Raw genomic sequence first — 57,671 nt, 5'->3', positions numbered from 1 at the left:
CAAGATAATTGGCATGTTAATTCGGACAATTTATGGGTCAGTAACAAGCAAATTGCTGTGGCACTTGAGTTTCATACACGATTGTTCGAATTCCCTGAACTAGATTTATATGCGGAGGCATTTGCCAAAGATGCTGCTATTGCAGGCCATTATTTTCCACTCGATTTAATGCACGGTAATCTCGTTGAGTATTTAGATCGTGGGATCATTGCTGGCGAAGATGTCCGTGCCCAAGTATTGTTATCAGGACCGTTAAGTGCGTTCCCATTTCGTGATAAACAGGGACAATTTGAGGTATTGGCGAAGATACATGGTGCGGAATTTTTGTTTGCACCCGATTGGCAAAGCGTTAAAGAGGCGGCAGTTGAGCTACACTTCCACAATGAACGCATGGACATCTTAGCTACTTCAGGCAAGCTGTCTAATCAGACCATAACCGGTGAAGTGCTCGTAAGTTTACCTGACCTAGAACAAGCTGATAATCTGTACGTCAAGATCAAGCAACAAACAGAGGCTGCCAGTTTAAAAGACTTTTTCGCAGATAGCCCCATTGCAGATCCTTTAGTCAATGTTTTGGAAGTTGTGCAAGGGCAAGGGCTTGCTCAGGGCGATATCGCACTTGATATAGATCTTAAAGATCTGAATGTGATTGCTAAAGGTAATGTACTACTGAACAACAACCGCGTTTATTTAAGTAAGCCGGGCATGCAGCTTGACAACGTGACCGGTGAGCTCGTTTTTCAAGACGATGAAATCAAGCTCATGAATGCGAAAGCAACTTGGCTGCAAATGCCTATCGACTTCTCGGTGATGGGCAGTGGTGATAAACAAGGCTATGAGGTGAATGTGCAAACATCATTGCTTGCTAATAGTGAAGCTTTATTGCCGCATGGCACTGGCCTGATGGATGGGTTTATTGCCGGTACTACTGTGCTAGATACCAATTTGGCATTGAATTTTACCGAGCAGGGGTTTAATTATTTGGCGAGCTTTAGCTCTGATCTGAGCGGTACTGCTGTGACACTGCCCGCGCCGTATAACAAGTTAGCACAGGCGAAGGGAAAGTTAATTGGTGAGGTGAGAGGAGATGATATTTCTAACCTGATCACAGCCAATGTTAACGATCTACTCTATTTCAACGGTATTTTAGACAATCAAAGTGGCCGGTTTGAAAAAGCACACCTAGTTATCAGCAAGCAGAATCGGGGATTAGACAGACCGGGTTTCTCCGTGACCATTGACCAAGATGAATTGCAACTCGATAACTGGTTTGAATTTCTCGATAGAGTTATTGAACAAACTACAGGCTCCACTGAGCAAACCCAAAGCTTATTACCCCAATTTAGTGAAATACGTGCAAACTTAGGTCAGCTGCACATCGGCAATATCCTATTCAACGATATTGAAATGCAGATGAAGCCAGACAGTGACGGGTTTGAAATGCGTTTGAACGGCAAAGAGCTTAGGGCACAAGTACTGCTGCCCAGTCAAGATACAAACCCTATTCGTGTGCAAGCGGACTATCTGCGGGTTAATACTCAACAGACAGAAGCAACGGAAAAACCCAAAGCGCATACAGGAGGCGATGAGTGGTTAGTCAATCTCCCTGCCATAGAGTTTGGCTGTGATGATTGTCGTATTAATCAATATCAATTAGATAGGGTGAACCTAGCATTTTCGGGAAATGGCGAACAACTGATAATCAGCAATCTTAATGTTGATAAAGGCACACATACTCTTTCGGCGAAAGGCAGTTGGCAAGATGGCGTATCGCAAATTAATGGCAATTTAAGCAGTGCGGATTTTGGCGATTTAATGGAAGAGTTTGATATTACTTCCACCGTTAAGGACTCTCAAGCGAATATTGATTTCGATCTAAATTGGCGCGCAGCACCGTATGACTTCGATTGGGAAACATTGGGTGGGGAGATCCAGTGGCAACTTGGTGAAGGGCATTTAACAGACATCAGTGACCAAGGAGCACGTGTTTTTTCATTACTGAGTTTGGACTCATTGGTTCGAAAACTAAAACTAGATTTTCGAGATGTGTTTGCTAAAGGCTTTTTCTATAATCAGATGGAAGGCAGCTTGCAAATAGATAATGGCGTTGCGTATACACAGGACACAAAAATGGATGGTGTACCTGCTGACCTGAGCATTACCGGGTATGTCAATTTAAAGACCCATGAAATCAATTATGATTTAGCAATTGCACCACAAGTTACTTCCAGTTTACCGGTCATTGTGGGTTGGATGGTGAATCCTGTGACAGGGCTTGCGGCGTTAGCAATTGATAAAGTGATCCATTCTGCTCGAGTTATATCTGAAATTAACTTCAAGGTGACAGGTACGATGCAAGAACCTGTTGTGACAGAGGTTGACCGTAAGAGTCGAGAGGTGACTATACCTGGTGTTGCAGCGCCTGAGGAACCAAACCTAGCCCCTTCATCCCAAAAACAAGACGCCAATCAAGGTGAACAGGACAAGCCTGAACAAGTGGACTCCTCATCACCTTCTTCTTTGAAACTCAAAGAAGGAAAGCAAGATGGTGAGGGGCAAAAAAGTACAGAAAACTTAGGCATAAAGCCATCAATTGAAGCGCCAGAACAACCTGTAAAAAAGGATACTCAGGTTAGCGATGAGCTCAATAAACACACCGATATTGTCCTTTAAGTTAGATACTTACGCTGGAGTGGAAGCAATATGATGGTAGCAAAACAGGCGAATGTAGCTGTTATCCCGATGTGTTCAAACATTGCCCCTGAGGATAACTTTACATATTTGACTCAGCAACTCGATGCAATACGTGTTGAGCGCCCAACTTTAGTGTGCTTGCCTGAAGCTTGGTTGGCATTTTGCGCAAATGGAAGTGATACGTTTAACGTGGCAAAATCCAGTGATTTATGGATAGATAAAATCGCTAAGCTTTGCAAAGAGAAAGGTATTTGGCTGAGCGCAGGCACAATCCCTATTCAAGCAACTAGTCGTAAATATTATGCAGCTAGCTGCTTGTTTAATGACCAGGGCCAGTTAGTCGCTCAGTATAATAAAATTCACTTATTTGATGCTGATGTCAGCGACAAATCTAAACGCTATAGAGAATCTGACTTTACTGAAGCTGGCAGTCAAGTTGTTGTTGTAGATAGCCCCTTTGGTAGACTAGGCTTAAGTGTGTGTTATGACATGCGCTTTGCTGGTCTATATCAAGTTCAACGTGAACAGCAAGCGAATATCTTATTGGTGCCTAGTGCATTTACCACGGTAACGGGTAAAGCGCATTGGTTACCATTACTGCAGGCCAGAGCAATTGAAACACAGTGTTTTGTTATTGCTGCGGCCCAAGTCGGGTTGCACCAAAATGGACGAGAAACATATGGACACAGTGTGATTATTTCTCCATGGGGAGAGGTGTTGGATGATAGTATGTTATCTTTGCAGCCTATTCAAAGACAGTTAGATTTTACCGAGCTGTATGATATTAGGCATACGATGCCTGTATTCAAGCACAATCGATTTAAGAGCAATATGATATGAATCAAGTTGAAAAAAGCTTGTTAGCTGATAGTCAGTTAACTAGAGAGCAGCTGGAACAAACACTTAATTATATCCATCAGTACAATGTGGATTATTCCGACTTGTATTTTCAATCCAGTTACAATGAAACTTGGGTGCTTGAAGATGGCAACATCAAAGAGGGCAGCTATAACATTGAGCGGGGCGTTGGTGTTAGGGCCGTAAGTGGTGAGCAAACTGGGTTTAGCTACTCAGATGCAATTAATTTAGAGGCCATCAACCAAGCTGCGGAAGCTGCTAGGTCGATTGCACAGCAAGGTGAATCAAAAACAGTGCAGGTCTTTACTGACGTCAAAGCGCCAATACAGTTCCAACCTGTTCAACCTTTATTGAGTATGAGTGACGAAGAGAAGATCACCTTGCTCAGAGAAGTGGACAGTGCGATTAGGGAACTTGCACCCGATGCACAGCAAGTGGTGTGCTCAATTGCAGCGGTATATGAAGAAGTTTTAATCGCAGCAAGTGACGGTACTTTTGCAACTGATATCCGTCCCTTAGTTCGGCTAAATTGCTCTGTGCTGCTTGAGAATAACGGCCGAAGAGAGCGTGGTAGTGCAGGGGGGGGCGCACGTTTAGACTACGGCTATTTTAAAGAGTTAGAAGACGGTCAACCGCGCTGGATGAGCTATGCAATAGAAGCGGTCAGGCAAGCGCGTGTTAATTTAACCGCGATTGATGCACCTGCAGGCACCATGCCTGTCGTGTTGGGATCGGGCTGGCCAGGTGTGCTGCTACATGAAGCCGTCGGTCATGGTCTGGAAGGTGACTTTAATCGTAAAGGTGCCTCTGCTTTTAGTGGCCGAGTGGGTGAGCAAGTTGCATCTTCACTGTGCACGGTGGTAGATGATGGTACGATGGCAAATCGTCGCGGCTCATTGAATATTGATGATGAAGGCACGCCTGCCGGATATAATGTGCTGATTGAAAACGGCATTCTAAAAGGTTATATGCAGGACAAGATGAATGCGCGTCTAATGGACGCACAGCCAACCGGCAATGCACGTAGAGAGTCTTTTGCACATCTCCCTATGCCAAGAATGACCAATACTTATATGTTGGCAGGAGAGAGCACTCAGCAGGAAATTATCAGCTCAGTGAAAAAAGGGATATTTGCGAGCAATTTTGGCGGTGGTCAAGTTGATATCACATCAGGCAAATTTGTGTTCTCGGCATCAGAAGCGTATTTAATTGAAGATGGTAAAGTAACACAGCCAATTAAAGGTGCCACTTTGATCGGTAATGGCCCAGAAGCCATGCAGCAGATCTCTATGGTTGGCAACGATTTATCATTAGATAGAGGCGTCGGTGTATGTGGCAAAGATGGTCAAAGTGTCCCTGTTGGGGTAGGTCAACCAAGTCTTAAGATTGATCAACTTACTGTGGGTGGCACAGCTTAACCGCCAATAAAGAGTAGGGGAGGCGTGACTCCCCTCACATAACCGACTAAGGTAAGATTGCTTCTTTTAGATATTGGAATAACTCTTTATACCCTTTGGCTGGCTTTTCCGCTTTCAATTCTTTATTTGCTTGACGAACCAATTGGCGTAACTTTTGGCGTTCCATTGTTGGATGTTCTTCAAGTAACTCATTAATTTTGCTGTCACCCAATTTTAGTACGTCATCACGGACTCTTTCGACCTGACCAAGTAACACTTCAGCTTGATTATTTCTGTTTAGTAACATATCTAAAGCGGTTTGAAGTTGCTCAACATTCTCTGTGGTACGCAGCACTTTAGCGATGTAGTTCATATGGCGGCGGTATGCATCGTGTTTGCCACGAATTTTATCTGCAAGAGCCATGGCTTCAACGAGCTCGTTGGTAAGTGGGAGTTTCTCTCGTTGTTTTTTACCTAGTTCGGCAATATCAACTCCTAGTTGTTGGTATTGCTGCGCATCTCGCTTCAACTCACTCTTTGAAACATAGATGATTTCTTCGTCGTCGACGTTGTGATCTGGTTTTTTTGCCATGATATTAGGCCATTTAATATTACAATATTATTGATTATACCAAGAAGCGCAGAAAAATATCGCTATAGTGAGGTCATTCGTAATCTATCTCAGCGAAATTGTATGTCCTGTGTTAGGATTGAAGAGTTTACAAGCATTTGGAAAAGCAACATGAATGATAACCAAACTGGTTCTATAAACCATCAAATCGACGAAGTGAAATATGCCGTCTCTGAAGTATTAACGATGGCTTCTGAATTAGGCGCAACTTCTGCTGAAGCGGCAATGAGTCGTACCTCAGGACTGTCTGTAAGCACTCGAATGGGTGAAGTTGATACGATTGAGTTTAACCAAGACGGCAGTTTGGGGATCAGTGTGTATGTCGGTAATCATAAAGGGTCGGCTTCTACAGCTGACCTTAGTCAGCAGGCTTTACGTTCAGTGGTAAAAAAAGCCATTGAAATTGCAAAATACACGGCGGATGATGAGTGTAATGGGCTGGCTGATAAAGTGCTTATGGCAACAGATATTCCTGATCTGGATCTTCATCACCCTTGGGATTTGTCTCCACAAAAAGCGATTGAATATTGTATTGAAGCCGAAAAATCAGCTTTGGAGTTTGATGAGCGTATTGTGAATTCAGATGGGGCGAGCTTGGCTTCTCATCAGGGGCTAAGGGTCTATGGTAATAGCCATGGTTTTTTAGCGGGTTTTCCTCGTTCTCGACATACTTTAAGTACCATGGTGATTGGTCAAGAAGGCGACATGATGCAACGAGACTCGGCCTTCAGCATAGCTAGAAAACATGACAAATTAAAAGATCCGCGAGCGATTGGCATTGAAGCTGCGGAGTCGACACTCGCAAAACTTAATAGTCAAAAGCTGTCAACAATGAAAGTACCTGTTGTTTTTCGTTCTGATATCGCGAATAGCTTATTTGGACATTTGGTTTCGGCGATTGGCGGTGGTGCTTTATACCGCAAATCGAGCTTTTTACTCGATACACTTGGTAAGCAAATTTTTAATCCTTGTGTCTCTATTCAAGAAAGGCCACATCTGTTACAAGGGTTGGCCTCAACACCTTTTGATAGTGAAGGCGTTTATACTCAAGACAGAGATATTATTGTAGGTGGAGAGCTGCAAACGTATTTAATGGCTAGTTATGCGGCGAGAAAAATGGGTATGCATGCGACAGGTCATGCTGGTGGGATCCACAACTGGTTAGTGAACAAGACGCATGACGATCTCAACGCCATACTCAATGAAATGGGCACAGGCTTATTAGTCACGGAGTTGATGGGGCAAGGGGTTAATACTGTAACTGGTGATTATTCTCGCGGCGCTGCGGGTTTCTGGGTTGAAAATGGTGACATACAGTATCCGGTGAGTGAAATTACCATCGCTGGCAATTTAAAAGATATGTTCCAAAATATTCAAGCAATCGGAGGGGATATTGAATTACGCGGTGCGGTTCAAACAGGTTCAATCTTGATTGAAAACATGCAGGTTGCCGGTGAATAATCTCCAACTGACTAAGTTACTCTGAGCATAGCTCAGAGTAAAAACCAAGTAGCCGTTCCTAGGAAAGCGAAAATACCGACAATATCCGTGACTGTGGTTAGCACAACGCTTCCAGCGAGCGCTGGATCTATCTTCATACGTTTTAATATCAAAGGAATACTGGCACCAGCTATCCCCGCTGCGACTAAGTTCATAAACATAGCAAAGGCGATGACTGCGCCAAGTTTAAAATCCCATTGCCATAGTGCTACTACGCCCGCTATTAACAGAGACCACAACACGCCATTTAATGCACCGATAGCAAGCTCTTTTCCTAACAGAAACTTTTGGTTAGTTTGATTGACATGGCCAAGTGCTATACCACGGATCACCAAAGTCAAAGTTTGGCTGCCCGCCACGCCACCCATGCTTGGCACTATGCCATTAAGCACAGCTAAAATTGGAAGTATATCTAGGGTACTCTCGAAAAAGCTAGCGACAAAGGCTGCGAGCAAAGCTGTGAGTAGGTTAATACCAAGCCAAATTGAACGCCTTTGACTACTTTTCATAACTGGCGCAAAGGTGTCCTCCTCATCCTCTAAACCAGCCATGCTCATTAAACTGTGTTCAGCATCTTCTCTGATGACATCAACGATATCATCAATGGTGATCCGACCGAGCAGCTGAGTATGATCATCGACAACAGGCGCAGAGATCCAATTATGACGCTCGAATAGTTGCGCGACTTCACTCTCAGGCATAGTAACGGGAATGGTTTCTCGTTCTTCATTCATAAGCTCTTGAACGAGCTTGTCAGGTGGGTTGGTTAATAAAATGCCAATTGATAAAGACCCCAAAAAGCGGTTTTCTTTATCTACGACATAGAGGTCGTCAGTACCTTGCGGTAACTCTTCTTTTAGCCTTAAGTATCTTAATACGACATCCAAACTGACATCAGGACGAATGGTGATGGTATCGCCATTCATTAACGCGCCGGCAGAGCCTTCATTGTAAGATAAAGCGAGCGTAGCACGTGCCCGATCTTGGCTGTCCATTGCGCTAATGACGTCTTGATAGATGGGCACAGGTAAGCTTCTGAGCACTTCTCCCAGGTCATCATCATCCATATCTTCAGTGGCTGCCGCGATAAGTTCCGGCTCCATCTTGGCAATAATACTTAATCGGACGTCTTCTGATAGTTCTTCGAGTACATCACCTTGTATATCTGGGTCAACTAATTGCCAGAGTGTCGTCCTTATTTTGTGTGGTGAGGACTCGAGTAAAAGTGCGGTGTCACAAGGAGGGATCTCAGCAAGTGTTTGTCTAACTTGAACAAACTGTCCACTGTTTATTGCTTTGGTTACTTGTTGTAATTGTTCCAGTGTATAGTCTTGTTCAAAAACGTCAGGCATAGGCTTCCAAATTTCAAATTAAAGAAAACATGATAGTGAGTTATGAGCCGTTATAGGAGGCTACTTTGTTTTATTTAGTGCTTTTCTAGCGTGTAACTAAGGCCTTCCAGTAAACTGATCTTTATCTCGGTTGCATGCTCTATTGAAGCTGAAGACCTTCAATTATTGCTACATATAATAGTGTAATAGAAAAAATTATATAATGATTATAGCTGCTTAATTTAAATGTAACTTATGACATTTTAGTGTAATCACAGGCATCCTGTGCATAGAAAGTATTGTAATGGCAATTAAGATAGCGCCTATACGCTATTCGTCCTCATGGAATTTATTTTCTATAAGGTTTCCTATTGCTATTAGGGCATCATGCGCATCTGGACCTGTACACGTGACTTTAACTTCTTTGCCTTGACTACTTTCTAACAGAAGTAAAGCGAGTACGCTATCACCTGGCGCACTTTTTTCTCCTTGATAGAGTGTAATATCCGCATCGAACTGGGTGGAGAGTTGTGCCAATACCGTTGCAGCTCTTGCATGTAATCCCAATTTATTCTTTATTAGAAAAAGGCCTTGATGCGATTGAGTCATTGTTCTTGCTCTCGGTGGCGAATTTTCACATTAGAATGTGTTCTTTGAAAACGCTCACCAAGAGTTTGAGCTAAGTAAACTGAGCGGTGTTGGCCACCGGTACATCCAATAGCAATCGTTAAATAGCTGCGATTATTGCGCTCTAAATGGGGGAGCCAAGTTTGCATAAATGTCTGAATTTGCCATATAAATTTTTGTACTATGCTATGGCTAGATAAATAGTCGACAACTGGTTGGTCTAAACCCGTTAACGGCTTTAGCTCAGGCTCCCAATGTGGGTTGGGTAAAAAACGTGCATCAAAAACGTAGTCAGCCTCTTTTGGAATACCATGTTTAAAGCCAAAAGATTCGAATGTGATTATTAGCTGTTTGTCTTTTTGACCCAATATTTTCTCACGAACACTTTCAGCTAATTGATGCACACTTAAATCCGTTGTATCTATGGTTACATCGGCTCGTCGGATCAATACTTCGAGCAAATTCTTTTCTTGTTTAATAGCTAAATCAAGCGGAAGGTCATTTAATGACAGGGGGTGTAATCGGCGAGTTTCTGAAAAACGCTTAATCAGTGTTTGGTCGTCACAGTCTAGATAAAATACCTGTGGCTTCGCAAATCCAGGTAAGTACTCTAAAATATCGTGAAATTCTTGTTGTTCTTTTGGTAGGTTTCTCACGTCGATACTGACGGCGATTTTGTTATAACTGTCAGAAACACTGCGAACCAATGCAGGTAAGAGATTGACCGGAATATTATCAGCGCAGTAATAACCTAAGTCTTCCAATACTCTTAATGCAACAGATTTACCTGAGCCAGAACGGCCACTGATAATTATGAGCTCCACGGTTAATTCCTATTATTTATCAAACTCAACAAGGACTTGGTAAAGCTCGTTGTCGTTACTCGCTTGCCTAAGTCGCTTACAAAAATGTTTATCATTTAGTTTACCAGCGATACTTGCTAAGGTCTCTAAATGTTGTTTATTTTCACCATCTGGTACGATGAGTGCTACAAATATGTCTACACTGCGATCATCATAAGCGTCAAAAGGAATAGCCTGTTGATTTACGAGTAAAATGGCAACAACGTCATTGAGACCTGATAACCGGCCATGGGGAATAGCAATGCCTTTACCTATGCCTGTGCTACCTAATTTTTCGCGATTGAGGAGAGCTTCAAGAATATCGTGCTGATTGGCGTTTGGAATTTTTTGTTGAGCCAGTTCACTGATATATTGGAGTATTCTTTTTTTACTATTAAAAAGGACCGCAGCTTTGCTACAGTCCTCGGAAATTAGTGTGCTAAGTTTCATGATTAGTGTCGAGTTAGCTTCTCTTTATGTTTAATGACTTGCCTATCCAGTTTATCAATTAAGCCGTCTATGGCTGCGTACATGTCTCTATGTTCTGTTGAAGCGAAAAGCTCGCCTCCATTAACATGTAACGTCGCTTCTGCTTTTTGTATGAGTTTCTCGACATCTAAGATTACATGTACATTGTTTATGTGATCAAAATGCCTTTCTAGCTTCGCAAACTTACTTGTTACGTAGTCTCTTAATGAATCGGTAATTTCTACATGGCGACCAGTTAAATTTAGTTGCATAAGCATTTTTCCTTCTTTTGTTACGTCTAAATCAAGCTTTTACGTTGATTAGACGGTGGAATAGCCAAAGACTCTCGGTATTTGGCAATAGTACGTCTTGCCACCTTAATACCTTGATCTGCTAATACATCTGCAATTTTACTATCACTTAAAGGCTTAGCTGAGTTTTCTGCAGCGATTAGCTTTTTGATGAGCGCTCGAATTGCTGTCGAAGAGCATTCACCACCGTTCTCGGTACTAACATGGCTCGAGAAGAAGTATTTCAATTCATAAATGCCGCGAGGCGTGTGCATATATTTTTGCGTTGTTACCCGAGAAATTGTCGACTCGTGCATATCAACCATTTCAGCAACATCATTGAGTACCATAGGTCTCATTGCCTCAGGGCCATGTTCAAAGAATGCCTGTTGTTGTTGAACAATGCAATTAGTAACTTTCATTAAAGTTTCATTTCTGCTTTCTAAGCTTTTAATAAACCATTTGGCTTCTTGTAAATGTGAGCGAATAAACTGACTGTCACTGCTGGATTTTACCGAGCGTGACATCGCTGCATAGTGATCATTCACTCTGATTTTAGGCATCGAATCAGGGTTTAGTTCAACGACCCAGCGACCTTTTATCTTTTTAACAGAGACATCAGGTATCACATAATCAGCCTCTTCTTGCACAATACTGGCAGCTGGCTTGGGGTTTAAACTGTGAATTAACGTCATCACTTCTTTAAGCTCGCCTTCTTTGAGCTTTGTTTTCTTCATGATAGTACGATAATCACGATTTGCTAATAGATCGATGTGCTCATCAATGACCTGTTTAGTTTGCTCGAGCCAAGGAGTATCAGATGCAAACTGATTTAATTGAACAATCAGGCATTCCTGAAGGCTGCGAGCGGCGATACCAACAGGATCAAACAGTTGAATCCGCTTCAATACGGCTTCAATTTCATCGAGCTCAATAAGCTCTTGGTCATTGTCTTTGTTTAAGCTCTCTAGAATATCCTCACAAGAGACGGTTAAAATACCTGAATCATCAACCCCCTCAACAATAGACAGCGCAATAAGTCGGTCTGTCGCACTAAAAGGTGTTAATTCTAATTGCCACATCAAATACTCTTGAAGGCTTTCGGTTGTTTGACCTTGATAGACACTTTCATCTTCAGGCATAGGCCCAGACGAGCTTACAGGCGCAGCGCTGATATATTCATCCCATGTGACATCCATTGCCATCTCATCACTGAGTGTCTCTTTATTGAGTGCCGTGTCTGTGTCTTGCTCATAATCACTGAGCTGCGTTTCTACCTGTTCTTCAGTATTTGATTCCGATTTATCCGTTGTTTGTGCCTGTTCATGGGTTTTATCTAGACCATTTTCAAAAGACTCTTGTTCGTTTTCTTCTACTTCCAATAAAGGATTGCTGTCCAGTGCTTCTTGAATTTCTTGCTGGAGGTCTAATGTGCTCAGTTGCAGCAAGCGGATTGCTTGTTGCAATTGTGGTGTCATTGTTAATTGCTGCCCCATGCGCAGCTGTAGCGATTGCCTCATGTATCTCTAACAATCCTTTTCGTTGTTACGCTTGTTCTTAACTATAGCCTGAATTGTTCGCCTAAGTAGACATCTCGAACGGTTTGATCCGCTAAAACATGTTCAGGGCTACCTGAAGCAATTAATTCGCCATGGGAAACAATATATGCCTTCTCACATACATCTAATGTTTCACGTACATTGTGATCTGTGATCAAAACGCCGATCCCACGGTTTTTTAAATGCTCAATAATTTTCTTTATATCTAACACTGAAATGGGATCAACGCCAGCAAAAGGCTCATCTAATAGAATAAATTTTGGATCAGCGGCTAAAGCGCGAGCAATTTCAACGCGACGACGCTCACCACCAGAGAGTGCCATACCTAAGCTTGAACGAATATGTTGAATGTTAAATTCATCAAGTAATTCATTTAATATTCTTTCGCGTTCAATCTTGTTGAGGTCTTTTCTCGTTTCAAGGATCGCCATTAAATTTTGATAGACGGTTAACTTTCTAAAGATTGAAGATTCTTGTGGTAAATAACCAATACCTAAACGGGCTCTGCTGTGCATTGGCAGTAGCGTAATGTCCTGCTCGTCAATATGAATAGCGCCCTTATCGCTGGGGACTAGGCCGACAATCATATAAAACGTAGTTGTTTTACCGGCACCATTTGGGCCCAGTAAACCAACAATGCTACCTGCTTCAACACTTAGCTCAACATTCTTTACTACTTGCCTGCCTTTGTAACTTTTGGCCAGTGCCGTCGCTTTTAGTGTACTCACTGTGGCTCCTTGGTTCCGTCTTGCTCTTTTTCAACTGGGAGTAAAACAGTTCTTACACGTTTACCTTCTTCATTTGCCTTTTGCGCACTAATTAATTGCTTTTCCATATCATAGAGGATCTCTTGGGCAGAAATCTTCTGACCGGATTGACTAATTTCTGCATTACCTTTGATGGTCAATAATCGATTCGCGACGTCGTAGCGGACCTCATTTGCACTGGCTTTCAATAAACTACCGTCAGTTTGTCGTTCTTGGAAAATTGCCGGAGAGCCTGTTGCTACTAATAATTGTTTGTTTTCGCCGAGGTCTTCTCTGCGGTGCACCTCAAGTCTGTCGGCAAAAATTTTTCTTTGGCCATGAATAATTTCTACGTTTTCTTCAAAAACGCCAATATTAGTTTGTAGTTGCGCTTGTTGTTTTCCCGAACTGATGATGACTTGCTCAGGGTTATTATTAGCGAACACGCTTGGCGAAAGTAGCCCTATGGCACAAGTTAATAGTATGGTTGCACTTAATTTATTGCTTATCATAAATCGTTTCAGTGTGGTTGATTAGTTCAATAACCTCAATATTGAGATCGGCGATTAGCCCTTTACCTGTAATGGTTACATTAGGCCCTGTTATGATCACGGGTTGTTCTGAGCGCATCATCCGGTTCGTAATTTCAAGCCGGAGGTTGTCTGCATCTATGTGCGTGATCATAGCTGCATCATTTAAATTGGTTGCTTTAACATTGCCTTCTAAAATCAAAGTATCATTTTCATACAAAGTCGCTTCATTGGCAGTGAGCTGCCAATTGTGCTGTCCATTATGTAAAACAAAAATGGGTACTTCAAAGTGGCTGAATCCAAGCTCCTGATATAGCTCCATTCTTTGTGCTGTGATCTGATAACTCAATTGCCCGTTTTCGGCAAAGGAGGTTTGTTTCAAATCAATAGCAACATAGTCCGGTTTGGCAATTGTCTCTTCAGGTTGTGCAGGCTGCTCTGTTTGGGTCAAAAATGGATACCATAGCCACAACATAGTTGCACTGAACAATACGAGTAAAATCACCCGTAAATTAGTCATGTACTGCTTCCTTTAGAGAGAAGCTCATTGCCTTGGCTGAGCATAAGTAAGTCTGTTAACTCTCTTACCGCGCCAAATCCACCTGGCATTAAGGTTGTATAATGAGCCAGGTTTTTTACCAGTGGGTGCGCATCTGCTACGGCCACAGCGAAACCGACCTGTTGCATGACAGGGATATCTGGGCCATCATCACCGATATATGCAATTTGCTCATCAGTTAAATTTAAATTATTTTTTAATTCTTCATAAGCTTGGACTTTATCTTCTTGGCCTTGATAAATGTGGTTCACATTTAAGCTAGTCATACGTTGCTTAACAATTTCTGAATGTCGACCTGTAATGACGGCGACTTCAACACCGGTTTCAATTAGTGCTTTTATGCCAAAGCCATCTTTGGTGTTGAATGCTTTCAGCTCTTCCCCTTGATTTCCAAGATAGATCCGACCGTCTGAAAACACACCATCAATATCGCAAATTAGCAGTTTAATTGCCTTGGCTTTGTCATTGACCTGTACTGAGATTTGTTGATAAAGCTCACTAAATTGCATTTTAAATCACTCCTGCGCGCAATAAATCTTGAGTATTGAGTGCCCCAATTGGGTGTTTGTTCTCGTCAATGACAATGAGGCCATTTATCCGTTTCTTTTCCATGATATTAAGCGCTTCAGCTGCTAGCATATCTGAAAATGCTGTAGTACAACAAATAGTCATAACGGAATCAATAGTATCGTTATGTAGATCGACTTTTTGCTCAATAACGCGACGTAAATCACCGTCAGTAAATAAACCGCAAAGTTGCTTGTGTTCATTAATAATAGCTGTCATACCAAGTCCTTTGGCTGACATTTCAAATAATGCATCTTTGATTGAACTACCTGCAGGTGTCACTGGGACATCTGTGCCCTTGTGCATTATATCGTCTAAGGTCAGCAATAACCTTTTGCCCAAGCTGCCGCCTGGGTGGGAAAGGGCAAAATCATCAGCAGTGAACCCTCTAGCTTCGAGTAGGGCAACCGCGAGTGCATCACCCATAACCAGTGTAGCTGTGGTACTGGCTGTTGGCGCTAAACCAAGAGGGCAGGCTTCTTGTGATACTTTAATACAAAGGTGAATATCAGCCTGCTGCGCCATAGTTGAATTGGAATTACCCGTCATACTAATGACTTGTGCGCCAATTCTTTTGATCACTGGAATAATGCCGACTACTTCGCCTGTTTCACCTGAATTAGAGATGAGCAAGACCACATCATCGGCTGTTATCATGCCCAAGTCACCGTGACTCGCTTCACCCGGGTGAACGAAGAAAGAGGGGGTACCTGTACTCGCCAGTGTTGCCGCAACTTTGTTGCCGATATGTCCTGACTTCCCCATCCCAATGACGATGACTCTACCTGTACAATGAAGCATCAGCTCACAAGCTTGGATAAAGTTGTCATCGATATATTGATTGAGTTCAATGATGGCTTTTTGCTCTATGTCCAAAACGCGTTTTGCAGATTCAATGAGAGTGTGGTTTTTCATACTTACACCTAAATAATTGCGTACATGTAACCAACAAATGCAGCCAGTAGTACACCACCTTCCATGCGATTAATTTGTCTTTTTCCTCTGAGGTTTACACTCATTAGGATTAGTGCTGCGGTTGCGCCCAGCATAACGTAAATATCACGCTGTGAAATATTCATATCCAGTTGCGCAGGATTTAATATTCCAGCAATTGATAACACAGCGAGTATGTTGAATATATTGGAGCCGATAATATTGCCAAGCGCTAAATCGTCCTCGTTTTTTAGGACACCAGCGACGCATGCGGCTAGCTCAGGTAAGCTAGTACCGATAGCAATAATTGTTAGGCCGATTAGAAGATCACTCATGCCAAAAAACTTAGCAATATCTACCGCGGAATCGACCAGTAAGTCGGCGCTAACAGGCAGCACAATCATACCGACTACTAGCCAAAAAGCGGCTTTGCCAGTCGGTACATTATTTGGTACTTCATCGCAAGCTTCTGAAACAAGCGGATCATCCTCTTGGTCTTTGTTACTATTTTTGGTGATATAAATCAGACCAAGAATGAAGGTTGCAAAGCCAGCTAATAAAATGAATCCTTCTGTGGCGCTAAAATAGTTATCACTGATGATATACCAAGCACCTAATGAGACAATGATAAGTAACGGCATTTCACGGCGCAAAATGCCTGAACCCACAGCGAGGGGACGCAACAGTGCCGTAATCCCTAAAACAAGTAAAATATTGGCAATATTTGAACCTACAGCATTACCGACGGCGGTATCTGTTTTGTCTGATAAAGCGGCTTGTGCTGCCACCATCATTTCAGGCGCTGATGAACCCATTGCAACAATCGTCAGGCCAACAATTAACGTAGGAACCCCGAGATTTTTTGCCAATGCAGCTGCACCGAAAACAAATCTATCTGCGCTCCAAACAAGTGCAACAAAACCTAAGATAAGAATGACAAAAGATAAAACCATGAAACCTATGCCGAGTAACTAAATTACAGTGTGGTAAATATTATCAAATGCGTTGTCAAATGTATAAATAATCTGGCCTAGTTACGCAATGGACTCCGATTATATTTATCATCACAGATAAAAGTGGATGGAAAATGGCGTTTTGTAATTGCATCTATTACAAAATTTTACCAATTAGCATTTTCCATCTTGGTTGAAAAAAACGTATTATTTACCAATTGGTGAAATCGATATATGGAGAGCGACTTGTCGCAGTCAATCGTTGAAGTCAAGGATGTAACCTTTTCTCGCGGTGAAAGAGTCATATATAAAAATATGAGCTTTTCAGTGCCTAGAGGTAAAATTACAGCAATTATGGGGCCAAGTGGTATTGGTAAAACAACCATGTTGCGTTTGATAGGTGGTCAACTTCGTCCAGACAGTGGTGATATTACATTTATGGGCTCAAGTGTGCCTGCAATGTCCCGTTCTGAGTTATACCAAGCACGTAAGCAAATGAGCATGCTATTTCAAAGTGGTGCTCTTTTTACCGATATGTCTGTTTTTGATAATGTCGCTTTTCCACTACGTGAGCATACCCAGCTAAGTGAAGATTTAATTCGTTTGGTTGTATTAATGAAACTTCAAGCTGTTGGTTTACGCGGCGCAAGAGAGCTAATGCCAGCTGAATTATCAGGTGGTATGGCAAGACGCGCGGCTTTGGCGCGCGCAATCGCATTGGACCCCGAGCTCATTATGTACGATGAGCCATTTGCAGGGCAGGACCCTATTTCAATGGGCGTGTTAGTGAGAATGATTAAGTCGCTGAATGAAGTACTCAGGTTATCCTCTTTAATTGTGACTCATGATGTGACTGAAGTAATGAGCATTGCGGATCATGTGGTGATCATTGCTGAACAGGGGGTGATTGGTAGTGGCTCACCTGAGCAAATGTTAGCTCACAGCTCACCATTGGTGCAGCAGTTTTTACAAGGGTTATCGGATGGACCTGTACCGTTTCATTTTAAAGCAGCGCCTTATGAAGAGGAATTATTGGATGGAGGCGTATAAGCGTGGACTTTTTACAGAAATTAGGGCGTAAAACATTAAACCGCTTCGCGTCAATTGGACGAGCAACACAGATGTTGCTGGGGGCGTTACTGAATGTGCCCAACCTGCGTCAAGGTACGCCGCTATTAATTAAACAACTTTACATGGTAGGCCATCAGTCACTACTTATCATTATGGTATCTGGCTTATTTATTGGCATGGTTTTGGCCTTACAAGGCTATACGGTGCTAGTGGGTTATGGGGCGGAAGATAGCCTTGGACCATTAGTCGCTTTAAGTTTATTGCGAGAACTAGGCCCTGTGGTGACGGCGTTGTTATTTGCAGGGCGTGCGGGGAGTGCGTTAACAGCTGAAATTGGCTTGATGAAAGCGACAGAGCAGTTATCTAGCTTGGAAATGATGGCCGTAGACCCACTAAAGCGTGTTGTTGCACCACGGTTTTGGGCTGGTTTTATCAGTATGCCACTGCTTGCGTTGATCTTCTCAGCTGTAGCAATTCTAGGGGCTCATTTGGTAGGGGTTGATTGGCTCGGTGTTGATTCAGGCAGTTTCTGGTCAATCATGCAGTCTCAGGTTTCTTTACAGCAAGATATCTTGAATGGTCTCATTAAAAGTTTTGTATTTGCGTTAATTGTGACGTGGATAGCATTGTATAAAGGGTATGACTGTGTCCCTACATCAGAGGGGATCAGCAAGGCAACAACGGAAACCGTTGTGCATTCTTCACTGGCTGTTTTGGGTTTTGATTTTGTATTAACAGCAGTGATGTTTTCGAGTTAAGGGTTAGGAAAAATGAATACACGGAAAATAGAAATTTTAGTCGGCTTATTTGTGGCTTTGGGTGTCGCAGCTTTTGTGATGTTGGCGATGAAAGTGGCAAATGCGGGCATTAGCGGTAACGGTGAAACGTATAAACTGGAAGCTAAGTTTGACAATATAGGGTCGCTAAAAACGCGCGCGCCTATCAAGGTAGGAGGTGTTGTTATCGGTCGTGTTGATGGTATCCACATTCATCCACAAGAGTTTGTGCCCGTGGTAAGTATGAGCATTGACAAAACGTATGAATGTCAGTTTTCTGATACAACGTCAGTGTCTATTTTGACCTCAGGTATTTTAGGTGAGCAGTATTTAGGTATTTCACCTGTCATAGCCGCTGAATCAGCTAAGCAAACCTGTTTGGGTAATGAAGTATCAGCGCAAGATGAAGTGGACCTAGATGATTTATTTGGTGTCGAGAGCCTGGCTTTAAAGGACGGCGATACGATTACAGATACTAAATCAGCGCTTGTGTTAGAAGAACTTATCGGTCAATTCCTATTCAATCAAAGTAGTGAGTAAGCAACTATGCTAAAGAGTCATTTCATTGTAACGATTAGTCTTTTTATTCTGGCACTGTTTGCTTCTGCTGTTCATGCAGCACAAGTTGATTTGAAGGACCCGTATAAAATGGTTCAACAGGTTGCCGACAATACCTTTCAACGTGTAGCGAAAGATCAAAATATTATTGTTAAAGATAAAGAGCACCTGCGTGTCATTGTTGAGCAGGAGCTTTTACCTTACATTGATTATAAGTATGCAGCGTATCGAGTATTAGGTAGTTATATTCAAAAAGTTCGGAATATCAAGGATAAGCAAGAGAAAGAACAGGCGGTTAAAAATATTCGCACATTCATTGAAGTCTTTAAATCATACCTTGTGGCGACATATGCCGGTGTGTTTACGCAGTATACCGACCAAAAAGTAGAGTTTGAGGCTGCACGTCCGTTTAAAGATATCAATGTAGCAACTGTAAGAACGAAAATTGTTGAAGCAGGCAAGCCTGATATTAAAATCGATTTTAAAGTGCGCAAGAACAAACAAGGTGAATGGCGTGCATTTGATATGATGGCTGAAGGGATCAGCTTGCTAGATGCCAAGCAAAGTGAATTGCATGGTATTTTACGTCAGCAAGGTATTGAGCATGTGATCACGCTTTTAGAGAAGAAAAGTCAGTTACCAGTTCAATTCAGAGGGGATGATGGAAATGCCTAACCTGCACTTTAATAAGGTTGCGGATGACACGGTGTCAGTGAAAGGAGAATTGACCCGAGACACCCTAATAAATGAATCACTTCTTAATCAATTGTTAGAAAATGCGCAGTCAGTGCTGTATTTTGACCTTTGTGACGTCTCAAGGGTTGACACCGCGGGTTTAGCTTGGTTAATTCACTCTTTAGGCAAATTAAAACGGCAAGGCGTGCGCCTTGAGTTGAAGAATAGACCTGAACAATTACAAAATTTGATGGAATTGGGGCAGGTCACAACCTTATTTGAGTGAGTCCGATGGAAACAAATCAAGTCGAAACTGTTTTACAACAAACTTTGACCTTAGAAGAAGTAAAAGTAAAAGCGAATGGCAGTCACTATGAAGTGATTGCCGTTGGTGAGTGTTTTGATGGACTAAGACGCGTTAAAAGAGAGCAAATGGTTTATGGCCCATTGATGGAAGTGATCAAAGACGGGACAATCCATGCGGTAAGTATTAAAGCATTTACACCTACCGAGTGGCAGCGTGAGCAGAAGTTTATCTTGCCACAATAATTAGGAGCCACAATGGATCAGTTTGTCATCCAAGGTGGCACCACTTTAAACGGTGAAGTCACTATCTCTGGAGCCAAAAATGCGGCTCTTCCAATCTTGTTTGCTGCATTACTTGCTGATGGTAAAAGTACTTTCAGTAATGTGCCACAGTTGCGCGATATTGTTACTACAGAAGCTTTGCTACGCACGTTAGGTGCTGAGGTAACATGGCGCGGCAATTTACTTGAAGTAGATGGCCGCAGTGTTGATAAAGTTTTGGCCCCTTACGAGCTTGTCAAACAAATGCGTGCATCTGTTTTAGCGCTCGGGCCTTTACTTGCACGCTTTGGTAAAGCTCAGGTGTCATTGCCTGGTGGTTGTGCGATTGGTGCTAGACCTGTTGATTTACATATCTCAGGCCTTGAAAAAATGGGCGCTCAAATCAGTGTTGAAAATGGGTATATCAACGCGCAAATACCACAAGGAAAGCGCTTACAGGGCGCGGAAATTTTCATGGAAACGGTGTCTGTTGGTGCAACAGAAAACTTGCTCATGGCCGCGACTTTAGCTGAGGGTACTACGGTATTAGAAAATGCGGCTCGTGAACCTGAGATCATTAATTTAGCGCAGTGTTTATCTGCCATGGGCGCTAACATTCAAGGGGCCGGTTCAAGTCGAATAGAAATACAAGGTGTTGAAAAGCTTGATGGATGTGAGCACAAAATACTGCCTGATCGTATTGAAACGGGTACATTTTTAGTTGCTGCAGCGATGAGTAAAGGTGAAGTATTGTGTCGCAACACAGACCACACAAGTTTAGAGCCAGTGCTTGAGAAGCTTCGTCAGGCCAATGTTGCGGTTGAAGTGAACGATGACAGTATTTTTGTTAGTATGAAAAATCGCGATTTAAAAGCGGTGAATATTAAAACGATGCCTCATCCAGGTTTTCCAACAGACATGCAAGCACAGTTTACTGCGTTAAATGTGGTCGCTAATGGCAGTGCGACAATCACAGAAACGATATTTGAAAATCGTTTTATGCATGTGCCAGAGCTGCAGCGTATGGGGGCAAATATTCGCTTAGAAGGTAACACGGCAATCTGTGATGAAACGACACGTTTATCAGGTGCTCAAGTTATGGCGACCGACTTACGTGCGTCAGCCAGTTTGATTTTAACGGGGATCATCGCAGAGGGTGAAACGATCGTTGACCGGATTTATCATGTGGATAGAGGTTATCAAAAAATAGAGGATAAACTCAGTCGTCTCGGCGCTAATATCCGCAGAAAGCACAATTAAAAAAAGCGAGCTGAGCTCGCTTTTTTTAGACGAAGTTACCTTAATAAATAGGCGTTTCAAGTTCAGCTACTTCCACCATAAAGACTAGCTGCTCACCGTGTCGATTTACTTCAAACTCCAGCACTGTTCCCGGCTCTGTATTACCAATAATTCGGAGAGTTTGCTGTGGGTTAGTAATCGCACTGCCTGCGACTTTAGTGACAATGTCTCCATCTTTCATACCGGCTTGCCAAGCAGGTCCCAACGGATCAAGCTCGCTGATACGTAAGCCCATAATCGGGGTATAGACATCGGTTATGATTTGTCCTTTATTGTCTACGGCACTGCCTTTAAAACCGAGGTAACCCCTAATCACGCGACCGTCTTTGATGATTTTCGTCATGACGTCTTTTGCAAGCCTGTATGGAACTGCGAAAGATATGCCCTCAATATCAATATTATATCGGGTGGTAAACTGGGCGGATGTAATGCCAACTAAGGTACCATTAGAATTAACAAGCGCACCGCCTGAGTTACCTACATTGACCGCGGCATCCGTTTGCAACAGGCTATTGTATTGGCTATCAGTCAACGTTTGCTTGCCTGTTGCGCTGATAATGCCTTGTGTAATGGTTTGCCCAAGATTAAGAGGGTTACCGATCGCAAGTACTACGTCACCGACCTGAGGTGCGAGCTCATTATCCATTGGAATAACGGGTAAATGATTTTCATCTACTTTAATAACAGCGAGGTCTGTAATGGTGTCAAAACCAATTAAGACACCATAATACTGTCTACCATCTGGTAACAAGACTATGATTTGGTCGGCGCTATTTATAACATGGTAATTGGTTAAAATGTATCCGTCAGGGCTCATGATCACACCAGAGCCGAGTTCCTGGATGCGATTTTGACGTTGAAAGCGAGGTACAGAGCTGAAACTTTCGGAAAAAATCGTTACGACAGCAGGGGCTGCTCTACCCACACCTGTGGCAAAGCTCATATGTTGAACTGTATATGGAACGTTTAGGTGTGCCGCTTTCACTCTTAACTCAGGCTTTAGCCAAAGGATCAATAGTGCGACACACAGCCCTATTAATGCAGGAGCGAGAATAAATCTAATAAATTGAAACACGGTTTATTGTTATACATATTTTATTTTGTGATAAAACTATCATGACACAAAACAACACAGCGGCAAGAGCCGCTGTGTAATTCTAATAAGTTTTTTGCATTCTTTATTGAATTAAATAGAAAACCGAATCTCGTCCACGCTTGATCCCTAGCACGATATTACCTTGAATATCATCAATTAAACGCTTCATTTCTCGTACTGTGGTGACACGCTGACGGTTGACTTGCATGATTACATCTCCTTCTTGCAATCCGACACGTGCCGCAGGAGAGCGTTCTTCTATGCTAACCACAACAATGCCTTGATTACCGTTTCGCTCATCGCTTTCGAGCACGGCACCCTTTAAGCTTGGATGGATCCTATCTGCTTGTGCTTGTCGTTCATTTTGACCTTGCAATTTGACATCTAGCGTTCGTCTTTTTCCGTCGCGATAAATACCGACTTCGATTTCACGCCCTTCACCTAGTGTGGCAATTTTGCCGCGAAGCTCTTCGATACTTTCTACTTTATCACCATCAATGCTCACAATGACATCGTTGGCTTTAACTCCAGCCTCAGAAGCTGCAGAGTCTTTGGCGACTTCTTGAATATACACACCTTGTTTGACATCAAAACCTTGTGCTTCTGCGAGACCGGCGTTAAGTGTACGGCCAACAATCCCCAGAGATCCACGTCTGACTTGGCCATACTCAATGATTTGGTCAACGAGGTTTTTCATCATATTTGAAGGAATCGCAAATCCGATCCCGACGTTGCCGCCTGATGCACCAAGAATCGCCGTATTAATGCCGATTAACTCGCCTTTTAGATTAACTAAAGCACCGCCAGAGTTACCTTGGTTAATGGCTGCATCTGTTTGAATAAAGTCTTCGTAACCTTCGATATTTAAACCGCTTCGTCCAAGAGCACTGACAATACCAGAGGTGACTGTATGGCTTAAACCAAACGGGTTACCAATGGCGACGGAGAAATCACCAACCCGCAATTTATCTGAATCGGCAAGCTTTACCTCTGTGAGGTCTTCGCTATCTATTTGTAATAACGCGATATCAGATTCTTTATCAGCACCGATGAGCTGGGCTTTGAATTCTCGACCATCTTTGAGGGTGACGATAATATTGTCTGCTTCATCAATCACGTGATTATTGGTGACAACATAACCTTCATCTGCGTCAATAATGACACCTGAACCTAGCCCACTGAAAGGGCGCTTTTGTGTGCGTGGAGGTGGGTTTCCGAAGAAAAAATCAAATGGGTCAACACGTCGCCTCACCTCTTTGGCACCAGAAACTTGAATGCTGACAACACCAGGGGTTACACGTTCCAACATTGGTGCCAATGTCGGTAGTTGTTGACCGTCAACCGCAACAGGGAGCCTCGCTTCAGCACTATGTGGTGCTAAAAGTAAGCTAGAAGAAAAAAGCGCTGCGGATAATAAAGTTAATTTTAATTTCATAGTCTGGAAATTCTCCTAAATAACAGCGTTAAACATATCACCTGGGCTCACCGATAATGAGCAATTGACCGAGATAATATGAGTCAGTTTTTAGAGCGGGTAGCACCCGCTCTGTTATTTGGTGGTTATTTCTAAAGACTATGTGGTTAAAAAAAAGTTCATCAAGAAGTTTTTAATTGCTCGCTTTTTGCGCGATCGTCGTTGAATAATCCACTTTCACCTTCTGCATAGTCCGCTGGAGGGGCATTGTGGGTAGACTCTGAGTTTCGTCTTTTTTCTGGCCTTGCACGCAATGAGGCTTGAAGTTGCTCGGTGGTTTCTTTTGAGAAAAAAGGTTGATTAGGTTGGCTTCGCTTTTCTTCAAGTAAAAGTTGATTCGTGTCTTCTACATGCTGAAGTAGTTGGCTATAGTTGTCTTGCATTTTACCCACTAGCTTTTTGGTGTTGGCTAGGTGATCTGCAACGTCTTGTCTATATTGCTCTAAATTTTGCTCAGCTTGTTGTGCCTGTTGTTCCAATTCTTCATGTTTGAACTGCTTTTTGGTAAAGAGTGAACCTAAGAAAAATGCACTGATCGCTACGATGATCAATAAGCCCAACCATGCAATTGTTGTCATACATACTCCTGTGTAAGGTGAGTGCCACCTATTACTTTTACTAAAATTCTATCTATCGATAGGTTAAATATACGCTGAGAATGGATGCGTGTTAATATATTGGACAAAGAAAACTGCTCAGTTTAATAAAAAATATGATGACGCCTTGGGAAAAGTATCAAGAAGACCTTAAAAGAGATGACTTTCAATACGACAGTGCACAGGAGAATGCGGTCAAGCATTTACAGCGTTTATACGATGATTTAGTTGCTCAGCCTCCTGAGCCACAGGGGTTTTTCGCCAAGCTGTTTGGTAAAAAACAGCGTGAGCCGGTAAAAGGTCTATATTTTTGGGGCGGGGTAGGCCGTGGAAAAACCTATTTGGTAGATACTTTTTACGAGGCGTTACCCAGTGATAGAAAAATGCGGGTGCATTTTCACCGTTTTATGCATCGTGTACATGATGAACTAAAAAAGCTGAATGAAGTGAAAAACCCATTGAATGTGGTTGCAGACATTTTTAAAGCTGAAACAGATATCATCTGTTTTGATGAATTTTTTGTTCAAGATATTACTGACGCTATGTTACTCGGTGGCTTGATGGAAGCGCTTTTTGAACGTGGCATCGTTTTAGTTGCGACATCGAACATCGTGCCAGATGAGCTCTATCGTAATGGATTACAGCGTGCACGCTTCCTGCCCGCCATTGCGCTTGTTAAAGCGAACACTGAAATCGTTAATGTGGACTCTGGGATCGACTACCGACTGCGTACGTTAGAATCGGCAGAAATATTTCATAGCCCGCTTGATGCGCAAGCGGATGAAAATTTGTTTGAATATTTTGATAAATTATCGCCAGAGCCAGGCAAACTGGATACGGAAATAGAAATTGAAGGGCGAATGATTAAAACGCGCAAGGTATCAGATTGTATTGCGATGTTTGATTTTACTCAGTTATGTGAAACAGCGCGCTCACAAGTTGATTATATGGAGATTAGCCGATTATACAACACGGTTATTCTTTCGAATGTAAAGCAAATGGGGCAGTCTAATGATGATGCTGCTCGACGTTTTATCGCATTAGTTGATGAGTTTTATGAGCGCAATGTGACATTGATCATTTCGTGTGAAGCACCTATCGATGATATCTATACAGAAGGCACGTTAAACTTCGAATTTAGGCGCTGTATCAGTCGTTTACAAGAAATGCAATCACTTGAGTACTTATCTCGAGAGCACCTAGCTTAATTAAATAAGAATTCTGGCGGAAAAATCGGCCATATGCTGGTTTTTCCCAACTACCCTTGCTATAATCCGCGGCCTGCCACGTTGCGTTCTATAGCCCTCGTCGGCTTAGCCACCGACTTGAGCGGCAAAAAAGTCTTAAACTCGAAGGGGTTGAAGCACCATTAGTAGAGCGGTAGTCCTCTGACTACCTGTGGTTTTAACTGAAAACTTTGGATTTTATAAATGAAAACGTTTGTTGCTAAACCAGAAACTGTAAAACGTGACTGGTACGTAGTTGACGCTGAAGGTAAAACTTTAGGTCGTATTGCTACTGAAATCGCTACTCGCCTACGCGGTAAGCACAAGGCTGAGTACACTCCACATGTTGACACTGGTGATTACATCATCGTTATCAACGCTGAAAAAGTTACTGTAACTGGTAACAAAGCTCAGCAGAAAATGTACTACGCTCACTCTGGTTACCCAGGTGGTCTTAAGTCTGTTAACTTCGAAAAACTTCAAGCTAAAAAGCCTGAAATGATCATCGAAAAAGCAGTTAAAGGCATGTTACCTCGCGGTCCTCTAGGTCGTGAAATGTTCCGTAAACTTAAAGTTTACGCTGGTAACGAGCACAACCATGCGGCACAACAGCCTCAGGTTCTAGACATTTAAGGAGCACTATCATGGCAAATCAATACTACGGTACAGGTCGTCGTAAAAGTTCAAGTGCTCGCGTATTCTTACGCCCAGGCACTGGCAACATCGTAATTAACCAACGTTCTATCGAAGAATACTTCGGTCGTGAAACTTCTCGCATGGTTGTTCGTCAGCCACTAGAGCTAGTTGAGCTAACTGAGAAGTTTGACCTTTACATCACTGTTGCAGGTGGTGGTATGACTGGTCAAGCTGGCGCAATCCGCCACGGTATCACTCGTGCACTAATGGAGTTTGACGAGTCACTACGTCCTACTCTACGTAAAGCTGGCTTTGTTACTCGTGACGCTCGTCGCGTTGAACGTAAGAAAGTTGGTCTTAAGAAAGCACGTAAGAAGACACAGTTCTCAAAACGTTAATTTATTACGTTTCAGAATTTTCAAAAACCCAGCCTTGTGCTGGGTTTTTTGTTTCTTTTTTGTACATTTAAATGGTACAGTTGTGGTGGGTCTGTCACTTAGTTGGTGGTATTCAACAGTTTAAAATCAATAGTCATTGGCCATTCCGTTCTGAGGTTCTTTAACCTGGTTTGAACTTGCGATTACGCCTGTTCCGGTGTTGCACCACTTTTGCAATAGGCGTGTCTTGTGACAGGTACTTTTTAAATTTAGAAATTCAAAAGGACTGATTATGAAATACCTTATTTGTATTTTCATTTTAATATTTACATTCACTGCTCAAGCAGAGGTGACCTGTAGAGGGAAAATAATTAAGCTAGTAAAGTGGACTGACAAAAATCAAGCTGCAATTTATTTAGACAATACAAATACTCGTTGGATTTTATTACCCGACGATCAAACTTCGCTATCAATGGCGCTAACTGCATATGCAGCAGGCAAAGAAGTCGCTTTATATTGGCGAGACCGAGATGTTACAAGCTGTTCAGCTGGATGGGAACATTACCGCAAATTAAATGGCTACTTCCTCATTCAATAACTATCTTAATAAGAATAAAGAAAGCGGTTCTCGCCGCTTTTTAAACTTTCTAAAGTGGCCTCCTCTACTGTTCTAAACTTTCAAAAAACTAAATACAATCTCGGGTTGACCAATTTATCGCCACACCTTTGCTACACTTGCTGGTTTATGTAAAGCTTGCTTTGTTACTCGTGACGCTCGTCGCATTGAACGTAAGTAGGCACAGTTCTCAAAAACATTGCAGAACTTTCCAAAAACCAGCCTTGTACTGGTTGTTTGTTTCTTTTTTAGTTCTCAATTTGTTTTTAATATTTAAGGGGGAGGGAGTTATAGAGTAAAATGGCTATAGTTTAAAATATTGATTTATTTGGAGAATTATGAAGTTTCAACTTGTTGCTATTGTTTTTTCACTACTACCATTTTTTACTTATGCAGATGCATAGTGTCAGGGAACAATCTCGGAGCTAATATCATGGCACGATGAGCATGCGTCGCAAAATAACAAAAATCTATCGTTCATTTTGAAAATGTCTCAAGGACAAACAAAGTGGATCCAACTGCCTGCAGGCCATGATATGACAGCGATGGTTTTATCTGCCCATGCTATGGGAAAAGTTGTGAGAGTGTATTTGAGTAATGTACCAAGCTGCACGACTGGGTATGATAATTACCATATGCTCAAAGGTTGGCTTCAAGTCCTGCCATAAACACTGTTTATGTATTCTTAGCAGTGCATACGCGCTGCTATAAACTAATGTAAAAACACTTATTAAATCTTCATAAATTTATATATTCCTTACTTTTCGTCAAATCGCAAAAAAATCCGTGTGAATAATTAATGAGCATTTCTCTGCTACACTTGCAGGGCAAGTAAATTATTCGCGATATCGTCTGATTAAATTTTCACTCATCTGGACAGAGGTTGATCTTGGTCAGGAAATCATTGCGAAAGACGTCATATCATAACCTGTCGTTTCTAGTATTGGCTGTTTATTGAAGCGCTTAGCACTTTATATGGTCATCATTAGAATAGTAATAACCGTGCTTTTTACATGGTTTTTACTAATGATCGCGTCTATTTTGAAATATCTTAAAATTAACCTGCTGTAACTGATGTTCTCAATATAGCAAGTGTTGAGGATCATAGTGGAGATAAGTGGATGAGCAATGCGCCTGTTGACAACAGCCGACGCCGTTTTTTAACTATCGCTACCTCTGTCGTAGGTGGTGTTGGTGCGGCTGGAGCTGCTGTTCCTTTTATTGCGTCTTGGAATCCAAGTGAGCGTGCTAAATCTGCAGGGGCTCCTGTAGAAGTGGACATAAGCAAACTTGAGCCTGGACAATTAATTCGTGTTGAGTGGCGAGGAAAACCTGTGTGGGTTATCTATCGTACACCAAAAATGTTAGAACAAATGAAACAACACGAAGGTCAACTTCGTGACCCTAACTCAGATGAAGCACAACAGTTAGATTCGGCGAAAAATAGCTATCGTTCTAAGCGAGAAGAGATTTTTGTTGCTGTAGGGATCTGTACCCATCTGGGTTGCTCTCCAACATTTATGAATGGTGGGTTTGGAGAAAAAGTGGAAGGTACAGCAGACGGTTTCTTCTGCCCGTGCCACGGCTCTAAATTTGATATGGCTGGGCGTGTGTTCCAAAATGTGCCTGCGCCACTGAATTTGGAAGTGCCCCCATACACCTTCCTAGATGACACCACGATTTTAGTGGGTGAAGAAGAAGAGGTGGCATAATGGCAACTAATTACGAAGAACAAAATCAGGCTGTAAATGAGCCTAGCAAACAATCTAGCGGCACGATTAGCTCAGTCGTAGGTTGGATAAATGATCGTATTCCTATGACACGCGTTTGGAATATGCATATCGCGCAGTATCCTGCTCCTAAAAACTTCAACTTTTGGTATCTCTTTGGCTCGTTAGCTATTTTGGTACTGGTTAACCAGATTGTGACGGGTATTTGGTTAACGATGAATTTTGTGCCTTCAGCTGAGGGCGCATTTGCTTCTGTTGAGTATATCATGCGTGATGTCGAGTACGGTTGGCTACTGCGATATCTTCACTCCACTGGCGCGTCAGCATTCTTTGTGGTTGTGTATTTGCATATGTTCAGAGGCATGATCTATGGCTCTTACCAAAAGCCCAGAGAGCTATTATGGTTATTTGGGATGTTGATATTCTTAGCGCTGATGGCTGAAGCATTTATGGGCTATCTGTTACCTTGGGGTCAGATGTCATTTTGGGGAGCGCAGGTAATTATTTCCTTGTTTGGTGCAATCCCTGTCATTGGTGAAGATTTAACACTTTGGATCCGAGGTGATTATGTTATCTCGGGGGCAACTCTTAATCGATTCTTTGCGCTGCACGTTATCGCATTGCCATTGGTTTTGGTGATCCTTGTGTTCTTGCATATTGTTGCGTTGCACGAAGTGGGCTCTAATAACCCTGATGGTATTGAGATTAAACGTAAAAAAGGCTCTGTTGCTGAAGAGGACAAACCAAACTTTAAATTCCATGAATACTACACCAATAAAAAAGATGTGGTGGATGCAATTCCTTTCCATCCTTATTACACCGTAAAAGATGTTTTAGGTGTGGCAGGGTTCTTGATTTTATTCTGCTGGGTCGTTTTCTTTATGCCGGAAATGAACGGTTTCTTTTTGGAAGCGCCTAATTTTGAAGCTGCTAATCCGCTGAAAACACCTGAACACATCTTCCCTGTTTGGTATTTTACACCTTTCTATGCGATTTTACGTGCTATTCCTGATAAACTAGCAGGCGTAGTGGCTATGGGCGCGTCGATAGTTGTATTGGCATTATTGCCATGGCTTGACCGAGGTAAAGTACGCTCAATTCGTTATCGTAGTAAATGGCATAAGTTGAACATCGCACAATTTGTGGTGACCTTCCTGATTTTAGGTTGGGCAGGGGCTACGCCGCAAACCGTGTTTTCAACGATTTTGTCGCAAATATGCACCGTAACGTATTTTATGTTCTTTGTGTTGTTGTATGTGTATTCAAAGAATGAAGTGACCAAGCCACTACCAACGAGGTTGACAAAATGATGAAAAAGCTATTGATCGGTTTATTCGCATTGTTGCCAGCCTTAACAATGGCAGCAGCTCCATCGGTTCCACTTATGGACGCTAATATTGACTTGAGGGATAATGCATCGTTGCAACGTGGCGCTAAATTGTTCATGAACTACTGTTTAGGCTGTCACCAGATGCAATACCAGCGTTATGAGCGTACGTTTCGTGACATTGGTATCCCAATTGAAATTGGGAAAGAGACACTCATTTTTGATGACTCTAAAGTAGGTTCGCACATCTTAAACTCAATGTCGAAAGATGATGCTGCTACATGGTTTGGTGCGGCGCCGCCAGACTTAACGCTAATTTCTCGCGTTAAGTCACCAGACTATATATACACATACTTAAAGTCATTTTATAAAGATGAGTCTCGTCCTTTTGGTGTGAACAATATCGTATTCCCACTTGTGGGGATGCCTCATGTTCTTCAAGAACTACAGGGCTTGCCAATGCCAATTACTGAAGAAGTAGTTGAAAATGGTGAGACGGTAACCAAGATAGTGGGTGTCGAAACTGACGGCTCCGGTGAGATGAGTGACGATGAATATGACCAAGCAGCGAGAGATCTCACTAACTTTTTAGCATATGTGGGTGAACCTTCTCGATTAGAATCTGAGGCAATAGGTATCAAAGTGCTTGGATTCTTGGTAATCTTCTTCATCTTAGCTTTCTTATTGAAGAAAGAGTACTGGAGAGACGTTCATTAATTTGAACACTCAATGGTGATTATAGGTAATAGGGGCATATGCCCCTATTGCTGTTTAAAGTGATTTGATTACTTTGTGATTAATTTATGGAGGTAGGCATGGCCGTAGCTGCCAATAAGCGCCCAGTTATGACTCTTTTTTCTGGTGCAAACTGTATGTATAGCCATCAGGTTCGTATCGTTTTAGCAGAAAAAGGTGTAAGTGTTGATATTCATCTGGCCGAAAAGGATAACTTGCCAGAAGCGCTACATGAAATTAACCCATATGGTACAGTTCCGACGTTGATCGATCGCGAACTTGGCTTGTATCAAGCTAATATCATTATGGAATATTTGGATGAGCGTTTCCCGCATCCACCATTAATGCCAGTTTATCCAGTTATGCGTGGCCGTAGTCGCCTTATGATGCATCGTATTGAAAGCGATTGGTACAGTCTTGCTGAGAAGATTTTATCAGGCAATGATGTTGAAAATGCGCGTAAAGAATTAACTGAAGCCTTGCTTGCGGTTGCACCTATCTTTGGCGAAGCACCTTACTTTATGAGTGAAGAGTTTAGCTTAGTAGATTGCTTCATGGCACCACTATTATGGCGCTTACCACAGCTAGGTATTGAGCTTTCAGGTAGCGGCGCAAGTGAGCTTAAAGATTACATGCTTCGTCTATTTGAGCGCGAATCTTTCCAAGCATCTTTGACTGATGTTGAGCGCGAGATCCGTAGCTAATGACATCTAATCGACCTTATTTACTAAGGGCGTTCTATGAGTGGATCGTGGACAATCAGTGCACGCCACACATAGTTGTCAATGCCAACTTTCCTCACGTGCAGGTCCCTGTCCAGTTTGTACAAGATGGGCAGATCGTGCTTAATGTGAGCCCAAGTGCGGCGAACAACTTCAGCATGGATAATGATGCGTTAAGCTTTAGTGCGCGTTTTTCAGGGCAACCGATGCAGGTTTACGTCCCTGTTGATGCAGTACTGGCTATTTATGCCAGAGAAAATGGAGAAGGCACTATTTTCTCGGAGCCTAGCATTGAGGAGGAATACGAAGAAGAAGCGTATGACTCTACAGATGAGACAATGCCAGAAGTTGAAGAGAACCCAGAAACTGAGGCGCAGAAGCCGCCAGTCGATGGAAAGCCTAAAAAGGGCGCACATTTACGTGTTATCAAATAAAAAAAACCTGCATTGGCAGGTTTTTTATTTAGGGGGAGGTGTTAAAGGTATTCAAATGCCTTAATTACCTTTTCTACACCATGAATGTTTCGTGCAATCTCAACTGCTTTATCTGCTTCTTTGGGCGCAACCATCCCCATTAGAAAGACTTCTGCATTTTCAGTGACTACTTTGATATTACTGCCGTTAACATCATCATTTGCCAGCAGTTGAGTTTTGACTTTTGACGTCAGCCAAGTATCGTGACCCTTTGTAGCTAAACCAATATTGCTTCCAATTCTAATTTGATTAAATAGCTTCTTAACGCCAATTACCGAGCTTACTGCATTGTGCGCTTCAGTTTTCATTTCTGCATTGGCCACTTGACCTGTGAGTAGGACTGTTCCATTCACACTCACGACATTAATGTTGGCGTGTTTTGCCAGCCGTTGAACTTTTTTCAACGCAATTGTCGCTTTTATTTCTATACTATTGTCGTCTATTTGCGAACCAATTGTGCGGCGATCATTGGCAGCCGATACTGCGCCAGCAGTCCCCGCAACAACAGCAGCAGCACAGCCTTGCAATAGTGAGATGATGATAAGTAACAAGATGGGTTTTAACAGCATATTAAGCATCCTGAGGAAATAAGATATTGTCTATAAGTTGGCTCAAGCAATGTACCGTGAACATATGAGATTCTAATATACGACTTGAGCGCTTACTTGGTACTCTGATCTCGACGTCATTGGGGCCGAGTAAGCCGGTGAGTTCACCACCATCATTGCCGGTCAGTGCTATGATTTTAAGGTCTTTGGTTAATGCAGACTCGACGGCGCTGATCACTTCTTTTTCGTTGCCATTGAGTGCAATGGCAAAGAGTAGGTCACCCTCTTGCGCCACAGCACGGATTTGCCGAGCGAATAGCTCTGTCTGGCCGTTGGCTGTTTGTCCGCTTAAATTGATATTTGACTGGCTTAAAGTCAGTGCGGGCAAACAGGGTCGTTCAGTTTCATAAAAGTTGATAAGTAAACTGGCAAAGTGTTCAGCAAGCATATGGCTACTTGGTACGCCACAGCAGATCAATTTGTTACCATTGATCAATGTCTGAGAAATCACATACGCCGCTGTTTCTAATTGTTCCGGCAGTGCTTCTCCTGCTGCAATTTGCGCTTGAATACTTTCGGTAAAGATGGCTTTGATTGATTCTTGCATATTAAAAAACGTTCTTTATCCATTGTATCGTATGTGGGGTCTCCCCCTGTATTGCAACAAAGTCTACGCGCAGCGAAACATTATGCAAGGTATAATCTTGCATGTATTGATATATACTGCGCCTTAGACGCTGTTGTTTTTGCTGTGAAAGTGTATTTATGGCGCCGCCAAATCGATGGCTTTTGCGGTATTTCACTTCTACAAACACCCAAGTGTGGGTATCTTTCATGATTAAATCAATTTCTCCATATCTGCACAAGTAATTACGTGCTAGAGGAGTGAGGCCTTGTTGTTTGAGGTAGTGCTCTGCAACCTCCTCAAAATACTGGCCTTTCTTCCTTGTATTAGTAAAAATCCTATTTAGCATCCTTATATCCTTGGACTGGTGGGCGAATACGTTGCCCGCAAATGCAATTGATTATTCAACCTCTTGCATAAACAATGGCGTGGGAAGGCGCTCATCCAAACTAACCAACCTAATTTGGTTTTTGTGGTATTGCCCCCAACTCAATTTACGATGTATTTGATTAGCCTCTTTAATACTCAATGCGCCTGTCAAACCATCGAATTCCTTACCCGGTATTCTACTGAGCTGTTTGAGTTCTGGAATTAGATTTAGTGCGTCATGGGCCATCGCAAATAAGCGTTGTTCTATGTCAGCTTGTTCAGGCCAAAGTCGCGCATAGGTATCTCTTAAATTACGCTCGTTAATGGCATCAGGCAACATCCAGGGTAACTCAGTAAAATAAAGCCCTTCTAAATCCCCTTTGTCTGTTTTATCGATTTGCTTGCTGTAACTACGTGAACTCGCATAAAGCGGGATCCGTTCAGCGAATGTGCTCACGTTTACATCTAAATAAGGTTTTAAAAGGCGTGTTTCAATTGCATCACCCAAGATGTAAATTGCATCTATATCTCTTCTAGAGCGAGTTTCACTTTCAACTTCACTGCGAAATAAACTTTTTACTTCTCTAATTCTACTTTTGGAGCGATCAACCTCAAGTAGCTCAGTGATAACGTCGACCATGTCTTCACTGTTATTGTAAAACCCAGCTTCTGGCTCTGTTTTGCTGAAGTGTTGCCATTGGTTATTAAAGTGAGATATTAGTCGTTGTCCCGACGGTGTATTGGGGGCAAGCAGCATGGGTTTTTGAAATCCTTTAGCTAAGAAGTGCACCATGGCTTGTTCGACTTCATGTTCTGGGTTGAGCGCAAAATAATAATGTTCTTGGTGAATGCGTTCAGCTTCTTGTGTGTCAATTTCATTTAGGAATATTGCTGAAGATTGTGCTACAAACGAGCTTGATTTTACTTTGACAATATTGCTTTTTAATAGAGGCCCGATAATAAAATCAGCTTGGATTTTTTGTAATTCTCTGTCTATGAGCTCCGCGCTGTCCATTTCATCAATGAAATAAATTTCTTCGATTTGACTTTTATCCATAGCAGCTAAAAAGCCATTTTTTAATGCCGCGCCCAAGCGTTCACTACTGCCTGATTGAGGCAGCAAAATGGCTAACTTGGTTGCTTGGTAAGGCGCAAGGTTGATGGTAGATTTCACTTCATTGGGAATAATAAAACTACCTGGGTGGTTCTTATAACGCCTTTGCCAGTTGTTCATAGCTTGGTGTAATTGCACCGTTGAACCCAAATAAACTTGATGATATTTAGCGAGTTTCACCCAACCTTGCTGGATCACTGAACCTCGGTCAAAGCGCTCTAAAGCGTAGGAGGATAGTTGTTGTAATGCCGTCCAGATATCTTGATTTAAGCTCGTGATGTTAAGTTTGTTTTGTTGTGCAGTATCCGCGCTTTTAAAGTAATGAACGAGGGCTTTTTTGGGTAACTTTTGAGAGGCAAAAATACTGCCTTTGAGGTATTGATGCCACCCTTTGTGCTCTGCAAGGGTAAGCTGATCACTGACATTCGTTAGTATGGTGTGCGCACTTTCGTATTTCCCTTGCTCTTTTTGAGCAAAAGCAATATAGAGCTTATTTTGTACATGATCAACGCTGGCTTTCGATTCTAATTCAAAGCAGATCTGCTCTAGCATAGACCAGTTTTGTTCGTTGATCGCAGCTTCTCTTGCACTGTAAAGCACTTGAATTCTGTTTGCGCCCTGTTTTGAGAGTGCGAGCGCATAAAGTGAACTCGCATCCATATTTTCATTTGATTGCACCGCTGGCGCTTGAGTCTGCGAGTTTGTTGTTGGTTGTACGTTTTTAGGGGTTGTGCCACAGGCCGATAAACCGGACAATACAGCCACTATTAGACTTATTTTTTTCAGTTGCACTCGTATACCTTCACTCATCACCTTGTATGTGAATATCTTACTGACTGATCTTGGAGAGCTCAATGACAAAAGCTGACACCTTAGACAAAATTGGCACCCTGCATATCGTTGCTACACCAATTGGCAATTTAGAAGACATTAGTGAACGGGCGCTGAAAACCTTAGCTGACGTAGATCTTATTGCAGCAGAAGATACACGCCATACTGGCAAACTGTTGAGTCACTTTAATATTAAAGCAAAAACCTTTGCTTTGCATGATCATAACGAAAAACAAAAAGCCCAACAAATATTAGATTGGCTGAATGAAGGCAAAGATATTGCGTTGGTCTCTGATGCGGGCACTCCTTTGATCAGCGATCCTGGTTATGCCGTGGTGAATTTATGCCGTGAAGCGGGTGCTAAAGTGACACCTATCCCAGGTGCTTGTGCTGCGATAGCTGCGGTGAGCTGTTCAGGGTTACCCACTGATAAGTTTCAATTTATTGGCTTCACGCCAGCAAAAAGCCAAGCGAGACAGCAGTTTTTCACAGATGCTTTTGAGTCTGGGATCACCAGTATTATGTATGAAAGCACACATCGTATTATGGCCAGTCTCGATGATCTTGCCAGCGCGCTTGGTGAACAGCAGCAAGTGGTGTTTGCCAAAGAGCTCACCAAGACATATGAAACGTTTTTTAGCGGTGAAGTATCTGAGCTAATTGCTTTTCTAACTGATGAACCTGAACGTCAGCGTGGTGAATTGGTACTTATCTTACCTGGTAAGGGGAAAGAGACCGCGGCAATTACGCCTGAAGCGCAAAAATTAATCTCGCTTTTGGAAGCTGAAATGCCGCTTAAAAAAGCCTGTGGTGTGGCTGCAGAATACTTTGGCCTTAAAAAGAATGCTTTATACAAAGCGATTATTGCACAAAGAGAAGAATAGCAAAAAATCCGCTGTGCTTTAGGCCAGAAACAGGTATAATGCGCCGCGAGTTGGCCGGATAATCGCTGCTTGTGACGAAAATGATCAAGGGGAGGAAAGTCCGGGCTCCACAGGGCAGGGTGCCAGCTAACGGCTGGGGGGTGAAAGCCCACGACAAGTGCAGCAGAGAGAAGACCGCCAACTTCGGTTGGTAAGGGTGAAAGGGTGCGGTAAGAGCGCACCGGACCGCTGGTAACAGTCGGTTGCAAGGTAAACTCCACCCGGAGCAAGACCAAATAGGGTTCCTTATGGTGTGGCCCACATCGGAACCGGGTAGGTTGCTTGAGCCTAAGAGCGATTTTAGGCCTAGACGAATGATTATCACCTCGTAAGAGGGACAGAACCCGGCTTATAGGCCGACTCACTAATTTTAGTAGCCGCTTGAGCTTTCAAGCGGCTTTCTAATCTTAAAAGCGCAACTTTCATCGCTGTGCACATAGCTGCACTCAAATTCCATTTTATAAATACCACGGTTTCACTCAGTACCTTCCAAGATTGAATTTTTGCTTTGCGTCTATCTGTTTTTTTTGCCCGTAATTAAAGCGCTGTCATCTCTGTCATTAGGATAGCTTGGTCGTTGTACTTCTAATACTTTTATTGTTCTTATATTTTAAATAATGATATTTTGCGCATATTTTAATCCATTCCATATTCTTGGCACAATTGCATGTCATAAACCCTAAATTGAACTGTATCTGTCAATTAATAGGGGGTATTAATATTATGATGCGGACTAAACTGTGCTTAGCTTTGCTGACTTTGGGGGTGACTGTCCCCAATAGTGCTCAAGCTACCATGGCACCATTAACAATACATGTTGATGAAAATACCAAAACGAACACCACCATAGGTAAAGTGAGTTTTGTTGACGGCGTATCCGATAAAACGGTGCGTTTGGAAGTCGGTAAAACGGACATTAAAAACTGGGTAACCAATGGTGAAGCATTTGAGCCCATCTCATTTGCCTCAAGCTTTACGCAAGCGCCAATTGTTTTTGGTCAGATCCAATCCAACAGTGACTATGCAGTAGAGTATGAAGTAAGCACCTACTCTTACTCTGGCCTAACGAGTAAAAACAATAATAGATTATTGATGCGCCACCGCTTAGATAACGTGAGTGCGCAAGGCTTTGAGGCCGTACTTGAATCTGAGCTCGATAAAAAAGGCACCAGTGTCATTCAAAGCTTTACCAATACCGGTGAGGGCGAAACGCTTGGCTGGATAGCATTTGCTGAACCCATTTCAGCGTTTTGGAATGACAAGCCATTTGAAGTGGCAAGTACAGGCACTGCGGTGACGCATCAGGTGCATGGTCATGCATTTAGTGCGCCGATCACAGAAACCCCAACGATTTTAACCTCCTTAACGTCCTACAATGGCACGTCTCAAAGCGGTGTGGCGATTGATGAAGTCTCTGCAAACCGTATAAAAGTGCACATTGATAACATAGATGATGACGCCCATGCGGCTGAAAACGTCAATGTCTTCGCACTACAAGGCTCTGGCTTTTTATTTACAGAAAGCTTGGCGATTGTGGGTGAAACGGGCGTCATCAAAGTCACTGATTCAGGCAGTGAAGCGCCATTTTCTATAAATTTTTCAAAATCTTATAACAACCCGGTTGTATTCGTTCAACCAGTAGGAATAGATAAAGACATCGTTGATGCGGCGGTACGCTTCAATTTCGTCGCGCCTATGTTACTGCAAGGATATTTGCATGGTGATAATGAAAGTGTGGTACCAAATCGATTTGGTGAGTTTGAACTGCATTATCAAGTCTTTGAAGCGGGTCGCTGGGATATTCCACTAGAACATTATAGCTATGAAATCGTCTCTGGTAACGACGCCGGGGTATTCTCAGTTGATCCGGTTAAAGGTGAAATTAAAGTTGCTGACCAAACGCAATTAGATTTTGAACTAGGGAATAACCAGTATTCATTGACAGTTCGTGCAACAGATGGCGCGGGTAATCATTATGATATGCCAGTTACGATTAATGTTACTGACATTAATGATTCATTAAACAACAATGCGCAATCCATTGATGGTCTAGCAGCCGATGACTGGGCTGGTTGGTCAGTCGCCCCAGCAGGGGATGTAAACGGTGACGGTTTCGACGATATTATTGTCGGCGCTCCTCAAGCAGATGTTTATAGAAATGATGGCACCTTTATGTACGAAGATAACGGTGCAGCTTACGTTCTTTTCAGTGATGCAACGGGCACATTCCCATCATTAACAGAAGTGATCGGTGGTACTCGTGGTTTTGGTATCATGGGAGCTGAGTCTGGCGACAACGCAGGTTTTGCTGTTGCTGGTGGCGTTGATATTAACGGCGACGGATTATCAGATGTAGTAGTTGGTGCGCCTTACGCGGGAACCAATGGCGACTACTCTGGTTCAGTATATGTTGTATTTGGTAAAACTGGTACTAACTATATTCCATTGTCTGATATGAACGCGGGTGGGAGCGATTACGGTTTTGCTATTCATGGTGCATACACTGAAGACTATGCTGGTGGTACGTTAGTCGTTGGCGATGTGAATGGTGACGGTCTGGGGGATATTGTTATTGGTGAAACGGTTACGCGTTTCTTAGCAGGCACAGGCTCTTTTGCATTAAGAGATTTACTTGAAGATGGTACAGCTGATCCAAACCTAGCGTATGTTGTTTACGGTAAAAAAGACAACAATGTTGTTCAGTTAGCTAATGTTGCAACAGACTACAACGAGCAAGGTTTTGCGATTACTCGTCCAAGCCGAAAGTTATTTAGCGACTGGTATTATGGCGCACAAGTTTTACCAACGGGTGACTTTAATAGCGATGGCTTAACAGACTTTATTGTTAGCCACGGTTTATTTGTTGATACCTCTGGTACAAGTTATGTTGTTTATGGCCGTATAGGCGGAGAGGCTGTTAAATATAACAGTATTAAATCCGCAGGCAATGGCATAAAGATCACGCCACAAGGCAGCGGCAATTATGGTTTCGATTTTGGTAATGCAACTCTTGATGCACTACCTTCATTTACCACGTCTCACGTAGGTGATGTGAACGCAGATGGTGTTGACGATATTGCGTTATTGTTGACAGACACTGGTTGTTGCTCAGGTATTGATCACCCTCGTGCTTACATCATCTTTGGTGGTGTTAACGTTGTTGATGAAATCAACCTTGCGGATATTGCCAATGGCAATGGCGGTTTTGTAATACACAATGACGCTTCAAATATCGGCCATAGTGACTTACAAGTTATTTTAGGTTCAATCGGTGGTGCAGGTGACTTAAATGGCGACGGCTTTGACGACATCATTATCGGTGACCCGTTTGCAGAGGATAACAAGGGCCGGGTATACGCTGTTTATGGCCGCGCAGGTACAGAGCCTGTTTATCTTAGTGAGATCATTGAAACCCAACAAGGTTTTTACTCTGAAGGTAATGGTGGCGAGCAACTTGGGCAATTCATAGCAAGTGCTGGTGACATCAATGGCGACGGTATCAAAGACATTCAATTTGGTGCGCCTTCTGCCAACAAAAACAACTTAGAAAACACCGGTGCGGTTTACGTTCTAAATGGTGACGGTAAGTTAGTGACTCTTTGGGGCACAGACGGTGACGATACTATCACTGGCACAGCGGCAGCAGATAATATTGCTACAGGTACAGGTGACGACGTCATTCGAACTAACGGTGGCACCGATGCTGTTTACGCAGGTCCTGGTGAAGATACTATTTACATTTCTGACAACACCTTCACTCGTATTGATGCAGGCGGTAACACAGATACATTAGTATTTGACGGTTCAGGTATTAATCTAGACCTTGCAACTCAAGCTTCTCGTGTTCGTAACGTTGAAGTATTTGATATCCGTGGTTCAGGTGCTAACTCAATTACACTTAATAAGAGCGTGAGTAGTAACTCAAACTTACGTATTTTAGGTGACAACGACGACTATGTTGGTGCAGCAAATAACCAATGGGTTGACTCTGAAACAACACAAGTTATCGATAATGTAACTTATAAAGTATTTACGTCTGGCTCAGCGACTATGTTAGTGCAAGATGGTTTAACAGTGACGGTTAATAATGCCCCAACGATAGAAGACCAAACGTTTACTGTCAGTGAAATTGCTGCCAGTGGCACAGGAATTGGCATACTTGCAGCCGATGCAAATGATGTTGGTGACTTCGTTACGTTCCAAATATTGAGCGGTAATGAAGATGGTGATCTCGTATTGGATGCACAAACAGGTATATTAAGCATTAGCCCGACCATCTCCCGTTTGGATTTTGAAAAAACCGCAACTTACACACTACAAGTGATTGTGTATGACCAATACAATACGACTGACACCGCACAGATTACTGTTGACGTATTAGATATGGACTCAATGGAAATTACGTTAGAAGGTGATGTAAGTGGTGAAGGTAGCTACTGGGGCGAAAATACAGTACTTGAATTATTAGGTATGAGCTCTCCTCAGTGGGCGTCAACTGAAACTAAACATACTTGGAATGTGCCAGAAGAAAATCTGCCTGATGATCCTGCAATTATTAGAATTGAATCACACGGAAAAATCCATTATGTGGGCGGCATGGACTTATTCGGCGGTTGGGTTGAAGCTGACATTCCTCTTGAGATGGATTTAAGATTTCCGGATGAAATTGCAGCAGGTCAGCCGGTTAATTTAGCAACCAAGTTTACCGTCGGTGAAAATGCAAACTTCATTGCGTCTTCTCCAGGTGTACAAATCTCGGCTGAGTTAATTTTTGAAGATTATTTAATCAAATACGAGTCAGCGTTATTTGAAAAATTAAATGGCCAAACCAAAATCGATTACGCTTCTTATGAGAAAGTTGTCGGTTCAGAATCATTTGGTGTATATGGTGACAACTGTGCCAATGCACTTAATCGTTCTCAGTGTTACAAGTTAGACGATGGTGTTGAAGTTTACGATTTAACGCGTGAGTTGAGCGACGAGAAATTAACTTCATTAATTGAAAACAACTTCTACGAATTATCTGTTGTGACAGCGGAAGATCACGCTAGAGGCGTGAGTGACAATATCACTCATGGCACGAGTTTTGTTAATGGCGTAGATATTATTGACGTTGTATACGCTCATAAAGGTGCAGTTAATGGTATTGAAATTATCAGTACTGATGTAGCAGATCCAACTGCGACAACAATCTCTTTCATTCCTGCAAACATGACGAATGAACAGATCATCTATTTCATTAAGAATCTAACACGTGACTCTTTAGCTGAGGTGCCTTCAAACGCAAGAAAAGCGATTGAAAAAGCGATTGGTTTAGAAGTCGATAAGCTGCGTTTCTTAGCTGGTCACGATTTAACTGACTGGGTATCCGAAGAAATTTACTGGGGCTCTAACTGGACTAAGTGGCACGCACAAGCCGGCATGGAGTCAATGGAAGGAACGTCTGAACAATGTATTGATAACTATTTTGCACCAGCTGGTGAAGATTTATATCGCAGATACAAATTCAGTACACTTGATACTTTCGTAAGTGCAGCGCTAGATTTACATCAAGACTTTGAGTTGAACATTGAATCTACGGCTATTTTAGTTCTTGAAGATGGCACTGAGATTTACTTTGACCCAGAAGAAGATATTACCTTTACGCCAGAGCTTACGCATGACGTTAATAACGACGGTATGATTGACGCGACATTAACCGTCAATGCTGCATCAAAATTTGTTAACAGCACGAAAATGAATGCATTTTTCAGAATGCCATTTAAATTGCTTGAGTTTGAATACAACGTGCAAGAAGCGGTTTGTACCGCAGATAACATCTACACTATGGGTAACCAAGGTTTGATGTTTGAAAAAGGTTCTTATGGCCCACTATTAGACAGCGAAAAAGAGATCCAATATGACACCACAGACTTTGGGGGACCAACGGAAATCACAATCGCGCAAAACTCGTTCACAACCGCGTTATCATTTGACTTATGTAGTAACAGTGCAGCGTGTGGCGAACCGGTACTGTCATATGGCAACAATGCCCCAGTGGCTTCTACGGTAATATTAGCTGGCGATTTTATCGGTAAATCTACAGTATCAGCGTCATACACTTATACTGATCATGAAAGTGATTTTGAAGAGAGCTCACGTTATCAGTGGTATCGATCTGCGACAGGCAGTAATGATGATGCACAAGTTATTGATGGTGAATTCTACCAATCATACACCTTGTCATTGGAAGACATTGATAGCTTTGTGGCTTTCTGTGTAACCCCGCATGATGGTACTGATTTTGGTAACCCTGAGTGTAGTGAGTGGACCCCTGTTGAAAGCCCATATCATCAAGACTTATCTATCATGAACGGTTTTGGTCAATCTATTGTAATCAACGGTACCGATCAGAGCATGATTCAAACTATGGACTCTGGTTTTAATCCAAACAGTTCATACACGATTGAAGCGTGGGTAAAAGTGAACTCGTTGAACCCAGAAGAAAACTCTAATTTATTCACTTTTTCAGAAGACGCAAACTCTTCAAAGGCTGCGGTGAGAATATTCTCTGATGGTCGTTTACGTGTGAAAGCAACAAACACCACGTATAAGTCGACTAAGACAATCACTGTTGGTCAGTGGCAGCATTATGCTGTGAGTTATGATCAGCCGACTCAGCAGTTGTCAGTATACTTAGATGGTGAACTAATTATTTCTGAAGTAGATGCTGCAAAAGATAGTAATGTTTACTTTGTATGGGGCTCTGGCAACGATGGTACTAGCAAGAAGTTAGATGCGAATATTGATGAAGTTCGTATTTGGGATTACGCAAAATCACAAGAGTCTATCGCGGCAAATCGTTACTTAGGCGCTTCATTAAGTAACTCAAACCTAGTTTCTTACTATCACTTTGACAATATGGTTAACGGTGAATTAGAAGATCTAACAGGCGAGAGCACGATGACGTTAGTGAACGGACCAGAGCTTGAAAAGCATAATACATACTTAACGCTTGATGGTAATGGTGACTACGTTGACTTTGGTGACCCTAGTGATGGTTCACTTGACTTCGGTGGTGACAACTTCACTGCTCAAGCTTGGATCTATTTGGAACCAGGTTCACAAGATCAAACTCGTATTATTCTTAACAAGAAAATTGGTGGTGCCAGTGGTTATAAAGGCTGGACGTGGAGTGTTAACACAAGAAACCGTTTAACGTGGAAACATGATGCCGCCAGCAATGGTAAAAAAAGTTATGAAGCGACTGGTCAAAAACTTGCTACCGGACGTTGGTATCATGCTGCCGTTGTTGTTGACTGGGAAGGCAGTGCGAGAGTGACAATGTATCTTGACGGCAAGGACGTTGGTAGTAGTGCGTTAGGTAGTAAACGTAACGTAGTCAACCACGTACCACTTCGTATTGGCGCGTTCAGTTCGACAGATACAACAACGAACACCTTTAAAGGTCATATTGATGATGTAGTAATATGGACTCGTGCATTATCTAAAGATGAGATAAATGCTTGTAAAGAGGAAATGGAACTAGGTTGTCAACAAGAGTTGCTGTTGTATCACGACTTCGAACAAGATGTCCGAAAAAATAAAGCGATTGATAGATACAACGGTACTATTTTTGGCGCGGTTGAAGTAGATAACAGCCTTGATGTTAAGTTTACTACGACTGAGTATGCTGCTTTTGCTGGCAAGCTTCCAGGCGGTACTGGAGTCACATTTGGGTTAGCAGATGCGCCTGCCTACGGAGATGTAGCCATCAGCGAATACTCAGGTGAATTTATTTATACGCCAAATGGCAATGCAAATGGCGCAAGCGACTCATTTAGTTATTACATTTACAGTAGTAGTAATGGTCAAAGCCAGAAGCAGATTGTCACCATTGAGTTTGAATAAACTTACTGGCACTTAACGAGTTTAAAGCCGTGATACCAAAAAGTGTCGCGGCTTTTTTATTATGAGAAGAGGATTCGGTTTTAAATTTAACCGTTGAATCTTATTTTAAAGTCAGCCGCATAAAGCTCAAATCAGGTGTTTGATAAGTTTAGGCCGCATTTATCTTAACTGCTCCTCGCTCAATATCTATCTGTCATCTGCTCTTTCTGGATTAATTTATTCCTGAGGTGTGCTATTTGTAGATTTTAAAATTCATTTTCACGTCAGTGAGTGCATAGGTATACTGTAACCTGTATCAGTCAGCGCTGAACCGCGACTGTGGTTGATACAGTATGTAATTGTACATTTTTCACTTCAATATCCCCGAACTTGCTGCGAACAGCTCACAAAGTTACGCTAATCCGGTTTTTTGCAATACCTGTCAGATCTGACAGGTATCAAAATACTTTGGAATTTTTATACTCATTTCGGTACGTCGTAAGGGGAGAACTACCGATGAGAGTCGTAACAAAATGTGTAAACTATAATTCAATTCCACAGGAAGAATATCAGCAAATTTGTCGTTTGCGTTATCAGGTTTTTGTTAAACGTCTAAAGTGGGAACTACATACCAGTAAGCAGTTAGAACTACAACTTGAGTCTGATGAATACGACTATTCAAATGCGCAGTACCTCTACGTTACAGACAATAGCATGCAGATTTATGGATGTTGGCGAATTTTGCCGACTCTGGGAAGGTATATGCTTAAAAATACCTTTCCGACCTTACTTGAAGGTCACTCCATACCTGCTTCTGAATCAGTTTATGAGTTAAGTCGCTTTGCAGTAGATAAGCATCTTGCTCAAGCTGAAACCAACAAAAGTAGCAGTATTACAATGAAGCTATTCCAAGGCATATATGACTATGCCATTGAAAATGGCATCAAGGAATACGTCACGGTAACCACAACTGCAGTTGAACGCATTCTTAAACGCATTGGGATCCCATTTACCCGCATAGGTGACAAGCAAGTACATTTGCTTGGAAATACAAAGTCTATTGCACTCAGTATTCAAGTAAACCGCCAGTTTATGCTCGCCGTCCAGGATGAAACCTGTAGCTAACAATATTAATTTGATAAGGAAACATCATGAACACCGATCGTTACGATAGTCTGACTGAAGTTGAAGTCGAAGGCCTAAGTTATCTCTATAACTTTGCAGACGGACATGCATACCATGATATTAACGAACATTATGTAGATATCATCAATAACTTACAGCGCTATTGGCAAGAAGGTATAGAGAGCTCTATCCCTGATATGGAAAAAGCGTTTAAAAACCAATTTGCTGAACTCATTGACTCTTCAACACTGCACTCGAGTACTCATTTCAGTGTATGCCCGACAGCTTCAAATTCAATTGATATCGTCGCAGCTTGGCTCAATAAGGAAAATAAGCGTACCGCATTGATTGAACCCGCTTTTGACAATTTATACCTGCTGTTAAAACGTCGTGGTGTTGATATTAGTGCGTTTGATGAGCTGGCACTTAAAAATGAAAATCAATTAGCACAGATAGTGAGTGGTGGTGACATTGATGCACTGTTTCTAGTCAATCCAAATAACCCGACAGGTTTGGAGATGACAGAGTCCGAGTTTGTCTATCTTGTTGAGCAATGTAAAGCACACAACATCACGATTTTATTAGATAGAACATTTAGGATCTATGGCAAAACTAACTTTGATGATTATCAAATCTTAGAACAATCAGGCATTGATTACGTTGTGATTGAAGATACTGGGAAAACATGGCCAACCCAAGATCTCAAAATCAGCCTGATGGTTTATTCAGAAGCGATCAGTAGCACTATGCGTTTGCTCTATGAAGAGATTTTTCTGTGTAGCAGTAACTTTGCATTGGCATTGTTAAAGGAGTTTATTGCCGTAACAGCCAAGTTTGGTGTTGATGCCACCATTAAAAATGAAGTGAGAAGACGCAGTGAAACCATTAATGACGCCTTGGCAGGTACAGGCTTAAAGGTTTTTGATAATGATGAAAAGTGCCAGCTTCCATTGTGTTGGATCGACATCAGTGCAACTGGATACGACGATGTTAGTTTCGCAGCACGTCTAAAGGAGCATGATATTGCAGTGCTTCCAGGGCGTTTCTTTTATTGGAATTCAAAGTCGCAGCATACGCAATTTATCCGCGTTTCTTTGATGAAGCCTGATAATGAGTTCTATGAAGGAATCGAAAAACTCAAAGAAGCCGTAACACGTATCTTGGAAAAGTAAGATGAAAAAGCTACTTGTTACTGGCGATGTTGATATCACTCAATTAGCGCAGTTAGATTGTCAAATCTGTCACCTCAAAGAGCCAAAAGATGAGCAACAGATCATCGAAGCGCTGGTGGATTGTCATTATTACATTATTGGGGGTCCTGAACATTGTTCAGAGCAGTTTTTAAATGCTGCTCAAGTGCTTGAGCTGGTTGTCGTGCTTGGTACTGGCACAAGTAGTTTTATCGATCTTAAAGCTGCTTCTAATAAGGGTGTTGAGGTGATGAATACGCCTAAGCTCAATGCTCAGACGGTGGCTCAGTTTGCTTTTGCGACCATGATAATGCGCAATACTCGGTTTCATTTTTCATGGCAAAAGATGCAAGCAGGTACCTGGTTTCAAACCCCTTACAAAGAGCTTGCAGGGTCAAAAATCGGGCTGGTAGGGCTTGGGAACATTAATCGTGCTTTGCTCGCACTTATACGCACAGTGAGTGACCAACCTGTTTACTATCACGCAAGGTCGCCAAAAGAAGCGTTACATGATACCCATCAGCTTGAATTTTTAGAGCTACCGGAGCTAATGAGCACCTGTGATTTAGTGGTCGTCAGTGTGACGTTCAATGAGACAACTCAATCATTTATTGATGAAAGAGCTTTGGCTAATGCTAATCAAGAGCTGGATCTACTTTGCTTCAGCTCGCCACACGTCATCTGTCCGACAGCGCTAAGGAATGCACTGACAACAAAAACGATTCGATCCGCATACATGGATGGTTATTACCAAGAGTGGCTAGAAACTCCCGGTGTCGCAAACGATCAGTACGGGTTGTTGTCCTTAGAGCCTTCTGTGTTCATGGCAACGACGCATATTGCTGCGCAGTCGCGAGAAGCAATACAGGCTTTGCTTGCTAAAGCGGTGGACAATATTAAACAACATGAAAGGAGTCGCCATGGGCGCTTATGACAATCTTGATATTGCATTTTCTGGCTGTATTACCAGTAAGGCATTAATGCTTGCAGAGCATATGGGGCTTTTTGAGCACCTAGATGAAAATGACAGTGTCAGTGCACATTTATTGAAGGAAGTATATAAAGACAAAGGGTCGTATTTAGACGCAATTCTCAACTCGCTTTGTGAAGGCGGTATTTTTTCAGCTGAGCAAGAGCAATACCAGTTATTGGTAAGTCGTGAAAAGATTAAAAAGAAAGTCCCGATATTTAAACTTTGGCTGTATGCGTATCGAGATTTACTCAGTGAACAAGAGCGTATGTTTGATGGGGAGCTTGATCGTATTCCCTATGATGGCGGCAGTGTTGCAAAGCACTCTGCGGAAATTGGCTCATCATTCATTGATAAGCAATTAGATCAAGTGGTTGCTGAGCTCGAATTAACGGGCACGCTGTGTGACATGGGGTGTGGCGCAGGGCTCAGATTAATCAAGCTTTGCCGAAATTTTGGTTTAAAGGGAATAGGTATGGACATGGATGCCAATGCGGTTGCATTAGCGAATCAAAACCTCGCCAAATCAGGGATCGATGGCGTGGAATTTAAACAACAAGATATCACCAAAATTGAAGGTCAACATGAAGATATCGAAGCCATTATGTTTACCTTCTTTACACACCATATTGAACCAAACGAGCGATTAGAGCGCTTATTGAATAACTATCGCGAGATTTTTCCAAACCTAAAATACATCGTTATTTTCGATACGGTGACTGGTGAAAAGCCAAATGAAGTTAATAACATATTCTCAAAGGGATTTGATTATATTCATCGACTACAAGGATTGATCCCGCGTACCCGCGCAGATTATATGTCTATTTTTGATAATAGTCGTTTGAGTATCACCAAAGAGATCCCACTTGCTGTTGATAACAGTTATGTGTGGATTTGCAAGGTGGCATGATATGAATGTGTTGATACTGGGATGTGGGGAAGTCGGGCAGGCCTGTGCACAAAGATTGCTAATGAATCACAGCGTGGAAAAGTTAACGCTGCATTGTAAGTCTATGCATCGGCGCACTGCTTTGACAAAAGAGCTGGGCCAAGAAGACTGCGTCGATATCATTCATTTTGACATCTTCTGCAATGAAGGTTTTGACAGGTTATCGGCGCTAATTCAAACGCTAAAACCCGATTACATCATTGATTGCTTGCCAGTTGGCAATATATTGGTGCCGATATTTAAAAATACGTCACTCGAGCAGGCCTCTGAAATGATGTTTGCTTATTTTAATTGCTTAAAAGCAGCCTTTGCACATGGCGTAAAGCGCATTCAAAAGGTGTCCAGTGGTGGTGCGGGTGGTTTGGGCGTTAGTTGCCCTTACCGACACGGGTTATCCACTATCAGTGGCGGAGATCTGCTGTTGTGGAAAATCTATTTTAACGGCGCATTACACCAACTGTTGATTAACTTACATGAAAGCGCACATGCATCTGTCGGCCTGACCATCCCGAGAGCTTTGATCGGGTATGAAGCCACAGACAAGGCACACATTATTGGCTGTGGAGACAGTACCGTTTACACCCGCGCTGAATTGGAGCTTTGCGCACATCCAAGCCAGTTTGGCTTCATCACTAAAGAAGATGTTGCTAGATCTACACTTGATTCACTATTTTCAACGTGTTTTGAGCAAGACTGCATCGCTCAAATGTGCCGAGCTGGGATCAATCAATCTTCACACAGTGCTCAGTTACTAGATTCTCTAACGCAAGATATGGCCAAACATGAGCAGGCGGACGACATTAGGTTAATCTCATTGGGGTCGCTTGGTAATCAAGTAACCAAAGACATGATCGAATTACTATTAGCGATTGAATTGCATAACGGTAAGTATGATCATAATCAGGATCCTCGCGAGTTTATTAGTAGCCACGGCTTTTTTGGTCAAGATGTCCTGAATCATTTTGAGTTTAGTTGTAGTGCTGTTGATGGCGACAGACAAATCGATTACTCGCTGTGCAACCTCAGCCATTGGCAAGCCTTAGTTTTACGTCATGCCTCAAACTCAGAATTAATCACAAAACATATAAGCCGTTATTTAGCTGCTATCTATCAACTTAAAGGAATTGATAAAAAATGAGAGATTTCACGACAAAAGAATTAGAAAAGCTATCAATTGATGGCTACAAAATATGGCAAGAATTAAAGTATAATCAAACACTTAATCGTGACGAGCTGAATAAACTTAAAGATGAAAAGTTTGTCAAAATGGTACGCCATGCCTATAACAATGTACCCATGTATCGCGCTAAATATGATAGCCATGGTGTGGATATTGATCAGATCAAAGGTGTTAAAGATATTGCGAAACTTCCCATCATTGAGAAAGACGATCTGATCGATAACTTCCCGCACAATAGTCTAGCTGAGGGCTACACCATTGATAATGTACAAACGGCTATCACTGGCGGGTCAAGTGGTAAGGTTGTGCGTGTTGCTTACAGCGACGACACCATGATTGAACGTGTTGTCACGGCATATCGGATTTATCACATGATGATGGATGGTTACCCTGATCATTATCGTCAAACTTATGTTTACACTGGTGTTTATCCATTTGCTTCATTACCCGAAGGGCGCTTTCCACTGACGCATATTTGGACTTTAGATAGTGTAGAAGACTCACGTGAAAAATTGGTGGCATCAAAACCACATATGTTGACACTCTATCCATCAAAACTCAAAGACATATTGACAGGGTTAAGCCAAGACGACATTGAGGCCATACGCACTAATTTGAAATGTATTAATGTGAAATCAGAAATGTCTTTGCAGCAAGAGCGTGATCAGTGGAGTGAGATTTTTGGTGTGCCCGTATTGGATGAGTATGGTTCTGAAGAACTTGCTGGCACCGTGGCGGCACAGTGTCGTCACGGTGGTTACCATATTTGGGAAGATATCAACATTGTAGAAGTGGTAGATGAACATGATCAAGTGATTGAAGACGAGGAATTGGGCGAGCTAATTGCGACCAACTTGTACAACTGGGCGATGCCGATTATCCGTTACCGTCAAGGTGATATGATCCAGTTAAAACCGGAAGGTGAAACGTGTGGTTGTGGTCGCATTTTCAGACAAATTGGCGACTTTAAAGGGCGCAGCAACTCTAAGTTTAAGACGCGTGAAGGTAAAGAATACTCTCCTGGTTATCTGCTGGATGTCGGCTATACACGATTAATGAAATACGGTGAACATTTGGCATCGTGGCAGTTGATCCAAGATACATTAGACAATGTGTATTTTGATTGTATTCCAACGAGCAAAATGACTGAGCAAATCAAAGTCGATATTGCCAGTGAGATAGATAATCTATTGCACAATAATTTTGATGTCACAGTTCGGTTTGTTGATGACATCAAAATTACCCCGCGCGGTAAGCGTAACCAAATTATTTCAAACCTTTAAATGAGTGGGTTACCGAGTATGTTGTATTTTTACCAAGCCGCTTGTGAAATAGACCAAGAGATCAAAGAAAACCTGATCAACAAGCTCAAGGATAATTTTCACAGGCACCCGCGCACTGGGTATGTTGATGAAGTCATAAAAGCGCTGCCTCAAAAAAAATTTGCAGATGTGATCAATGCATTGACGCTATTGGATGAGCGCTTTCAGCAACAATTACATCAGATTGGTAATGCGGATGAGCAATCACTATGGATGCATGAATTGTTGCTGGATGTGGATACGCATATAGGCGATTTTGGTCTAGATCCTCAACAGACTGGTAATCTACTTCGATATGCATTACGGGGCATGGTTTATCATCATATTGTTGAACAGGGAGAGTACATGCTCCCTCAGCGATACTCTGAACCGCTCGCTTATATACATCGCTCAACCATGGAACATAGCGTGCTGCAATATGCGTGTTTCCAGCAATCCTGTGGTTTGAGTCATGAACAACTCACACTTTGGTTGTGTGAACTTATCATTATCTATAAACAAGCTGTTTTAGCATGTTGTTTACTTCTCAATGATCAGCAAGTTGACCTACTTAGCGCTGACTTACAGAGTTTTAATTCAGCGCATTATGAGTCATTTTTGCGCGTTGGGCAGGATGTTGATCGTATTGATATGGTAGAGCTCAAAGGGACTGTAAAGCGCTTAACACAGTATGCTGACGTGTACTGGAATCTGGGCGCACTCTATGCGCTACGCACATTCATCTGCCATTTAAATGTGCACTGTGATGTGTTACCCCATGCAAGTCTATCGGGAGAAAACCCGCTAATCCGTTTAATAGAGGCTGAAATTATCAATGAGGAGACATTGGCTGCAGCCTACAACAGCGCCCAGCAAGTACTCAACCAGTTAAATCATGCGGCGAAAAGCAACCGCTAAAAAATTAGTAAAAAGTTATCCAAAAGGAATTTATTATGATCCACGAAAATCTAGAATCAGGGGATTCAGTCTCAGAATATTCTAAGCATACAACCGCTGTAGAATGGATTGAAATGGGATATTTAGGTGTTATTTCATCACAACAAGATGCACTAAATAAGCCTGGCCATATTATTGATTATGGGTGCGGGCCTGGTTTTTTTGCCGCTTACCTTGCTGAGGAATATAAACAAAAGATCACCGGCGTAGATATCTCACAAGAGATGATCAATCACTGTGAAAATGAATATAAAAATACAGATCTGTCATTTTATCAAGTAGGAGAAAATAAACTTGCATTTGCTGAAAATAACAGCATAGATGGCGTTGTTTCTTGCTACGTATTAATGCAGATCCCTTCACATGATGAGCAGATAGCGATCTGCGAAGAAATTTATCGGGTGTTAAAGCCTGGAGCAAAATTTACCATGTTGACAATGAATCCGGCATACACCGGTGTTCAATTTGATTTTTTGCGTAATGGAGATGTTGACCGAGTTTATTCAGCTGGTGAAAAAATGACAACCGAACTGCAAACTGACCACGGTACGTTAGAGCTTGAAGATGTCTATTGGCCGACTCAGTACTATCTAAACGCTTTCAGCCGCGCAGGCTTCTCCCATATAAAGTGTGTTGAGCACTGCCCAGCGTTTGGTGACAATCAAGACAAAGCGCAATTTTTAATTGTCGAAGGCATAAAAGCTGAATAATCGGGGAATACGTAATGGAATTTAATAACACGATCCCTGAACTGGTTTGTCGGGACATTGAAAGTAGTTTGTCTTTTTATACTCAAAAGCTTGGCTTTAAAGTGTTGTTTGAGCGCGAGGAGCAAGGGTTTTTCTTTCTATACAAAGACGATATTCAACTTATGTTGCAACAGCTTGGCGAAACCGCCTGGATGAGTCATGGCAATGATACACCGTTTGGTAATGGTATGAACATCGCGTTTAAGGTAGAGAGCTTAGAAAATCTCGACTGTTCTACTCCGTCTGAGGATATCTTTCTTGAAACTGAAACCATTGAATATCGAGTGCTAGACGGAGTGGCCAGTGTTAACCAAGTGATATTCCGAGACCCAGATGGATACTTAATCCGATTTGTAGAACAAGTGAATCAATAGTAGTAAGGCTAAGAAGGAGCGTCGAATGTTGAGCAACTTAAAAGAGATTGGGCAGGATCCAATCATGAAGTTAATGGTTGAATTTAGCCAAGATCAAAGGCCTGAAAAAATAGAGCTGGGCATTGGTGTTTACAAGGATGAAACAGGGAATACCCCAATTATGTCGGCGGTGAGCAAAGCTCAGACGGCGCTTCTGGATTCACAACACTCTAAAGCGTATTTAGGGCTTGCTGGCAATCAGTCTTTTAATGAAGCAACTAAGCACCTAATTCTCGGTGGCAGTGGTGCATTTGACCGTGCAAGCGCACTGCAGACGCCTGGTGGCAGTGGCGCGCTTAGGCTGTTTGTTGAGCTGGCGAAACAGCTTTGTACGCAGACGAGAATATGGTTACCTAAAGAGACCTTTCCGAATCATCCTTTAACGGCGGCTGCTGTTGGGGTTGAGGTCGTTTATTATCCTTATCTCGATCCGTTGACTCAAACGGTAGATGAATCAGCGATGTTGGCAGCGCTGAGCGAAGCGAATGCCAATGATCTCGTTTTAATACATGGATGTTGTCACAACCCAACGGGCGCTGATATCACATTGGAGCAATGGCAGGCCCTAGCTGAACTGGCTCATCGTAAAGGGTTTATGCCTTTAATTGATCTTGCTTACCAAGGATTTGGAGAAGGGATCTCAGAGGATATTACTGGGCTGCGCTTGTTGGTGAATCATGTAGAAAATGCCTTTATTTCGGTATCTTACTCAAAAAATATGGGACTGTACCGAGAGCGTACTGGATGTGCAATTGCTGTTGGTAGTAGTACTGCGAAGTCAGAACTCATTAAAAAGCACTTGTTACAGATAGCAGGCTGCTCCTATGCCATGCCGCCTGATCATGGTGCCGCTATTGTTGCTGAGATCCTGGGGGATCAACAGTTATTCTGTTTGTGGCAGCAAGAGCTTGCTGAGATGAGAGATAGATTGAAGTTATTGCGATTAAAGCTTGTTATATCGCTCAATGATCTAGGTAATACACAGTTTGACTATATCAAACAGCAAAGCGGATTGTTTTCATTAACGGGTTTAAATACACAGCAAATTGAGCGATTAAAATCAGAGTTTGGCATATATATTGTGCCTGGTGGCAGGATCAATATTGCTGGTGTAGGGTTATCCCAATGTGGGTATTTAGCATCGGCGATTAACCAAGTTGGAAATATGAATTAGCTGTGTAATACAGACGCTTTTAATAAGGAAAGAAAAGAATGCCACACACCATTCTGACAGGAGATAGGGCGACGGGTCCATTACACTTAGGTCACTATGTTGGTTCACTGAAGCAGCGTGTCGAATTACAAGATCACAATCAACAATATGTGTTGATCGCCGATCTGCAAGGCTTAACAGATAATGGATTAAACCCATCTAAGGTTTCAAAAAATATTTTAAACGTGTTGTCTGATTATCTTGCTGTTGGGATCGATCCTGACAAGACAACGATTTGCCTGCAATCGGCGTTACCGGCATTGGCAGAATTGACCATGTATTATGCAAATTTGGTAACGGTATCTCGGTTAGAGCGCAACCCTACGGTGAAAGCAGAAATTGCCAGTAAACAGTTTGGGCAATCTATTCCCGCAGGATTTTTGACATACCCAATTAGCCAAGCGGCGGATATCACAGCGTTTAGAGCGGACAGTGTGCCAGTGGGTGATGATCAATTACCTATGATTGAGCAAACCAATGAGATTGTGAGAAAAGTGAACCGAGTAGCAGGTAAAGATATATTGGTTGAGTGTGCCCCTAGGTTAAGTAATGTAGCAAGACTACCTGGGGCAGATGGTAAATCAAAAATGTCAAAATCATTGGGTAATGCACTCACGTTAGGTGCAACAGAGGACGAGATCAGAGCGACAGTTAAAATGATGTACACAGATCCGACTCACTTGCGAGTCTCGGATCCAGGTAAAATAGAAGGTAATGTCGTTTTTACTTATCTAGATGCCTTTCACCCAGATACTGAGCTGGTGCAAGGGTTAAAAACGCACTACATGCGAGGTGGTCTGGGAGATAACAAGGTAAAATCGATCCTAGAGGAGTGCTTACAAGAAATGCTGAGGCCGATCCGTGAGCGTCGTAGCCGCTTCTTAGCAGACAAGGCGATGTTAATTGATATTCTATCGCGGGGCACCGCAGAGGGCGTCGTCAAAACCAATAGCGTGTTGTACGATGTTAAGCAGGCATTTGGATTGAATTTATTAAAGTAAGTGCTTGGTAGCCATCATCATTGATGATGGCTAGTACCGCTAAACAGAGAGATTCAGCGCACCCGATATGATTGCTTTTGAAATCGTCTGGTAGCGATTATTAGCGTTGAGTTTGGCGCCCGCATTTTGTAAGTGAAACAACACAGTGCGTTCAGAGCAGCAGAGAATTTTTGATATCTCCCAGCTACTTTTACCTTCTGCTGCCCAAGTGAGGCACTCTGTTTCTCTTTTCGTTAAAGTTGTATCGCTGATAGAGGTCTTCGAGTCAATACGTTTTAACGCATCTTGTAAAGCGGGTACAATGAGTTGAACTAATGGCAGCGCTCTATTAAATTTGGTCACACTGTCACTTTGCTGGTTTTTTAGTGCAAAGCTGATCATGCCAAACTCTCCTAGATTATTGTGAAATGGAATACTGAACCCTGATTGCAAACCCGCCTCATGGGCTTTTTTAATCACCTGAAGCTCTTGCTTAGAGTAGCGGGCATCTTTTTCTAAATGAGACCAGATAATCGGTAGATAATTATCCATAGAATAACGGACTATCGGATCCACTTTAACAAGCCCTGTATCATCGTAGTATTGCCGCCAACTTTGAGGGTAATTATCTAGAATAAGTACATCAGAGCGTGTAATAGATTGCGGCATAATGAGGCCAATTAAGAAATAATCATATTCAATGATTTCCAAGAGGCGATTCAATAGCTCTTTGACATCAGCTAATGTGGAGGCAGTTTTCAACTGCTCAATAAATTCGAAGGTATTCTGCATAACCATTTTAAATACTTCTAATTGAATTTAGGTAACTAGATGAAATTAACCATCTCTTTGTACATGAGTGACAATGCGCTCAGGGTTGAAATCAACAATATTGTATACCGGCTCTGTTTCTGACTAATTAACCGCGATACAGGCTGACCAAAAAAGTAACCTAGGTACATACCTGGTACCAAACATAAACCTAAATAAAGTGACGTTGCTGAGAAATGCCCAGTCAATGCAAGTGCAGCGATAGAGAGTAAAGACGAAAAAACAAAGGCGACAGCAAGGTTTGCTCTCACAAATGGTGCACTTTGAAATTGTAAAAGGAGTGCTAAAGGCGGTCCACTGAGGCCGGCCAATGTGCTCATCACACCTGCCACCAAACCACTGGAACAAATATTTAAACGGGTCAATGCGAAAGAGCTGGTCATAAAGCTTAACACAACGCCAAACAGCACAAGTATTGAAGCAATTGTGGGAAAGGCTTGGCTATTGATATTGAGTAATACGAGCGTGCCGATTAAAGTGCCAATGACCAGTCCCACACCCGTATTACGAATATGGAAGCGACTCAAGTGATCTCGTTCTCTATGGGCCATAAAGATGGTGAGAAATAAATAAGCAAAGAGCAGTGGACCTGGTATTAATTGTGGCTCGATAAAACCTAGCAATGGAATCGCTACCAGTCCGGAACCAAAACCGGCAGAGGCTTGCAAAAATGAGCCTGTTGCCATAATTAAGGTAATGAGAATAATATCAACGACGCTTAAATCCATAAAAGCATTCCAATCCTTACAATGCGTTTATTTGAAAAAAATAAATATTCTCAGGTATTTATTGAGGATAATTGACCTAGAGAAACATGTGATATGCCGTCTGACTTGAGTACTCAAGTGGACAGTAATGAGTTATAAATTACCGTAATAGATATGAAGTGTCCATTGATCAGGCACGTGGAAAGCGGCCTGAATCCGAAAATTTTTTTATAGATTTTATACTCTATTGATTTTACATGACTTTTATTTTTACCTGACACGAATAATTTTAATATTTTATCGATTAATAGAATTTATTACATAATAACTAGGTCGGAATATACTGGCCTTTATTTCAAAAAGTAATAAATGTGTATAAAAAAGTGCT

The 57,671-nt window shown here is 42.2% G+C and carries 56 protein-coding genes and 1 other RNA gene (1 of these 57 only partly in view); 35 read left to right on the top strand and 22 right to left on the bottom strand.

The window, feature by feature from the left end; genetic code table 11:
- The 3 genes in view from S4054249_RS19110 to tldD are tightly spaced (at most 30 nt apart) and all read left to right on the top strand, a layout consistent with a single transcriptional unit that may run on beyond the window.
- A protein-coding gene (locus S4054249_RS19110) for a YhdP family protein (protein WP_230851883.1) crosses the window boundary here: on the top strand, positions 1-2,673 show its 3' portion. 1,263 nt of this gene lie to the left of the window's left edge; only the last 2,673 of its 3,936 coding nucleotides appear in the window; its start codon lies beyond the left edge, outside the window; the stop codon is at positions 2,671-2,673.
- Between the two features lie 30 nt (positions 2,674-2,703).
- Positions 2,704-3,534, top strand: a complete 831-nt coding sequence (locus tag S4054249_RS19105) for a carbon-nitrogen hydrolase family protein (protein ID WP_187301394.1) — start codon at positions 2,704-2,706, stop codon at positions 3,532-3,534.
- Positions 3,531-4,970 (top strand): metalloprotease TldD, encoded by a 1,440-nt coding sequence (gene tldD, locus S4054249_RS19100; protein ID WP_046355799.1) that lies wholly within the window; start codon positions 3,531-3,533, stop codon positions 4,968-4,970. Before S4054249_RS19105 ends, tldD begins: the two co-directional genes overlap by 4 nt.
- A gap of 46 nt (positions 4,971-5,016) precedes the next feature.
- Here the strand turns inward: tldD and yjgA are convergent, their stop codons facing one another.
- Positions 5,017-5,541 carry a ribosome biogenesis factor YjgA gene (gene yjgA, locus S4054249_RS19095; RefSeq protein WP_046355798.1) on the bottom strand — a complete coding sequence of 175 codons (525 nt, stop codon included), beginning with the start codon at positions 5,539-5,541 and terminating at the stop codon, positions 5,017-5,019.
- A gap of 150 nt (positions 5,542-5,691) precedes the next feature.
- On the opposite strand from yjgA, the gene pmbA reads away from it, so the two are divergent.
- Positions 5,692-7,041 (top strand): metalloprotease PmbA, encoded by a 1,350-nt coding sequence (pmbA, locus tag S4054249_RS19090; RefSeq protein WP_046355797.1) that lies wholly within the window; start codon positions 5,692-5,694, stop codon positions 7,039-7,041.
- Between the two features lie 32 nt (positions 7,042-7,073).
- Here the strand turns inward: pmbA and mgtE are convergent, their stop codons facing one another.
- The 12 genes from mgtE to S4054249_RS19030 form a co-directional block, all read right to left on the bottom strand.
- Positions 7,074-8,432 (bottom strand): magnesium transporter, encoded by a 1,359-nt coding sequence (gene mgtE / locus S4054249_RS19085; RefSeq protein WP_046355796.1) that lies wholly within the window; start codon positions 8,430-8,432, stop codon positions 7,074-7,076.
- Positions 8,433-8,741: 309 nt separating this feature from the next.
- Entirely contained in the window at positions 8,742-9,020 is a 279-nt protein-coding gene (locus S4054249_RS19080; protein ID WP_046355795.1) for an HPr family phosphocarrier protein, read from the bottom strand.
- Positions 9,017-9,862 carry an RNase adapter RapZ gene (gene rapZ, locus S4054249_RS19075; RefSeq protein ID WP_046355794.1) on the bottom strand — a complete coding sequence of 282 codons (846 nt, stop codon included), beginning with the start codon at positions 9,860-9,862 and terminating at the stop codon, positions 9,017-9,019. The genes S4054249_RS19080 and rapZ overlap by 4 nt, the downstream gene beginning before the upstream one ends.
- A gap of 12 nt (positions 9,863-9,874) precedes the next feature.
- On the bottom strand, positions 9,875-10,330 hold the full coding sequence (gene ptsN, locus S4054249_RS19070) for a PTS IIA-like nitrogen regulatory protein PtsN (protein ID WP_046355793.1): 456 nt from the start codon (positions 10,328-10,330) through the stop codon (positions 9,875-9,877).
- 2 nt (positions 10,331-10,332) lie between these two features.
- The gene (hpf, locus tag S4054249_RS19065) at positions 10,333-10,620 is read right to left on the bottom strand and encodes a ribosome hibernation promoting factor (RefSeq protein ID WP_046355792.1); all 288 of its coding nucleotides are present in this window, start codon (positions 10,618-10,620) and stop codon (positions 10,333-10,335) included.
- 26 nt (positions 10,621-10,646) lie between these two features.
- Positions 10,647-12,158, bottom strand: coding sequence for an RNA polymerase factor sigma-54 (locus tag S4054249_RS19060; protein WP_046355791.1), 1,512 nt, complete (start codon positions 12,156-12,158; stop codon positions 10,647-10,649).
- A gap of 41 nt (positions 12,159-12,199) precedes the next feature.
- The gene (gene lptB / locus S4054249_RS19055; protein WP_046355790.1) at positions 12,200-12,925 is read right to left on the bottom strand and encodes an LPS export ABC transporter ATP-binding protein; all 726 of its coding nucleotides are present in this window, start codon (positions 12,923-12,925) and stop codon (positions 12,200-12,202) included.
- Positions 12,922-13,455, bottom strand: a complete 534-nt coding sequence (gene lptA, locus S4054249_RS19050) for a lipopolysaccharide transport periplasmic protein LptA (RefSeq protein ID WP_046355789.1) — start codon at positions 13,453-13,455, stop codon at positions 12,922-12,924. The genes lptB and lptA overlap by 4 nt, the downstream gene beginning before the upstream one ends.
- Entirely contained in the window at positions 13,442-13,993 is a 552-nt protein-coding gene (gene lptC, locus S4054249_RS19045) for an LPS export ABC transporter periplasmic protein LptC (RefSeq protein WP_046355788.1), read from the bottom strand. Before lptC ends, lptA begins: the two co-directional genes overlap by 14 nt.
- The gene (gene kdsC, locus S4054249_RS19040; RefSeq protein WP_046355787.1) at positions 13,990-14,541 is read right to left on the bottom strand and encodes a 3-deoxy-manno-octulosonate-8-phosphatase KdsC; all 552 of its coding nucleotides are present in this window, start codon (positions 14,539-14,541) and stop codon (positions 13,990-13,992) included. Before kdsC ends, lptC begins: the two co-directional genes overlap by 4 nt.
- Position 14,542: 1 nt before the next feature.
- Positions 14,543-15,514: a KpsF/GutQ family sugar-phosphate isomerase gene (locus tag S4054249_RS19035; protein ID WP_046355786.1), complete on the bottom strand. Its 972-nt coding sequence runs from the start codon at positions 15,512-15,514 to the stop codon at positions 14,543-14,545.
- Positions 15,515-15,522: 8 nt separating this feature from the next.
- Positions 15,523-16,485 (bottom strand): calcium/sodium antiporter, encoded by a 963-nt coding sequence (locus S4054249_RS19030; protein ID WP_046355785.1) that lies wholly within the window; start codon positions 16,483-16,485, stop codon positions 15,523-15,525.
- Between the two features lie 234 nt (positions 16,486-16,719).
- Here S4054249_RS19030 and S4054249_RS19025 point away from each other — a divergent pair, with 234 nt between their 5' ends.
- From S4054249_RS19025 to murA, 7 genes are read left to right on the top strand one after another with little or no spacing between them, the layout of a single operon-like run.
- Positions 16,720-17,535 (top strand): ATP-binding cassette domain-containing protein, encoded by an 816-nt coding sequence (locus tag S4054249_RS19025; RefSeq protein ID WP_046355784.1) that lies wholly within the window; start codon positions 16,720-16,722, stop codon positions 17,533-17,535.
- Between the two features lie 2 nt (positions 17,536-17,537).
- On the top strand, positions 17,538-18,314 hold the full coding sequence (gene mlaE / locus S4054249_RS19020) for a lipid asymmetry maintenance ABC transporter permease subunit MlaE (RefSeq protein ID WP_046355783.1): 777 nt from the start codon (positions 17,538-17,540) through the stop codon (positions 18,312-18,314).
- A 12-nt stretch (positions 18,315-18,326) separates the two neighbouring features.
- On the top strand, positions 18,327-18,872 hold the full coding sequence (gene mlaD / locus S4054249_RS19015) for an outer membrane lipid asymmetry maintenance protein MlaD (protein ID WP_046355782.1): 546 nt from the start codon (positions 18,327-18,329) through the stop codon (positions 18,870-18,872).
- Between the two features lie 6 nt (positions 18,873-18,878).
- Positions 18,879-19,565 (top strand): MlaC/ttg2D family ABC transporter substrate-binding protein, encoded by a 687-nt coding sequence (locus tag S4054249_RS19010; protein WP_046355781.1) that lies wholly within the window; start codon positions 18,879-18,881, stop codon positions 19,563-19,565.
- Positions 19,558-19,851, top strand: coding sequence for an STAS domain-containing protein (locus tag S4054249_RS19005; RefSeq protein WP_046355871.1), 294 nt, complete (start codon positions 19,558-19,560; stop codon positions 19,849-19,851). The genes S4054249_RS19010 and S4054249_RS19005 overlap by 8 nt, the downstream gene beginning before the upstream one ends.
- A 5-nt stretch (positions 19,852-19,856) precedes the next feature.
- Positions 19,857-20,114: a BolA family protein gene (locus tag S4054249_RS19000; RefSeq protein ID WP_046355780.1), complete on the top strand. Its 258-nt coding sequence runs from the start codon at positions 19,857-19,859 to the stop codon at positions 20,112-20,114.
- Positions 20,115-20,126: 12 nt separating this feature from the next.
- Positions 20,127-21,392: a UDP-N-acetylglucosamine 1-carboxyvinyltransferase gene (murA, locus tag S4054249_RS18995; RefSeq protein WP_046355779.1), complete on the top strand. Its 1,266-nt coding sequence runs from the start codon at positions 20,127-20,129 to the stop codon at positions 21,390-21,392.
- Positions 21,393-21,432: 40 nt separating this feature from the next.
- Here the strand turns inward: murA and S4054249_RS18990 are convergent, their stop codons facing one another.
- From S4054249_RS18990 to S4054249_RS18980, 3 genes are all read right to left on the bottom strand, one after another.
- Positions 21,433-22,506, bottom strand: a complete 1,074-nt coding sequence (locus S4054249_RS18990; RefSeq protein WP_046355778.1) for a trypsin-like peptidase domain-containing protein — start codon at positions 22,504-22,506, stop codon at positions 21,433-21,435.
- A 103-nt stretch (positions 22,507-22,609) separates the two neighbouring features.
- The gene (locus tag S4054249_RS18985; protein WP_046355777.1) at positions 22,610-23,962 is read right to left on the bottom strand and encodes a DegQ family serine endoprotease; all 1,353 of its coding nucleotides are present in this window, start codon (positions 23,960-23,962) and stop codon (positions 22,610-22,612) included.
- Positions 23,963-24,123: 161 nt separating this feature from the next.
- Positions 24,124-24,579 (bottom strand): YhcB family protein, encoded by a 456-nt coding sequence (locus S4054249_RS18980; RefSeq protein ID WP_046355776.1) that lies wholly within the window; start codon positions 24,577-24,579, stop codon positions 24,124-24,126.
- Positions 24,580-24,716: 137 nt separating this feature from the next.
- Here S4054249_RS18980 and zapE point away from each other — a divergent pair, with 137 nt between their 5' ends.
- The 10 genes from zapE (at position 24,717) to S4054249_RS18930 (ending at position 32,400) form a co-directional block, all read left to right on the top strand.
- The gene (zapE, locus tag S4054249_RS18975; RefSeq protein ID WP_046355870.1) at positions 24,717-25,805 is read left to right on the top strand and encodes a cell division protein ZapE; all 1,089 of its coding nucleotides are present in this window, start codon (positions 24,717-24,719) and stop codon (positions 25,803-25,805) included.
- Positions 25,806-26,027: 222 nt separating this feature from the next.
- The gene (gene rplM / locus S4054249_RS18970) at positions 26,028-26,456 is read left to right on the top strand and encodes a 50S ribosomal protein L13 (RefSeq protein WP_046355775.1); all 429 of its coding nucleotides are present in this window, start codon (positions 26,028-26,030) and stop codon (positions 26,454-26,456) included.
- An 8-nt stretch (positions 26,457-26,464) separates the two neighbouring features.
- Positions 26,465-26,857, top strand: a complete 393-nt coding sequence (rpsI, locus tag S4054249_RS18965) for a 30S ribosomal protein S9 (protein ID WP_145925054.1) — start codon at positions 26,465-26,467, stop codon at positions 26,855-26,857.
- A 271-nt stretch (positions 26,858-27,128) separates the two neighbouring features.
- Entirely contained in the window at positions 27,129-27,434 is a 306-nt protein-coding gene (locus S4054249_RS18960) for a hypothetical protein (RefSeq protein ID WP_046355774.1), read from the top strand.
- Between the two features lie 506 nt (positions 27,435-27,940).
- A complete protein-coding gene (locus tag S4054249_RS18955; RefSeq protein WP_046355773.1) occupies positions 27,941-28,120 on the top strand; it encodes a hypothetical protein in 180 nt (59 codons plus the stop codon).
- 453 nt (positions 28,121-28,573) lie between these two features.
- Entirely contained in the window at positions 28,574-29,164 is a 591-nt protein-coding gene (gene petA, locus S4054249_RS18950; protein WP_046355772.1) for a ubiquinol-cytochrome c reductase iron-sulfur subunit, read from the top strand.
- 104 nt (positions 29,165-29,268) lie between these two features.
- Positions 29,269-30,492, top strand: coding sequence for a cytochrome b (locus S4054249_RS18945; protein WP_046355869.1), 1,224 nt, complete (start codon positions 29,269-29,271; stop codon positions 30,490-30,492).
- A complete protein-coding gene (locus tag S4054249_RS18940) occupies positions 30,489-31,226 on the top strand; it encodes a cytochrome c1 (RefSeq protein WP_046355771.1) in 738 nt (245 codons plus the stop codon). The genes S4054249_RS18945 and S4054249_RS18940 overlap by 4 nt, the downstream gene beginning before the upstream one ends.
- A 98-nt stretch (positions 31,227-31,324) precedes the next feature.
- Entirely contained in the window at positions 31,325-31,948 is a 624-nt protein-coding gene (sspA, locus tag S4054249_RS18935) for a stringent starvation protein SspA (RefSeq protein WP_046355770.1), read from the top strand.
- Positions 31,948-32,400 (top strand): ClpXP protease specificity-enhancing factor, encoded by a 453-nt coding sequence (locus S4054249_RS18930; RefSeq protein WP_046355769.1) that lies wholly within the window; start codon positions 31,948-31,950, stop codon positions 32,398-32,400. The genes sspA and S4054249_RS18930 overlap by 1 nt, the downstream gene beginning before the upstream one ends.
- A 41-nt stretch (positions 32,401-32,441) precedes the next feature.
- On the opposite strand, the gene dolP is transcribed toward S4054249_RS18930, so the two are convergent.
- From dolP to S4054249_RS18910, 4 genes are read right to left on the bottom strand one after another with little or no spacing between them, the layout of a single operon-like run.
- Complete coding sequence (dolP, locus tag S4054249_RS18925) at positions 32,442-33,008, bottom strand: division/outer membrane stress-associated lipid-binding lipoprotein (protein WP_046355768.1); 567 nt, start codon at positions 33,006-33,008, stop codon at positions 32,442-32,444.
- Between the two features lies 1 nt (position 33,009).
- The gene (locus S4054249_RS18920) at positions 33,010-33,594 is read right to left on the bottom strand and encodes an SIS domain-containing protein (protein WP_046355767.1); all 585 of its coding nucleotides are present in this window, start codon (positions 33,592-33,594) and stop codon (positions 33,010-33,012) included.
- A gap of 1 nt (position 33,595) precedes the next feature.
- The gene (locus S4054249_RS18915; protein ID WP_046355766.1) at positions 33,596-33,961 is read right to left on the bottom strand and encodes a YraN family protein; all 366 of its coding nucleotides are present in this window, start codon (positions 33,959-33,961) and stop codon (positions 33,596-33,598) included.
- A 51-nt stretch (positions 33,962-34,012) separates the two neighbouring features.
- Positions 34,013-35,887 (bottom strand): penicillin-binding protein activator, encoded by a 1,875-nt coding sequence (locus S4054249_RS18910; protein ID WP_046355868.1) that lies wholly within the window; start codon positions 35,885-35,887, stop codon positions 34,013-34,015.
- Between the two features lie 62 nt (positions 35,888-35,949).
- On the opposite strand from S4054249_RS18910, the gene rsmI reads away from it, so the two are divergent.
- The 14 genes from rsmI (at position 35,950) to trpS (ending at position 55,766) form a co-directional block, all read left to right on the top strand.
- Positions 35,950-36,810, top strand: a complete 861-nt coding sequence (gene rsmI, locus S4054249_RS18905) for a 16S rRNA (cytidine(1402)-2'-O)-methyltransferase (protein ID WP_046355765.1) — start codon at positions 35,950-35,952, stop codon at positions 36,808-36,810.
- 46 nt (positions 36,811-36,856) lie between these two features.
- Positions 36,857-37,217: RNase P RNA component class A (rnpB, locus tag S4054249_RS18900), an RNA gene on the top strand.
- Between the two features lie 355 nt (positions 37,218-37,572).
- Positions 37,573-44,739, top strand: coding sequence for a LamG-like jellyroll fold domain-containing protein (locus tag S4054249_RS18895; RefSeq protein WP_046355764.1), 7,167 nt, complete (start codon positions 37,573-37,575; stop codon positions 44,737-44,739).
- 495 nt (positions 44,740-45,234) lie between these two features.
- On the top strand, positions 45,235-45,843 hold the full coding sequence (locus S4054249_RS18890) for an acyl-homoserine-lactone synthase (RefSeq protein WP_046355763.1): 609 nt from the start codon (positions 45,235-45,237) through the stop codon (positions 45,841-45,843).
- A 26-nt stretch (positions 45,844-45,869) separates the two neighbouring features.
- On the top strand, positions 45,870-47,015 hold the full coding sequence (locus S4054249_RS18885; RefSeq protein ID WP_046355762.1) for a pyridoxal phosphate-dependent aminotransferase: 1,146 nt from the start codon (positions 45,870-45,872) through the stop codon (positions 47,013-47,015).
- A 1-nt stretch (position 47,016) separates the two neighbouring features.
- Entirely contained in the window at positions 47,017-47,967 is a 951-nt protein-coding gene (locus tag S4054249_RS18880) for a 2-hydroxyacid dehydrogenase (protein WP_046355761.1), read from the top strand.
- Entirely contained in the window at positions 47,954-48,913 is a 960-nt protein-coding gene (locus S4054249_RS18875) for a class I SAM-dependent methyltransferase (RefSeq protein ID WP_046355760.1), read from the top strand. Before S4054249_RS18880 ends, S4054249_RS18875 begins: the two co-directional genes overlap by 14 nt.
- 1 nt (position 48,914) lies before the next feature.
- Positions 48,915-50,090: a hypothetical protein gene (locus S4054249_RS18870; protein WP_046355759.1), complete on the top strand. Its 1,176-nt coding sequence runs from the start codon at positions 48,915-48,917 to the stop codon at positions 50,088-50,090.
- Complete coding sequence (locus tag S4054249_RS18865) at positions 50,087-51,415, top strand: phenylacetate--CoA ligase family protein (RefSeq protein ID WP_046355758.1); 1,329 nt, start codon at positions 50,087-50,089, stop codon at positions 51,413-51,415. Before S4054249_RS18870 ends, S4054249_RS18865 begins: the two co-directional genes overlap by 4 nt.
- Complete coding sequence (locus S4054249_RS18860; RefSeq protein ID WP_046355757.1) at positions 51,416-52,351, top strand: hypothetical protein; 936 nt, start codon at positions 51,416-51,418, stop codon at positions 52,349-52,351.
- A 35-nt stretch (positions 52,352-52,386) separates the two neighbouring features.
- Positions 52,387-53,100, top strand: a complete 714-nt coding sequence (locus S4054249_RS18855) for a class I SAM-dependent methyltransferase (RefSeq protein ID WP_046355756.1) — start codon at positions 52,387-52,389, stop codon at positions 53,098-53,100.
- A 14-nt stretch (positions 53,101-53,114) separates the two neighbouring features.
- Positions 53,115-53,513 (top strand): VOC family protein, encoded by a 399-nt coding sequence (locus S4054249_RS18850; RefSeq protein WP_046355755.1) that lies wholly within the window; start codon positions 53,115-53,117, stop codon positions 53,511-53,513.
- Between the two features lie 25 nt (positions 53,514-53,538).
- On the top strand, positions 53,539-54,726 hold the full coding sequence (locus S4054249_RS18845; protein ID WP_046355754.1) for an aromatic amino acid transaminase: 1,188 nt from the start codon (positions 53,539-53,541) through the stop codon (positions 54,724-54,726).
- Between the two features lie 38 nt (positions 54,727-54,764).
- Positions 54,765-55,766 (top strand): tryptophan--tRNA ligase, encoded by a 1,002-nt coding sequence (gene trpS / locus S4054249_RS18840; RefSeq protein WP_046355753.1) that lies wholly within the window; start codon positions 54,765-54,767, stop codon positions 55,764-55,766.
- Positions 55,767-55,805: 39 nt separating this feature from the next.
- Here trpS and S4054249_RS27005 read toward each other — a convergent pair whose 3' ends face one another.
- Both S4054249_RS27005 and S4054249_RS18830 read right to left on the bottom strand, forming a co-directional pair.
- On the bottom strand, positions 55,806-56,537 hold the full coding sequence (locus tag S4054249_RS27005) for a LuxR family transcriptional regulator (RefSeq protein WP_046355867.1): 732 nt from the start codon (positions 56,535-56,537) through the stop codon (positions 55,806-55,808).
- A 35-nt stretch (positions 56,538-56,572) separates the two neighbouring features.
- Positions 56,573-57,304 (bottom strand): sulfite exporter TauE/SafE family protein, encoded by a 732-nt coding sequence (locus S4054249_RS18830; RefSeq protein ID WP_046355752.1) that lies wholly within the window; start codon positions 57,302-57,304, stop codon positions 56,573-56,575.
- Positions 57,305-57,671 lie beyond the last annotated feature (367 nt).

The organism is Pseudoalteromonas luteoviolacea (assembly GCF_001750165.1).
GTDB lineage: Bacteria > Pseudomonadota > Gammaproteobacteria > Enterobacterales > Alteromonadaceae > Pseudoalteromonas > Pseudoalteromonas luteoviolacea_G.
The sequence above is the reverse complement of the archived record's forward strand: the minus strand, read 5'-3'. Positions and strand labels throughout refer to the sequence as shown.

Excerpts from the sequence above, each read along its gene's own strand:
- S4054249_RS18915 (WP_046355766.1), bottom strand. The coding sequence starts at position 33,961 with ATGCTAAATAGGATTTTTACTAATACAAGGAAGAAAGGCCAGTATTTT.
- S4054249_RS18830 (WP_046355752.1), bottom strand. The coding sequence starts at position 57,304 with ATGGATTTAAGCGTCGTTGATATTATTCTCATTACCTTAATTATGGCA.
- zapE (WP_046355870.1), top strand. The coding sequence starts at position 24,717 with ATGACGCCTTGGGAAAAGTATCAAGAAGACCTTAAAAGAGATGACTTT.
- rsmI (WP_046355765.1), top strand. The coding sequence starts at position 35,950 with ATGACAAAAGCTGACACCTTAGACAAAATTGGCACCCTGCATATCGTT.
- kdsC (WP_046355787.1), bottom strand. The coding sequence starts at position 14,541 with ATGCAATTTAGTGAGCTTTATCAACAAATCTCAGTACAGGTCAATGAC.
- S4054249_RS18920 (WP_046355767.1), bottom strand. The coding sequence starts at position 33,594 with ATGCAAGAATCAATCAAAGCCATCTTTACCGAAAGTATTCAAGCGCAA.
- yjgA (WP_046355798.1), bottom strand. The coding sequence starts at position 5,541 with ATGGCAAAAAAACCAGATCACAACGTCGACGACGAAGAAATCATCTAT.
- pmbA (WP_046355797.1), top strand. The coding sequence starts at position 5,692 with ATGAATGATAACCAAACTGGTTCTATAAACCATCAAATCGACGAAGTG.
- S4054249_RS19005 (WP_046355871.1), top strand. The coding sequence starts at position 19,558 with ATGCCTAACCTGCACTTTAATAAGGTTGCGGATGACACGGTGTCAGTG.
- S4054249_RS18870 (WP_046355759.1), top strand. The coding sequence starts at position 48,915 with ATGAATGTGTTGATACTGGGATGTGGGGAAGTCGGGCAGGCCTGTGCA.
- hpf (WP_046355792.1), bottom strand. The coding sequence starts at position 10,620 with ATGCAACTAAATTTAACTGGTCGCCATGTAGAAATTACCGATTCATTA.
- ptsN (WP_046355793.1), bottom strand. The coding sequence starts at position 10,330 with ATGAAACTTAGCACACTAATTTCCGAGGACTGTAGCAAAGCTGCGGTC.
- S4054249_RS18955 (WP_046355773.1), top strand. The coding sequence starts at position 27,941 with ATGTCTCAAGGACAAACAAAGTGGATCCAACTGCCTGCAGGCCATGAT.
- S4054249_RS18885 (WP_046355762.1), top strand. The coding sequence starts at position 45,870 with ATGAACACCGATCGTTACGATAGTCTGACTGAAGTTGAAGTCGAAGGC.
- sspA (WP_046355770.1), top strand. The coding sequence starts at position 31,325 with ATGGCCGTAGCTGCCAATAAGCGCCCAGTTATGACTCTTTTTTCTGGT.
- S4054249_RS18860 (WP_046355757.1), top strand. The coding sequence starts at position 51,416 with ATGAGTGGGTTACCGAGTATGTTGTATTTTTACCAAGCCGCTTGTGAA.
- S4054249_RS19000 (WP_046355780.1), top strand. The coding sequence starts at position 19,857 with ATGGAAACAAATCAAGTCGAAACTGTTTTACAACAAACTTTGACCTTA.
- S4054249_RS19060 (WP_046355791.1), bottom strand. The coding sequence starts at position 12,158 with ATGAGGCAATCGCTACAGCTGCGCATGGGGCAGCAATTAACAATGACA.
- S4054249_RS18985 (WP_046355777.1), bottom strand. The coding sequence starts at position 23,962 with ATGAAATTAAAATTAACTTTATTATCCGCAGCGCTTTTTTCTTCTAGC.
- S4054249_RS18940 (WP_046355771.1), top strand. The coding sequence starts at position 30,489 with ATGATGAAAAAGCTATTGATCGGTTTATTCGCATTGTTGCCAGCCTTA.
- S4054249_RS19025 (WP_046355784.1), top strand. The coding sequence starts at position 16,720 with ATGGAGAGCGACTTGTCGCAGTCAATCGTTGAAGTCAAGGATGTAACC.
- S4054249_RS18945 (WP_046355869.1), top strand. The coding sequence starts at position 29,269 with ATGACACGCGTTTGGAATATGCATATCGCGCAGTATCCTGCTCCTAAA.
- S4054249_RS18845 (WP_046355754.1), top strand. The coding sequence starts at position 53,539 with ATGTTGAGCAACTTAAAAGAGATTGGGCAGGATCCAATCATGAAGTTA.
- S4054249_RS18960 (WP_046355774.1), top strand. The coding sequence starts at position 27,129 with ATGAAATACCTTATTTGTATTTTCATTTTAATATTTACATTCACTGCT.
- S4054249_RS19030 (WP_046355785.1), bottom strand. The coding sequence starts at position 16,485 with ATGGTTTTATCTTTTGTCATTCTTATCTTAGGTTTTGTTGCACTTGTT.
- trpS (WP_046355753.1), top strand. The coding sequence starts at position 54,765 with ATGCCACACACCATTCTGACAGGAGATAGGGCGACGGGTCCATTACAC.
- mlaD (WP_046355782.1), top strand. The coding sequence starts at position 18,327 with ATGAATACACGGAAAATAGAAATTTTAGTCGGCTTATTTGTGGCTTTG.
- murA (WP_046355779.1), top strand. The coding sequence starts at position 20,127 with ATGGATCAGTTTGTCATCCAAGGTGGCACCACTTTAAACGGTGAAGTC.
- S4054249_RS18855 (WP_046355756.1), top strand. The coding sequence starts at position 52,387 with ATGATCCACGAAAATCTAGAATCAGGGGATTCAGTCTCAGAATATTCT.
- petA (WP_046355772.1), top strand. The coding sequence starts at position 28,574 with ATGAGCAATGCGCCTGTTGACAACAGCCGACGCCGTTTTTTAACTATC.
- tldD (WP_046355799.1), top strand. The coding sequence starts at position 3,531 with ATGAATCAAGTTGAAAAAAGCTTGTTAGCTGATAGTCAGTTAACTAGA.
- S4054249_RS18880 (WP_046355761.1), top strand. The coding sequence starts at position 47,017 with ATGAAAAAGCTACTTGTTACTGGCGATGTTGATATCACTCAATTAGCG.
- lptA (WP_046355789.1), bottom strand. The coding sequence starts at position 13,455 with ATGATAAGCAATAAATTAAGTGCAACCATACTATTAACTTGTGCCATA.
- S4054249_RS18930 (WP_046355769.1), top strand. The coding sequence starts at position 31,948 with ATGACATCTAATCGACCTTATTTACTAAGGGCGTTCTATGAGTGGATC.
- S4054249_RS18850 (WP_046355755.1), top strand. The coding sequence starts at position 53,115 with ATGGAATTTAATAACACGATCCCTGAACTGGTTTGTCGGGACATTGAA.
- S4054249_RS19080 (WP_046355795.1), bottom strand. The coding sequence starts at position 9,020 with ATGACTCAATCGCATCAAGGCCTTTTTCTAATAAAGAATAAATTGGGA.
- lptC (WP_046355788.1), bottom strand. The coding sequence starts at position 13,993 with ATGACTAATTTACGGGTGATTTTACTCGTATTGTTCAGTGCAACTATG.
- S4054249_RS19105 (WP_187301394.1), top strand. The coding sequence starts at position 2,704 with ATGATGGTAGCAAAACAGGCGAATGTAGCTGTTATCCCGATGTGTTCA.
- S4054249_RS18890 (WP_046355763.1), top strand. The coding sequence starts at position 45,235 with ATGAGAGTCGTAACAAAATGTGTAAACTATAATTCAATTCCACAGGAA.
- mgtE (WP_046355796.1), bottom strand. The coding sequence starts at position 8,432 with ATGCCTGACGTTTTTGAACAAGACTATACACTGGAACAATTACAACAA.
- rplM (WP_046355775.1), top strand. The coding sequence starts at position 26,028 with ATGAAAACGTTTGTTGCTAAACCAGAAACTGTAAAACGTGACTGGTAC.
- S4054249_RS19010 (WP_046355781.1), top strand. The coding sequence starts at position 18,879 with ATGCTAAAGAGTCATTTCATTGTAACGATTAGTCTTTTTATTCTGGCA.
- S4054249_RS19035 (WP_046355786.1), bottom strand. The coding sequence starts at position 15,514 with ATGAAAAACCACACTCTCATTGAATCTGCAAAACGCGTTTTGGACATA.
- S4054249_RS18980 (WP_046355776.1), bottom strand. The coding sequence starts at position 24,579 with ATGACAACAATTGCATGGTTGGGCTTATTGATCATCGTAGCGATCAGT.
- dolP (WP_046355768.1), bottom strand. The coding sequence starts at position 33,008 with ATGCTGTTAAAACCCATCTTGTTACTTATCATCATCTCACTATTGCAA.
- S4054249_RS18895 (WP_046355764.1), top strand. The coding sequence starts at position 37,573 with ATGATGCGGACTAAACTGTGCTTAGCTTTGCTGACTTTGGGGGTGACT.
- S4054249_RS27005 (WP_046355867.1), bottom strand. The coding sequence starts at position 56,537 with ATGCAGAATACCTTCGAATTTATTGAGCAGTTGAAAACTGCCTCCACA.
- S4054249_RS18865 (WP_046355758.1), top strand. The coding sequence starts at position 50,087 with ATGAGAGATTTCACGACAAAAGAATTAGAAAAGCTATCAATTGATGGC.
- S4054249_RS18875 (WP_046355760.1), top strand. The coding sequence starts at position 47,954 with ATGGGCGCTTATGACAATCTTGATATTGCATTTTCTGGCTGTATTACC.